The 53,943-nt window shown below is 39.3% G+C and carries 54 protein-coding genes; 38 read left to right on the top strand and 16 right to left on the bottom strand.

The window, feature by feature from the left end:
- The 19 genes from HSP_RS0106160 to trpS form a co-directional block, all read left to right on the top strand.
- The coding region (locus HSP_RS0106160; RefSeq protein ID WP_010129407.1) for an autotransporter domain-containing protein at nucleotides 1–1,212 on the top strand (1,212 nt) is incomplete at its 5' end.
- Nucleotides 1,213–1,483: 271 nt separating this feature from the next.
- On the top strand, nucleotides 1,484–2,392 hold the full coding sequence (gene glyQ / locus HSP_RS0106155) for a glycine--tRNA ligase subunit alpha (protein WP_005695296.1): 909 nt from the start codon (nucleotides 1,484–1,486) through the stop codon (nucleotides 2,390–2,392).
- 53 nt (nucleotides 2,393–2,445) lie between these two features.
- Nucleotides 2,446–3,096, top strand: coding sequence for an FABP family protein (locus HSP_RS0106150; protein ID WP_007523757.1), 651 nt, complete (start codon nucleotides 2,446–2,448; stop codon nucleotides 3,094–3,096).
- Complete coding sequence (locus HSP_RS0106145; protein WP_007523739.1) at nucleotides 3,096–3,359, top strand: hypothetical protein; 264 nt, start codon at nucleotides 3,096–3,098, stop codon at nucleotides 3,357–3,359. Before HSP_RS0106150 ends, HSP_RS0106145 begins: the two co-directional genes overlap by 1 nt.
- Nucleotides 3,356–3,736, top strand: coding sequence for a hypothetical protein (locus HSP_RS0106140; protein WP_007523747.1), 381 nt, complete (start codon nucleotides 3,356–3,358; stop codon nucleotides 3,734–3,736). Before HSP_RS0106145 ends, HSP_RS0106140 begins: the two co-directional genes overlap by 4 nt.
- Complete coding sequence (locus HSP_RS0106135) at nucleotides 3,736–4,182, top strand: hypothetical protein (protein WP_007523658.1); 447 nt, start codon at nucleotides 3,736–3,738, stop codon at nucleotides 4,180–4,182. Before HSP_RS0106140 ends, HSP_RS0106135 begins: the two co-directional genes overlap by 1 nt.
- Nucleotides 4,183–4,191: 9 nt before the next feature.
- Nucleotides 4,192–5,457, top strand: coding sequence for a histidine-type phosphatase (locus tag HSP_RS0106130; protein ID WP_007523858.1), 1,266 nt, complete (start codon nucleotides 4,192–4,194; stop codon nucleotides 5,455–5,457).
- 5 nt (nucleotides 5,458–5,462) lie between these two features.
- A complete protein-coding gene (locus HSP_RS0106125) occupies nucleotides 5,463–5,828 on the top strand; it encodes an endonuclease domain-containing protein (RefSeq protein ID WP_007523755.1) in 366 nt (121 codons plus the stop codon).
- A gap of 279 nt (nucleotides 5,829–6,107) precedes the next feature.
- Nucleotides 6,108–8,174 (top strand): glycine--tRNA ligase subunit beta, encoded by a 2,067-nt coding sequence (gene glyS, locus HSP_RS0106120; RefSeq protein WP_007523771.1) that lies wholly within the window; start codon nucleotides 6,108–6,110, stop codon nucleotides 8,172–8,174.
- Between the two features lie 50 nt (nucleotides 8,175–8,224).
- Entirely contained in the window at nucleotides 8,225–9,670 is a 1,446-nt protein-coding gene (locus HSP_RS0106115) for an SP_1767 family glycosyltransferase (RefSeq protein ID WP_007523768.1), read from the top strand.
- Between the two features lie 39 nt (nucleotides 9,671–9,709).
- The gene (locus HSP_RS0106110) at nucleotides 9,710–9,997 is read left to right on the top strand and encodes a DUF5377 family protein (protein ID WP_007523880.1); all 288 of its coding nucleotides are present in this window, start codon (nucleotides 9,710–9,712) and stop codon (nucleotides 9,995–9,997) included.
- A 123-nt stretch (nucleotides 9,998–10,120) separates the two neighbouring features.
- Complete coding sequence (gene xerC / locus HSP_RS0106105) at nucleotides 10,121–11,032, top strand: tyrosine recombinase XerC (RefSeq protein WP_007523901.1); 912 nt, start codon at nucleotides 10,121–10,123, stop codon at nucleotides 11,030–11,032.
- Between the two features lie 3 nt (nucleotides 11,033–11,035).
- Entirely contained in the window at nucleotides 11,036–11,959 is a 924-nt protein-coding gene (locus tag HSP_RS0106100) for a DMT family transporter (RefSeq protein ID WP_007523729.1), read from the top strand.
- A gap of 341 nt (nucleotides 11,960–12,300) precedes the next feature.
- Nucleotides 12,301–12,933, top strand: a complete 633-nt coding sequence (gene rppH / locus HSP_RS0106095) for an RNA pyrophosphohydrolase (RefSeq protein WP_007523869.1) — start codon at nucleotides 12,301–12,303, stop codon at nucleotides 12,931–12,933.
- Nucleotides 12,930–13,721: a sulfite exporter TauE/SafE family protein gene (locus HSP_RS0106090; protein ID WP_007523848.1), complete on the top strand. Its 792-nt coding sequence runs from the start codon at nucleotides 12,930–12,932 to the stop codon at nucleotides 13,719–13,721. The genes rppH and HSP_RS0106090 overlap by 4 nt, the downstream gene beginning before the upstream one ends.
- Before the next feature lie 7 nt (nucleotides 13,722–13,728).
- Nucleotides 13,729–14,523, top strand: a complete 795-nt coding sequence (gene lgt, locus HSP_RS0106085; protein WP_007523759.1) for a prolipoprotein diacylglyceryl transferase — start codon at nucleotides 13,729–13,731, stop codon at nucleotides 14,521–14,523.
- Nucleotides 14,524–14,607: 84 nt separating this feature from the next.
- The gene (locus HSP_RS0106080) at nucleotides 14,608–15,273 is read left to right on the top strand and encodes a phosphoglycolate phosphatase (RefSeq protein ID WP_007523670.1); all 666 of its coding nucleotides are present in this window, start codon (nucleotides 14,608–14,610) and stop codon (nucleotides 15,271–15,273) included.
- Nucleotides 15,274–15,336: 63 nt separating this feature from the next.
- Entirely contained in the window at nucleotides 15,337–15,786 is a 450-nt protein-coding gene (locus tag HSP_RS0106075) for a hypothetical protein (protein ID WP_007523914.1), read from the top strand.
- Nucleotides 15,787–15,925: 139 nt separating this feature from the next.
- Complete coding sequence (gene trpS, locus HSP_RS0106070) at nucleotides 15,926–16,954, top strand: tryptophan--tRNA ligase (protein WP_007523865.1); 1,029 nt, start codon at nucleotides 15,926–15,928, stop codon at nucleotides 16,952–16,954.
- A 61-nt stretch (nucleotides 16,955–17,015) separates the two neighbouring features.
- Here trpS and matP read toward each other — a convergent pair whose 3' ends face one another.
- Nucleotides 17,016–17,462 carry a macrodomain Ter protein MatP gene (matP, locus tag HSP_RS0106065; RefSeq protein ID WP_007523829.1) on the bottom strand — a complete coding sequence of 149 codons (447 nt, stop codon included), beginning with the start codon at nucleotides 17,460–17,462 and terminating at the stop codon, nucleotides 17,016–17,018.
- Nucleotides 17,463–17,537: 75 nt separating this feature from the next.
- On the opposite strand from matP, the gene HSP_RS0106060 reads away from it, so the two are divergent.
- The 8 genes from HSP_RS0106060 to ptrA all read left to right on the top strand — a co-directional run bounded on the left by HSP_RS0106060 (nucleotide 17,538) and on the right by ptrA (nucleotide 28,350).
- Nucleotides 17,538–19,178 (top strand): S16 family serine protease, encoded by a 1,641-nt coding sequence (locus HSP_RS0106060; RefSeq protein ID WP_007523791.1) that lies wholly within the window; start codon nucleotides 17,538–17,540, stop codon nucleotides 19,176–19,178.
- Between the two features lie 111 nt (nucleotides 19,179–19,289).
- The gene (gene fabA, locus HSP_RS0106055; RefSeq protein ID WP_007523727.1) at nucleotides 19,290–19,820 is read left to right on the top strand and encodes a bifunctional 3-hydroxydecanoyl-ACP dehydratase/trans-2-decenoyl-ACP isomerase; all 531 of its coding nucleotides are present in this window, start codon (nucleotides 19,290–19,292) and stop codon (nucleotides 19,818–19,820) included.
- A 96-nt stretch (nucleotides 19,821–19,916) separates the two neighbouring features.
- Nucleotides 19,917–20,459, top strand: a complete 543-nt coding sequence (locus HSP_RS0106050) for a pilus assembly FimT family protein (RefSeq protein WP_007523677.1) — start codon at nucleotides 19,917–19,919, stop codon at nucleotides 20,457–20,459.
- On the top strand, nucleotides 20,419–21,111 hold the full coding sequence (locus HSP_RS0106045) for a hypothetical protein (protein ID WP_007523714.1): 693 nt from the start codon (nucleotides 20,419–20,421) through the stop codon (nucleotides 21,109–21,111). Before HSP_RS0106050 ends, HSP_RS0106045 begins: the two co-directional genes overlap by 41 nt.
- Nucleotides 21,108–21,764, top strand: coding sequence for a DUF2572 family protein (locus HSP_RS0106040; protein ID WP_007523676.1), 657 nt, complete (start codon nucleotides 21,108–21,110; stop codon nucleotides 21,762–21,764). The genes HSP_RS0106045 and HSP_RS0106040 overlap by 4 nt, the downstream gene beginning before the upstream one ends.
- Nucleotides 21,757–22,050, top strand: coding sequence for a DUF5374 domain-containing protein (locus HSP_RS0106035; protein ID WP_007523871.1), 294 nt, complete (start codon nucleotides 21,757–21,759; stop codon nucleotides 22,048–22,050). Before HSP_RS0106040 ends, HSP_RS0106035 begins: the two co-directional genes overlap by 8 nt.
- Before the next feature lie 72 nt (nucleotides 22,051–22,122).
- Complete coding sequence (gene recC / locus HSP_RS0106030; RefSeq protein ID WP_010129404.1) at nucleotides 22,123–25,371, top strand: exodeoxyribonuclease V subunit gamma; 3,249 nt, start codon at nucleotides 22,123–22,125, stop codon at nucleotides 25,369–25,371.
- A gap of 9 nt (nucleotides 25,372–25,380) precedes the next feature.
- On the top strand, nucleotides 25,381–28,350 hold the full coding sequence (ptrA, locus tag HSP_RS0106025) for a pitrilysin (protein ID WP_010129403.1): 2,970 nt from the start codon (nucleotides 25,381–25,383) through the stop codon (nucleotides 28,348–28,350).
- A gap of 318 nt (nucleotides 28,351–28,668) precedes the next feature.
- Here the strand turns inward: ptrA and HSP_RS0106020 are convergent, their stop codons facing one another.
- Both HSP_RS0106020 and hemH read right to left on the bottom strand, forming a co-directional pair.
- Complete coding sequence (locus tag HSP_RS0106020) at nucleotides 28,669–29,547, bottom strand: DUF3298 domain-containing protein (protein ID WP_010129402.1); 879 nt, start codon at nucleotides 29,545–29,547, stop codon at nucleotides 28,669–28,671.
- A gap of 11 nt (nucleotides 29,548–29,558) precedes the next feature.
- On the bottom strand, nucleotides 29,559–30,518 hold the full coding sequence (gene hemH, locus HSP_RS0106015) for a ferrochelatase (protein WP_007523749.1): 960 nt from the start codon (nucleotides 30,516–30,518) through the stop codon (nucleotides 29,559–29,561).
- A gap of 202 nt (nucleotides 30,519–30,720) precedes the next feature.
- Here hemH and rpmH point away from each other — a divergent pair, with 202 nt between their 5' ends.
- Genes rpmH through yidD form a run of 3 tightly spaced genes read left to right on the top strand, consistent with a single transcriptional unit; the run spans nucleotide 30,721 to nucleotide 31,538 of the window.
- On the top strand, nucleotides 30,721–30,855 hold the full coding sequence (gene rpmH / locus HSP_RS0106010) for a 50S ribosomal protein L34 (protein WP_005599701.1): 135 nt from the start codon (nucleotides 30,721–30,723) through the stop codon (nucleotides 30,853–30,855).
- Between the two features lie 30 nt (nucleotides 30,856–30,885).
- On the top strand, nucleotides 30,886–31,266 hold the full coding sequence (gene rnpA, locus HSP_RS0106005) for a ribonuclease P protein component (protein WP_371475854.1): 381 nt from the start codon (nucleotides 30,886–30,888) through the stop codon (nucleotides 31,264–31,266).
- Nucleotides 31,209–31,538 (top strand): membrane protein insertion efficiency factor YidD, encoded by a 330-nt coding sequence (yidD, locus tag HSP_RS10935; RefSeq protein WP_039791846.1) that lies wholly within the window; start codon nucleotides 31,209–31,211, stop codon nucleotides 31,536–31,538. The genes rnpA and yidD overlap by 58 nt, the downstream gene beginning before the upstream one ends.
- Here yidD and rsmC read toward each other — a convergent pair.
- Nucleotides 31,535–32,524, bottom strand: coding sequence for a 16S rRNA (guanine(1207)-N(2))-methyltransferase RsmC (gene rsmC, locus HSP_RS0105995; protein WP_007523656.1), 990 nt, complete (start codon nucleotides 32,522–32,524; stop codon nucleotides 31,535–31,537). The two genes, yidD and rsmC, sit on opposite strands and share 4 nt — an antisense overlap.
- An 82-nt stretch (nucleotides 32,525–32,606) precedes the next feature.
- Here rsmC and HSP_RS0105990 point away from each other — a divergent pair, with 82 nt between their 5' ends.
- The 3 genes from HSP_RS0105990 to ypfJ are packed head-to-tail and all read left to right on the top strand — an operon-like array spanning nucleotide 32,607 to nucleotide 34,308.
- On the top strand, nucleotides 32,607–33,017 hold the full coding sequence (locus tag HSP_RS0105990) for a DNA polymerase III subunit psi (protein ID WP_007523913.1): 411 nt from the start codon (nucleotides 32,607–32,609) through the stop codon (nucleotides 33,015–33,017).
- Entirely contained in the window at nucleotides 33,014–33,451 is a 438-nt protein-coding gene (gene rimI / locus HSP_RS0105985; RefSeq protein WP_007523737.1) for a ribosomal protein S18-alanine N-acetyltransferase, read from the top strand. Before HSP_RS0105990 ends, rimI begins: the two co-directional genes overlap by 4 nt.
- Before the next feature lie 29 nt (nucleotides 33,452–33,480).
- A complete protein-coding gene (ypfJ, locus tag HSP_RS0105980) occupies nucleotides 33,481–34,308 on the top strand; it encodes a KPN_02809 family neutral zinc metallopeptidase (protein ID WP_007523733.1) in 828 nt (275 codons plus the stop codon).
- 38 nt (nucleotides 34,309–34,346) lie between these two features.
- Here the strand turns inward: ypfJ and dtd are convergent, their stop codons facing one another.
- The 8 genes from dtd to HSP_RS0105940 form a co-directional block, all read right to left on the bottom strand.
- Nucleotides 34,347–34,784 carry a D-aminoacyl-tRNA deacylase gene (gene dtd, locus HSP_RS0105975; protein WP_007523904.1) on the bottom strand — a complete coding sequence of 146 codons (438 nt, stop codon included), beginning with the start codon at nucleotides 34,782–34,784 and terminating at the stop codon, nucleotides 34,347–34,349.
- Nucleotides 34,759–35,610, bottom strand: a complete 852-nt coding sequence (locus tag HSP_RS0105970) for a virulence factor BrkB family protein (protein WP_007523745.1) — start codon at nucleotides 35,608–35,610, stop codon at nucleotides 34,759–34,761. The genes dtd and HSP_RS0105970 overlap by 26 nt, the downstream gene beginning before the upstream one ends.
- 6 nt (nucleotides 35,611–35,616) lie before the next feature.
- Complete coding sequence (locus tag HSP_RS0105965; protein WP_007523804.1) at nucleotides 35,617–36,294, bottom strand: 7-cyano-7-deazaguanine/7-aminomethyl-7-deazaguanine transporter; 678 nt, start codon at nucleotides 36,292–36,294, stop codon at nucleotides 35,617–35,619.
- A gap of 117 nt (nucleotides 36,295–36,411) precedes the next feature.
- Nucleotides 36,412–36,696, bottom strand: a complete 285-nt coding sequence (locus tag HSP_RS0105960) for a hypothetical protein (protein ID WP_007523674.1) — start codon at nucleotides 36,694–36,696, stop codon at nucleotides 36,412–36,414.
- A gap of 38 nt (nucleotides 36,697–36,734) precedes the next feature.
- Entirely contained in the window at nucleotides 36,735–37,985 is a 1,251-nt protein-coding gene (pgaC, locus tag HSP_RS0105955; protein ID WP_007523662.1) for a poly-beta-1,6-N-acetyl-D-glucosamine synthase, read from the bottom strand.
- Between the two features lie 2 nt (nucleotides 37,986–37,987).
- Nucleotides 37,988–39,709, bottom strand: coding sequence for a poly-beta-1,6-N-acetyl-D-glucosamine N-deacetylase PgaB (gene pgaB, locus HSP_RS0105950; protein ID WP_007523731.1), 1,722 nt, complete (start codon nucleotides 39,707–39,709; stop codon nucleotides 37,988–37,990).
- 18 nt (nucleotides 39,710–39,727) lie between these two features.
- Nucleotides 39,728–42,202: a poly-beta-1,6 N-acetyl-D-glucosamine export porin PgaA gene (gene pgaA, locus HSP_RS0105945; protein ID WP_010129394.1), complete on the bottom strand. Its 2,475-nt coding sequence runs from the start codon at nucleotides 42,200–42,202 to the stop codon at nucleotides 39,728–39,730.
- 260 nt (nucleotides 42,203–42,462) lie between these two features.
- Complete coding sequence (locus HSP_RS0105940) at nucleotides 42,463–44,094, bottom strand: ABC transporter substrate-binding protein (protein WP_010129393.1); 1,632 nt, start codon at nucleotides 44,092–44,094, stop codon at nucleotides 42,463–42,465.
- A 432-nt stretch (nucleotides 44,095–44,526) separates the two neighbouring features.
- On the opposite strand from HSP_RS0105940, the gene HSP_RS0105935 reads away from it, so the two are divergent.
- Complete coding sequence (locus HSP_RS0105935) at nucleotides 44,527–44,835, top strand: toxin-antitoxin system YwqK family antitoxin (protein ID WP_010129392.1); 309 nt, start codon at nucleotides 44,527–44,529, stop codon at nucleotides 44,833–44,835.
- A gap of 56 nt (nucleotides 44,836–44,891) precedes the next feature.
- On the opposite strand, the gene HSP_RS0105930 is transcribed toward HSP_RS0105935, so the two are convergent.
- Nucleotides 44,892–45,458 (bottom strand): acetate uptake transporter, encoded by a 567-nt coding sequence (locus tag HSP_RS0105930; protein WP_010129391.1) that lies wholly within the window; start codon nucleotides 45,456–45,458, stop codon nucleotides 44,892–44,894.
- Nucleotides 45,459–45,590: 132 nt separating this feature from the next.
- Nucleotides 45,591–46,631, bottom strand: a complete 1,041-nt coding sequence (locus HSP_RS0105925; protein ID WP_010129389.1) for an extracellular solute-binding protein — start codon at nucleotides 46,629–46,631, stop codon at nucleotides 45,591–45,593.
- Nucleotides 46,632–46,821: 190 nt separating this feature from the next.
- Between HSP_RS0105925 and HSP_RS0105920 the strand changes: the two genes are divergently transcribed.
- The 4 genes from HSP_RS0105920 (at nucleotide 46,822) to HSP_RS0105905 (ending at nucleotide 51,118) form a co-directional block, all read left to right on the top strand.
- Nucleotides 46,822–47,481 carry a trimeric intracellular cation channel family protein gene (locus tag HSP_RS0105920; RefSeq protein WP_007523789.1) on the top strand — a complete coding sequence of 220 codons (660 nt, stop codon included), beginning with the start codon at nucleotides 46,822–46,824 and terminating at the stop codon, nucleotides 47,479–47,481.
- Between the two features lie 127 nt (nucleotides 47,482–47,608).
- Nucleotides 47,609–48,532, top strand: a complete 924-nt coding sequence (locus HSP_RS0105915) for an aminoimidazole riboside kinase (protein WP_007523753.1) — start codon at nucleotides 47,609–47,611, stop codon at nucleotides 48,530–48,532.
- Between the two features lie 73 nt (nucleotides 48,533–48,605).
- On the top strand, nucleotides 48,606–50,021 hold the full coding sequence (locus tag HSP_RS0105910) for a glycoside hydrolase family 32 protein (protein ID WP_010129388.1): 1,416 nt from the start codon (nucleotides 48,606–48,608) through the stop codon (nucleotides 50,019–50,021).
- A gap of 77 nt (nucleotides 50,022–50,098) precedes the next feature.
- Entirely contained in the window at nucleotides 50,099–51,118 is a 1,020-nt protein-coding gene (locus HSP_RS0105905) for a LacI family DNA-binding transcriptional regulator (RefSeq protein WP_007523907.1), read from the top strand.
- 12 nt (nucleotides 51,119–51,130) lie between these two features.
- Here HSP_RS0105905 and yccS read toward each other — a convergent pair whose 3' ends face one another.
- Together yccS and HSP_RS11090 are read right to left on the bottom strand one after the other, a co-directional pair.
- Complete coding sequence (gene yccS / locus HSP_RS0105900) at nucleotides 51,131–53,350, bottom strand: YccS family putative transporter (RefSeq protein WP_010129387.1); 2,220 nt, start codon at nucleotides 53,348–53,350, stop codon at nucleotides 51,131–51,133.
- Between the two features lie 107 nt (nucleotides 53,351–53,457).
- Nucleotides 53,458–53,943, bottom strand: a 486-nt coding sequence (locus HSP_RS11090) for a YadA C-terminal domain-containing protein (protein ID WP_010129386.1), incomplete at its 5' end; no start/stop codon positions are given.

Below are 53,943 nucleotides of genomic sequence, written 5' to 3'. Positions count from 1 at the left end.
AAAGCCGAAGAAGCTCGTAAGGCTGAAGAAGCTCGCAAGGCGGAAGAGGCACGCAAAGCGGAAGAGGCACGCAAAGCCGAAGAAGCACGTAAAGCCGAAGAAGCTCGCAAGACGGAAGAAGCTCGCAAGGCGGAAGAAGCTCGTAAAGCCGAAGAAGCTCGTAAAGCTGAAGAGGCACGCAAAGCGGAAGAAGCTCGTAAGGCTGAAGAGGCACGCAAAGCGGAAGAGGCTCGTAAAGCGGAAGAGGCACGTAAAGCAGAAGAAGCTCGTAAAGCCGAAGAAGCACGTAAAGCCGAAGAAGCTCGCAAGGCGGAAGAGGCTCGTAAAGCAGAAGAAACTCACAAGCAAAAAGAGCTTATTAGTCGTTATTCAAATAGCGCTCTTTCTGAATTGTCTGCAACGGTAAATAGTATGCTTTCAGTTCAACATGAGCTTGATAGCGTTTTGGTTTCGGATTCAGATCTTTCAGTATGGACGAATATTACGCAAGATAAAAAACGTTATGATTCAGATGATTTCCGTGCTTATCAACAAAATATGAATTTACGCCAAATTGGTGTTAAGAAAAAAGTTGAAAATGGACGGATTGGGGCTATTTTCTCACATGGTCGTGCTAATAATACCTTTGATGATCAAATCTCCAATCAGATGGATCTCACGATGGTGTCAGCGTTTGCACAATATCAATGGCATGATTGGCAATTGGGTGTTAACTCCGGTTATGGGGTGAGTTCAAGTAAAATCTCAGGTGAACAAAGCCAAAAAATCCATCGTCGTGTGATGAGTTATGGCCTTAATGCGAACTATCAGTTCCGTTTAGGCGAATTAGGTGTACAGCCTTATCTAGGTGTAAGTCGTCACTTTATCGAAGGTGAAAATTACCAATACGAAGGTGTAAATATCCAGACACCGAAAATAGCATTTAATAGCTATACTACAGGGGTTAAGGTAGATTACACCTTTACACCAGCTCAAGATGTGACAATTAAACCTTATTTCTCGGTAAATTATGTCGATGCGTCAAATGCTCGTGTGCAAACTAAAGTCAATCAGGCGACTTTACAACAACAGTTCGGGCGTTATTGGCAAAAAGAATTGGGCGTAAGTGGTGAGATCTCGCATTTCCATATGTCGGTATATGCGGCTCAATCTCAAGGTTCACAATTAAGTAAACAGAGAACACTTGGCGTGAAATTAGGGTATCGTTGGTAGGCAACGTATTTAAGTAAACAGCAATGTTCAAAATGAGAGTTTTCTTTATTTAGCATAGGGATATGTCAGAATAAAGAGACTCTCATTTTTTATGCTCGTTATCTTTTGATCAATCTCTTTTAAATTTAGTTAGATTAACTTTAGCCAACAACAGAAAAATTTGGTGTGATATAAGATCCAAGATTTTCTGACCGCACTTTTTCGCCTTTATCCGCCTTATAGTTTCAAGTATAATGCCTGTATTTTTCATCACATTGTTATTAAAAAAATTATGAGTACAAAATTCAACGTAAAAACATTCCAAGGCATGATTTTAGCCTTGCAAGAATATTGGGCAAATCAAGGCTGTACTGTTGTTCAACCTTTTGATATGGAAGTGGGCGCAGGGACTTCTCACCCAATGACTGCATTACGCGCATTAGGCCCAGAGCCAATGGCATTTGCTTATGTGCAACCTTCACGTCGTCCGACCGATGGTCGTTATGGCGAAAACCCAAACCGTTTACAACATTACTACCAATTCCAAGTGGTGATTAAACCGTCTCCAGACAACATTCAAGAACTCTATTTAGGTTCCCTTGAAATGCTCGGTTTTGATCCAACGCAAAACGACATCCGTTTCGTGGAAGATAACTGGGAAAACCCAACCTTAGGGGCTTGGGGGTTAGGCTGGGAAGTGTGGTTAAACGGTATGGAAGTGACCCAATTTACTTATTTCCAACAAGTGGGTGGCTTAGAATGTAAACCCGTAACAGGTGAAGTGACCTATGGTTTAGAGCGTTTAGCGATGTACATTCAAGGTGTGGATTCTGTGTATGACTTAGTTTGGTCTGACGGCCCGCTGGGCAAAACGACTTATGGCGATGTATTCCATCAAAATGAAGTAGAGCAATCAACTTATAACTTTGAATACGCAGATACCGATTTCTTATTCTACTGCTTCGATCAATACGAAAAAGAAGCGAAAAGTTTATTAGAATTAGAACGTCCGTTACCATTACCGGCTTACGAGCGCATTTTAAAAGCCGCACACAGCTTCAACTTGTTAGATGCACGTAAGGCGATTTCGGTCACAGAGCGTCAGCGCTATATTTTACGCATTCGTGCATTAACTAAAGGCGTGGCGGAAGCGTACTATGCGAGCCGTGAAGCCTTAGGTTTCCCTGGTTGTAAAAAATAAAGCGAAAAACGACCGCACTTTAAGCATTAACACAACGATATAAGGAGAAAATGATGAAAGATTTTCAATACCCCGACGATATCTACACGGAAGCAGAAACTGATCCTAATACACTCGCGAATTTAGGCCCATTGGCTAGATTAGCAGGTGTTTGGGAAGGTAAGCGTGGTGTGGATATCAACCCGAAAGCAGAAGGGCCAGAAAAAGATCCTTATATCGAACGTTATGAAGCCCATCCGACAGATGGTCAAACTAATGGTCCGCAACTCTATTATGGATTGCGTTATCACGCTCATATTGTACAACCGGGCGAGGTAGAAACCTTCCATGATCAAGTCGGTTACTGGTTATGGGAACCTGAAACTGGCAATATTTTGTTAACGGGTAGCATTCCACGCGGTCAAGCGTTTATTGCAGTCGGTAATGCACCGGCGGATGCGAAAGAGTTTACGGTAAAAGCGGTACGCGGTTCATTAACAAACGGCATCATTTCGAATCCGTTTTTAGAACGTTCATTTACCACGGAAAGTTTTGAAATGACGGTGAAATTCCATGATGATGGCACTTGGTCATATGATCAAACCACAACCATGATTATCCCAAATTATGATGCACCATTTGAACATCGTGATCGTAACCGTTTGACAAAAATTGGCGAACCGACATTAAACCCAACCGCGGCAGCAGAACAAGGAGGTGAATAATGAAACCCATTCTCTATTATGCGGCAGATTGCCCTGATACAGCGCCATTTGTGGCGGAATTAAAACGCCTAGGCGTGGATTATGAGGCTGTGGAAGTCTTATCTTCTATTCCAAATTTGAAACAATGGTTGCGTTTGCGTGATCGTCACCCAGCATTTGATAATGCCAAAGCGCAAGGCTATGCAGGCTTTCCGGCATTATTGTTAGATGATGATCGTGTTATTTTAGATGAATCCAAATTAAAAGAGATTTTTCTAAAATGATGAAAAAAGCGTTAGCCTTTGCAACTTCAGCGATGATTTTGACCGCTTGTAGCAATGCACAACCGCAAGCTGAAATACCAACCGTGGGCGGGGAAACCGATGCTCACGGTTGCTTACCCAGTGCGGGTCAGTCTTATTCTTATTTGAAAAAAGCTTGCGTACAAGTGTTTGATGTAGCGGAAATTAAGTTAGACGATCCCGCCAATAAAACTCAAGCGGTTTATGGCATTCTTTCGGAAGATAAGCAACAGGTTGAAGTGTTTGCTTCTGATTTGCCTGAAAACACGATTTTAGAGGTAGTCAAAGGCGGCTATGTCTCCAAAGACGGCAAAGTGCGTTTAATGAAAACCAAGAAAAGTTGGAAAATTCGTAAGTAATGAAGAAAGTCAGTTTTTTGCAATTTTTATTTAGAATTGGTGATGACTATTTAATGTTTTTGCGAAATTTAACACCCGCTGTGTTGTTTTTATCACTCGCGTTATTTATGTATTCTGAGCTGAATTGGACACATTGGGCGTGGAGTAATGTGCTAGTGCTGTTTTTAAGTTTGGCTTCAGGATTTATTGCACTCAGCGTCATGGCAATAAATACTGTCGCTTTTGTACGCAAGATGCTGAAAATCTTAAGAACACTAAGCGGAGAGAGCGAACTTGATGAAAATATTGGTACGCTCGCATTATTTAAAATGCTCTGGGTGGAGAGCAACAGTAAACAACTAATCTTTTTTGCGGTAGTCAATATTGTTGCAGTATTTATGGTGTTAGTTTACGGCACCAAATATGCCTTGAATTTTTATAGCTCAATTTCAACATTAAATGATTAGGTCTCGAATATGAAAAAAATAACCCTAAAATTCACCGCACTTTTGCTTGGCTCAGCTTTAGCAAGTAGTGCGTTTGCAACAGAAAATGGTCAAACTTCCTCAAGTTCTGATTATGAATTAGAGAAAGTATTGATTTTCAGCCGACACGGATTGCGTTCACCAGTGGAAAAAGATCCGCAAGAAATGGCGAAATATTCCCCTTATGAATGGGCAAAATGGAATGTACCATCTGGCTATCTCACTGCAAAAGGGACGGTGCTAGAAACCTATTTCGGACAGTATTTAGGTCAATGGCTTGCAGATAAAGGGTTACTAACAACAGAACGTTGTGCATCGGGCGAAGGTATTTTCGCTTATGCGAATGGTGTGCAACGCACCATTGCAACAGGGCAAGCGATTGTTTCTGGTGCATTTGCGGGCTGTAATGTTCAACTGCAACATCACGGTAAAATTGGTTCAGAAAAAGATCCAATTTTTAATACGCAGGCGCATAATCCAAGTCAAGCCTTGATTGAATCTGCAAAAAATAATGTTGATTTAACCGCTTTACAGCAAAAATTAGCACCAAATTATGCGCTATTAAGTGAAATCATCGATTACAAAAACTCACCAAACTGCTTGCAAAAAGGCGAGTGTGATTTAGGTGGAAAAGTCGGTGAATATAGTATTAAAGACGGCAAGTCGGTCAAGATTACTGGTTCTATCAGCACCGGGAAGAAAATTGTCAGTGCATTATTGCTCGCACATTATGTGGGTAAACCTGATTCAGAAATCGCAAACGGCCGAGTGGATAGCCAAGAAAAATGGCGTGCAATTAACGAAATTAAAAACGAATATTACCGCACATTATTTAAAAATAACGAAGCGTTAGCACAAAATGCATCATACCCGCTATTGGCATTTATTCAGCAACAGCTAAATAGTGAAAACAAAATTAACTTATTGGTTGGACACGATTCTAATATTGTTGCCCTGCTTGCAGCACTAGGTGTTGAACCTTATGAATTAGATGATTCATTGGAAAATATCCCAATCGGTGGCAAGTTACTATTTGAAGTGTGGAAACATAAACCAAGTGGTAAGCTCAAATTTAAGTTGGATTATGTTTATCAAACCACTGAACAGCTGATTAATATCACGCCATTAAGTTTAGCGACACCACCAAACCAAACGGCATTAACCCTCAAGGGCTGTGAAAAAGATGAACATGGTTTTTGTGATTATGAGCAGTTTAAAAAGGTGTTGAGTGAAGGGATTGAGAACGGTAAGAAATAGCGTTCATGCAACCCTATGAAAAATACTTAAAAGAGAATTCGCAAAAATTGCGAGTGGATCAAACGGATGCGGAAAGAAAGCTATGGCAACGCATCAATCGAGATCAATTATTAAGTTTTCGATTTAATCGACAAAAGCCACTTTTAAGTTATATCGTTGATTTTTATTGTGCAAAAGCAAAGTTGATTATCGAATTGGACGGTAGTCAGCACTATGAACCTGATTATCAGGAAAAAGACGCATTGCGAGATGCAGAATTAAATTCACTTGGTTTTACGGTGATGCGATTTAGTAATGATGAAGTCATGTGTGAAATTGAAGCGGTAGTCGAGCAAATTTATTTATTTTTAGAGAATGTAAGGGCTGATTGAGTATGAGGTTGGATTAACATCTGCCAAATCTCCCCTAACCCCTCTTTGCTAAAGAGGGGAATTCTTTAGTAAATTGATAGTAACTGACTCATTTACATTTTAATGTCAATAAAGATTAAATTATCTGCTTTCAAAAAACGTTAAAGTAGGACGTAAATATTTAACTCTCCAAAGATCCAATCCCCTCTTTAGCAAAGAGGGGTAGGGGAGATTTGGCAGAAGTAATAACGAAGAAAATAAGAATTTAAATCTACAGAATTTTTAAATAAGAGAAACAAAATGACAACCCAAAACTTCCTAGTAGAAATCGGCACGGAAGAGCTGCCACCAAAAGCTCTCAAAACATTAGCGACCTCTTTTGCGGATAACGTTGAAGCGGAGTTAAACCAAGCGGGTTTATCATTCGACAAGATCGAATGGTTTGCGGCACCGCGTCGTTTGGCGGTGAAAGTGTTGAACTTAGCCACACAGCAACCAAGCAAAGAAATCGAAAAACGCGGACCTGCAGTGTCTGCAGCCTTTGATGCGGAAGGTAAACCAACAAAAGCAGCTGAAGGCTGGGCGCGCGGTTGTGGTATTACCGTTGAGCAAGCAGAACGCATTTCAACTGATAAAGGTGAATGGTTAGTTCATCGTGCAAAAATTGAGGGGCAGCCAACCAAAAACTTACTTAACGACATTGTGGCAAATGCGTTGGCGAAATTGCCAATTCCAAAACCAATGCGTTGGGCTGACAAAACCGTGCAGTTTATCCGTCCGGTTCACACCGTAACTATGTTATTGGGTGATGAGTTAATTGAAGGTGAAATTTTAGGTGTAGCAAGCGCACGCACCATCCGCGGTCACCGTTTCTTAGGTGAAAAAGAATTTGAAATTCAACATGCCGACCAATATCCGCAATTATTGCGTGAAAAAGGATCTGTGGTAGCCGATTTCAACGAGCGTAAAGCAGAAATCCTTGCAAAATCTCAAGCCAAAGCGACTGCACTTGGCGGCGTGGCTGATATTGAAGAAAGCCTGCTTGAAGAAGTGACTTCGTTGGTGGAATATCCAAATGTTTTAGCGGCAAAATTTGAAGAACGTTTCTTAGCCGTGCCTGCGGAAGCCTTGGTTTACACTATGAAAGGCGACCAAAAATATTTCCCAATTTATGACAAAGACGGCAAATTATTACCGCACTTTATTTTCGTATCGAACATCAACCCAGAAGATCCAACCGCGATTATCGAGGGGAATGAAAAAGTGGTTCGTCCACGTTTAACCGATGCGGAATTCTTCTTCAAAACCGACTTAAAACAAAAACTGGTTGATCGTTTACCGCGTTTAGAAACCGTGTTGTTCCAACAACAACTGGGTACATTGAAAGACAAAACTGACCGTATTGAGCAACTGGCAGGTGAAATTGCAAAACAAATCGGTGCAGACGAAGCGAAAGCAAAACGTGCGGGATTGCTGTCAAAATGTGACTTAATGACCAACATGGTATTCGAATTCACCGATACACAAGGCGTAATGGGTATGCACTATGCTCGTCATGATGGTGAAGATGAAGAAGTTGCGGTGGCGTTAAACGAACAGTATATGCCACGCTTTGCGGGTGATGAATTACCAAAATCACTTGTTGCAAGTGCGGTCGCTTTAGCGGATAAATTTGACACCTTAACGGGTATCTTCGGTATCGGCCAAGCACCAAAAGGCAGCGCAGACCCATTTGCATTACGTCGTGCAGCATTAGGTGCGTTACGTATTATCGTAGAGAAAAACTTGCCGCTGGATTTAGAAGATTTAGTGAAAAAATCAGCCGCACTTTTCGGTGATAAACTCACGAATCAAAATGTGGTTGCTGATGTGGTGGACTTCATGCTTGGTCGTTTCCGTGCGTGGTATCAAGATGAAGGTATCGCAGTGGATGTGATTCAAGCGGTATTGGCGCGTCGTCCAACTCGCCCTGCTGATTTTGATGCGCGTGTGCGTGCGGTTTCACACTTCCGTACTTTAGATTCAGCAGAAGCGTTAGCGGCAGCAAACAAACGTGTAAGCAATATCTTAGCCAAAGCGGATGCTGCAATTGGCAAGATTAATTTGACCGCTTGCGTAGAGCCAGCAGAAAAAGCCCTTGCTGAAGCGGTACTTGCATTACGCACTGAAGTACAACCGCTTATTGCAAAAGGCGATTACACCGCAGTATTAGATAAATTAGCGAACTTACGCGCACCGGTAGACAGTTTCTTTGATAACGTAATGGTAAATGCTGAAGATCCAGCATTACGCCAAAACCGCTTAGCGATTTTAAACACGTTACAAGGCTTGTTCCTACAAGTGGCGGATATTTCGCTATTGCAATAATCTCAAATAGCCCCTTTATGGGGCTTTTTATTATCAAGTGAATAGAATCTATGAAAGGATTTGTGATTTATCTGCCAAGTCAGAAAACTGAACTTGCTCATTTCTTGGCTCAAGCAGATGGCTGCAATTATACGCCTATCGTTTCTGTTTCATCTGAGTTAGTTTCTCAGTTTGGTGGTGAAACGGTATTTAATTTGTCAAAAGCTAAAGCGATTTTACATCGAGAAATCACGGTGGATGAAATCGCTAATACGCTTTCACATATTGAATGTTGGCGGAAAATAGCGGCAGATGAAACGATTGCTGATAATGAATTTGCGATTGTCGCGGAAGCAGATTTACAGCTATCGCCAAATTACTTTAGTGCATTGCAAGAATATGTGAATGGTTATCTAGCAGGTTCTCAGTATCAGCTTGCATTACTAGAATGTTCACGTCAGCATGAGTTTTGGGATGATAAAATTTATCAGGGAGAAGGGCGACTTAATTCGGCACTTTTCCGACGGATAGAACATTACAATCTTGCACATTGTCAGATGTATTTGATTCGTAAGGCTTTCATCAAGGACATGCTGAATAAATTGACGAGCGAGAAACCTTATTGGTTGGCTCATCGATTAGGTGATTTTTGTGATATAGATAATCTTATCCAAACGTTACCTCTAATTGCTCAGGCAAATCATAAAGTTTTACCTCGTCAAATAAAGGTGAAATCTGTAGATGAAACCTTGGATTTTATGTTGCAAAACCCTTGCTCAGTGATTCGTTTTGGTGATGGTGAATTTATCCTGATTAAAGGGAATTGGATTGTTTACCAAGATTATGATCCAAAATTAGCGGCAGAATTAGAAAATATTTTACGCATGGAAAGCAATGAAAATCGCTTGATTTGTTTGCCTCCGATGTTTGATTCACTTTCTCCTTACATTGATTCGACACAAAGCTATTGGCGAACTCATTTAAACAATCATTCTCTTTATTATGAGAACGTATGTACTGCGAGTGAATATGCGAATACTTTTCTCTCTCGCCCTTATATCGATTGGCAAGATAAAACCCAGTCTGCTCTTTGGTTCGAGAAATTAAAACAGCTTTGGCAAGATAAAGATTTATTGATTGTTGAAGGGGTGACTTCGCGTTCTGGAGTGGGAAATGACTTATTTGATAATGCTCATTCCATTAAGCGAATTATTTGCCCTGCCAGAGATGCATATTCTTACATCGAACAAATTCAGCAAGCAATCATTCAGCATGCAGAAAATCGTCTCATATTACTTATGCTTGGACCAACTGCAAAAGTGTTAGCCTATAATTTATCCGAATTAGGTTATAGAGCTATTGATATTGGTCATATTGATTCGGAATATGAATGGTTTAAAATGGGCGCGACAGAAAAAGTCAGATTTACCCATAAACATACCGCTGATTTTAATGAAGATGGAATTAAGCTAGAGAATGATGCCGTTTATGAGCAGCAAATAATCTGTCGGATTTAAAGAAACATCACAATAATTTTTATATAAAAGGAAAACACAATGTCAAAAACTGAAACTTTATTTAGCAATCATTGGAATGTTCGAGTAAGCGATCCCGGTGAAGAGGGTAATGTAAACCATTTTTTTGAAACGGTTTATTTAACGCTTGAGGTAAAAGTTGAGAACGGTCAGGCAACTTACGAATTTGTGCGTAAGGTTGAAGACGATATCAAGGTTCAGCAACAGTTTACCGTGTTAGATGAATTGTTTGAGTTTTTGGGGCAGTATTTAAGTCCTGTGGCATTAGGTCATGTTGGCGTGAAAATTGGGCAGCTAAATCTTGCTTAATGTTTAAGTTTACGCACGCAATCGGTCGTTTTTTACAGAAAATTTGCAATGCGTGCGTAACTTTTTCAAGTTATATGTCATTATCATAAATTCGTAAATCTTAAACAAAATCTTACCGCTTGTATGCAAAATTCTAATCCGCTTTTCGCCCAAACCCAACCTTATTGGGATTTCCTTCGTATCGAAAAACAAGCCAGCCCTCATACTTTAAGTAATTATCAACGCCAACTGATGGCATCTTGCGAACTTTTTCTTCAAGCTGGCGTAAAAGACTGGGTTGATGTGGATAGTAGTGCCGTACGCTGGATGATTAGCCAAAGCCACAAGCAAGGGTTAAGTGCTAAAAGTATTGGATTGCGCATTGTTGCACTTCGTCAATGGTTACAGTTTCTCGTTGGGCAAGGTGTATTGAAAGTGAATCCTGCTGTTGGCATCAAAGCACCAAAAGTGGGAAAACATTTACCGAAAAATATAGATGCTGAACAGCTTGGCGAATTATTAAATATTGAAGAAACAGGGCCGTTGGCTGTGCGTGATCTAGCTATGATGGAATTAATGTATAGCTCAGGGTTACGTTTGTCTGAATTGCAAGGGCTTGATTTGGGCGATATGGATTTAGAGGGCGCAGAGGTGCGTTTATTCGGGAAAGGGAGTAAAGAGCGTATTGTGCCAATTGGGCGAAAAGCTATCACTGCATTGCAAAATTGGCTAGCTGTTCGAGCTAGCTTTGCTCCGAAAGATAATGCAGTATTTCTGAATCGCCGTGGAGGCCGACTTTCTCACCGTTCTATTCAGTTGATTATGGAAAAATGGGGTAAAAAGCAAGGGCTAGCAACGCATCTAAATCCACATAAATTACGCCACTCTTTTGCAACACATATGCTAGAAGGGAGCGGTGATTTACGTGCAGTGCAAGAGTTACTGGGACATAGCTCGCTATCAACCACGCAAATCTATACCCATCTAGATTTCCAACATCTGGCAACGGTTTACGATCAAGCGCATCCACGGGCAAGACGGAAAAAAGAGGAATAATTGATGACTCAAAAGCCTATTTTAGGATTTGTATTAGCGTTACTCGCTACGATGATGTGGGGAAGTTTACCCATTGCAGTAAAACAAGTCATGAAAGTAATGGATGCCCAGACATTGGTTTGGGCTCGGTTTGTTGTTGCGAGTGTAGGATTGTTATTAGTACTTGGATTTGCAAAAAAACTGCCAAAATTGACCGCTTGCAATGCCAAGACTTTGGGGTTAATTGCCTTAGGTACATTGGGGCTTTCAGGTAATTTCTTTTTAATTGCGGAAAGTTTGCATTCTATTTCTCCTACTACAACACAGGTGTTATGGCAGTTCTCACCTTTTACGATGATTTTTTTAGGCGTGTTGTTGTTTAAAGAACAATTTGGTTTTTTTCAAAAAATAGGCTCATTATTGCTATTGTTAGGATTAGTTGCTTTTTTTAATGATAAGTTTGACGAGCTGTTGCAATTAGGCGCTTATGCTATTGGGATCTTTGTTAGTTTATTAGGAAGCCTTATTTGGGTTTGTTATGGTATTGCCCAAAAATTGTTGCTAAAGCAATTTAGTTCGCAACAAATCTTGTTGATTATTTATACTTGTTGTGCCGTGTCGTTTTCCTTTGTGGCAACGCCAACACAAATTCCACAAATTGAAGGAGCCTTCTTTTGGGGATGTTTTATTTATTGCTGTTTAAATACCTTAATTGCCTATGGTTCTTATGGTGAGGCTTTGAATTTATGGGATACTTCAAAAGTCAGCCTAGTAACAACTTTGATTCCGATTTTCACAATGATTTTTTCTTTGCTTGGACATTTCTTTTTTCCTGAAATTTTTGAGCCATTAGAAATGAACCTGATTAGTTATTTGGGATCGATAGTTGTTGTAATAGGGGCTATGTTAGCTGCTGTAGGGGATAAATTTTTTCACCGCTATTCTTGACGTTAATCACGGGTTTATCCACAGATGATGGGGATAATTTTCTTCCTAATGTGAATAAGCGGTCATTTTTGTATAGAGATCTGCAAATTTATCCATAAGAAGAGGATTTTTCCACCAAAAAATTGCGTTTATCCAGTAGTTAAGATCCAAAATTTGGATCTTTTTTCGTTTTTAACGCAAACAAGAGATGACAACATTGCGTTGGGTTATCCTGAGTCTTTTCACATCTTTCCTTTGATTTATCCACAGATTTATTCACACAGGGGGATTTTCTTGTATAAAAGCCGGATTTATGAAACAATCAGGACATTTTTCAGTATTGATAGAATTAAGGTGGTCGAGTGATCGATTTCGATGGCTACCGCCCAAATGTTGGTATCGTTATTTGTAATAAACATGGACAAGTTCTGTGGGCAAAACGGTTTGGACAGAATTCGTGGCAGTTTCCGCAAGGAGGCATTAACGAAGGTGAAAACATTGAAACAGCAATGTACCGTGAGCTCTATGAAGAAGTCGGTTTAACGAAAAAAGATGTACGACTTATCTGGGCGTCAAAATATTGGTTGAAATATAAACTCCCGAAACGTTTGGTGCGTAATGAGGGAAATTGTAATCAGCCGGTGTGTATCGGACAAAAGCAGCGTTGGTTCTTACTGCAGTTAACGGCAGATGAATCGACTATCAACCTCAAAGCAACCAAGAATCCAGAGTTTGATGGCTGGCGTTGGGTAAGTTTTTGGTATCCCGTTAGACAAGTGGTTTCTTTTAAGCGCGATGTTTACCGTAAGGTAATGAAAGAGTTTGCTTTCGTATTATTTAATGAAAATCGCAAAACAGATTTAGAGCGAAATAGAAAACTTGAAAGAAAAGAGATTGTGCAGGTTGAGCGTTATGAGCCGAAGTCTGAAGGTTATAAGAAAGACGTACGCAGACCTTATCGGGCATGGCAATCAAATAAAGGGCGAGCATCATGATTGAATTTTTTGCACTTTGCTTATTATTGGGGACTGTAGTCGGCTTTTTAGCTGGCTTATTTGGTATCGGCGGTGGGTTAATTATTGTCCCAAGTTTGGTTTATCTCTTACCGATGATTGGGATTCCGCATGAATATTTAATGTCCACCGCATTAGGTACCTCTTTTGCAACAATTGTGGTGACAGCCTTTTCTTCAGCTCAGCGCCATCATAAATTAGGTAATGTAGATCTTTCAGTCAGTAAGATCTTTATTCCTACCATTATGGCATCTGTTTTCCTAGCAGGCTTGCTGATCAGCAATTTAGATACCCAGTTAATGACGCGTTTATTTGCGCTGATGGTATTTTACCTCGCAGGCAGAATGATCTTCTCTTTGAAAAAAGGGCCGGAAAATAAGCCATTAAATACCAAAGTGTTAGTGAGTGCTGGTGCCATTATTGGTGCGCTATCTAGTGTAGCTGGTATTGGCGGTGGTGCTTTTATCGTTCCGTTTCTTAATAGCCGTGGGCTTGAAATGAAAAAAGCAATCGGCACTTCTTCTTTCTGTGGTGCTTTTTTAGGGCTATCAGGCATGTTTAGCTTTATGGTTAGTGGCTGGGGCGTAAACGGTATGCCAGATTATTCATTGGGCTATATTTATTTACCTGCACTAGTTGGCATTACGTTAACTTCTTATTTCACTTCAAAATTAGGCGCCAATGCGGCAAATGTGCTGCCAGTGCCAATGCTTAAAAAAGCGTTTGCTGTGATGCTGGTTCTGATTGCCATCAATATGTTTTTAAAATAGGAAAATTATGCACGAACAATTTATTCAATTCCCGCAAATTAGTCCGATTATTTTCAGTTTAGGGCCGATTTCATTGCGCTGGTATGGTGTGATGTATCTTATCGGCTTTGGTTTTGCTTATTGGTTGGGAATGCGCCGTGCGAAAGCTTCAAACGGTATTTGGAGTACAGAACAAGTTGATCACCTTATCTACACCTGTTTCTGGGGCGTTGTGCTCGGTGGTCGCATTGGTGATGTCTTTTTTTATAATTTTCCCCGCTTTTTAGAAGACCCACTTTATCTATTTAGAATTTGGGAAGGCGGAATGTCGTTTCATGGTGGTCTAATTGGCGTTATTTTAGCCATGATTTGGTGCTCAGTTCGTCAAAAACGGAGTTTCTGGCAAACTGCAGATTTTATTGCGCCGTTAGTGCCATTTGGATTAGGGATGGGGCGCATTGGGAATTTCATTAACGACGAATTGTGGGGGCGCGTGACTGATGTGCCTTGGGCATTTGTTTCCCTAGGCGGTAACTTCCAACCACGTCATCCTTCACAGCTTTATGAATTTTTCCTAGAAGGCGTTGTGCTGTTTATTATTTTAAACGTCTTTATTCGCAAACCTCGCCCAATGGGTTCTGTAGCAGGATTATTTCTCATTGGTTATGGTGTGTTCCGCTTCTTAGTAGAATATGTCCGTGAGATGGATTTCTCTGTTAACCAAGTTGGCGATTTAATTACCCGTGGGCAATGGCTTTCTATGCCGATGATTTTCGGTGGAATATTGATTATGCTCTGGGCATATAAAACTAAAAAACAATAGCAACAAGCGGTCGGATTCAGGCAACAATTTGCAAAATGCCTTCAAAATCAGACCGCTTATTTTTTTGATAGAAGGAGAGAGAAAATGAGTCGATATAAAGTCATCGGATTTGATTTAGATGGGACTTTGGTAAACACTTTACCAGATTTAACATTAGTCGCTAATGGTATGTTTAGTGAGCATGGGTTACCAACCACGACCCAAGAAACTGTGCTTAGTTGGATTGGAAAAGGCGCAGATATTTTCTTCCAAAATGCGGTCGCTTCGACCGGTAAAGTATTTGATGCTGAGCAACTGAGCCAAATGCGTGCGAGTTTTGATAAGTATTATGCCACTTACGTTTGTGAAAAAAGTGAGCTCTACCCGAATGTGAAAAGCACGTTAGTTGCACTCAAAGAGAAAGGTTATACTTTAGTGGTGATTACCAATAAGCCTACACATTTAGTTGAGCCGGTATTAACCGCGTTTGGTATTTTTGAGTTATTTAGTGCAACGTTAGGTGGGCAATCTCTCCCCAAAATCAAACCGCACCCAGATCCAATGTTCTTCATTTGTCAGCAATTTAATATTGCGCCGCATGAAATGTTGTTTGTTGGCGATTCAGAGAATGATGTGATTGCCTCAAAAGCCGCAGGCTGTGATGTGGTTGGACTGACTTATGGCTATAACTACAATGTGCCGATTGCGAAAGCTGAGCCAACTTTTGTGGCGGATGATTTTGCTGATGTATTAAAAATAGTGGAAAAGTGATATGCTTAATTAAACATAGCACTTCTAATCACAATAATTAAACTTATTAAATAAGGATAAACCATGAAAAAAATAGTTTTAACATTATTTGCCTCTGCAACATTATTAACTGCTTGTGATCAAAATGTTCAAACAAAAAGTACACAATCGGCAGCGCCTGCAGCACAAACGGCACCAGCTCAACAAGCAGCACCTGTAATTGATTATAAGCAAGTGGCTCAAGAAAAAGCAGAAAAAGCAAAAGCAGCAGCCGAGGTTGCTAAGGCTAAAGCAGCACAAGCTAAGGAAAATCTGAAGCTAATGACGCAAAAATATGACGAAGCTAAAGCAATTTTAGCTCAAGGTGGTGAACAAGCTCAGCAGTTAGCAGATCAGAAAATTGCGGAAGGGAATGTATTCCAACAACAAGTCATCAAACTTTCTCAAGAAGCACAAGAAGCTGCAAAACAGGCTGATGGATTTGCAAAAGAGGCCGATGCGGCTTCTCAGCAATCTCATGCAAAAGCAAAATAAGTAAACTATACATACAAGCGGTCGAATTCTTACTAGATTTTGCAAAAAATCTATGGAATCCGACCGCTTGCGCTTTTCTCATGCCTTAATAACGGCTAAGATAGCCACCATTCCTTTCTAATCAATAAAAGAGATAATTATGAGCAAACCTATTGTATTTAGTGGCGTGCAGCCTTCTGGTGAATTAACGATTGGTAACTATTTAGGTGCACTACGCAACTGGGTGAAAATGCAAGACGATTATGACTGCCTATTTTGCATTGTTGATCTTCATGCTATTACCGTTCGCCAAGACCCACAAGCCTTACATAAAGCAAGTTTAGATGTTTTAGCCCTCTATTTAGCTTGTGGTATTGATCCTGAAAAAAGCACAATTTTCATTCAATCTCACGTGCCAGAACATACGCAATTAGCATGGATTTTAAACTGCTACACCTATTTCGGTGAAATGAGCCGCATGACGCAATTTAAAGATAAGTCTGCTCGTTATGAAGAGAATGTGAATGTTGGGTTATTTACTTATCCTGTGCTTATGGCGGCAGATATTCTGCTTTATCAAGCAAATCAAGTGCCAGTAGGGGATGACCAAAAACAACACTTGGAAATTACCCGTGATATTGCTAACCGTTTTAATGCGCTTTATGGCAAAAAATATGCAGAAGGCAATGTGATAGAGCCTGTTTTTGCTATTCCGGAAGTGTTTATTGCAAAAGCTGGTGCACGTGTGATGTCGTTGCTTGAGCCAACTAAAAAAATGTCTAAATCGGATGACAATCGTAATAATGTGATTACCTTGTTAGAAGATCCAAAATCAGTCGTGAAAAAAATCAAACGCGCGATGACCGATGGCGATGAACCACCTGTAGTGAAATATGACCCACAAAATAAAGCGGGCGTATCTAACTTGTTAGATATTCTTTCTGCAGTAAGTGGTAAAACCATTGCTGAATTAGAAGCTGAATTTGAAGGAAAAATGTATGGTCACTTAAAAACAGAAGTGGCAGAGCAAGTTTCTGGTTTACTCAGTGAATTACAAGCGCGTTATCATCACTATCGCCAAGATGAAGCATTATTAGAAAAAATCTTCCGAGAAGGCGCAGAAAAAGCGCGTGCAAGAGCGAAAAAAACCATTGATGAAGTTTACCGCTTAGTTGGCTTCGTACAATAATTTCTGTTATAGATTTTTAATAAAATAAAAACCTCTCAGGAGATATGCTGAGAGGTTTAGATTATTTAAGGAGTTCTGAAATACTAGATTTCATTTTAGCAATTTGTTCGCGATAAATATCTTGGTTTTCTACTTCATCAATTAACTGATTGACGGCTTCTGATAAGGTAATGCCTTGCGATTTGGCATATTTTGAAAGGCTTAACCAGCTAGCATATTCTAAATCAATTGATTTTTTACGCGTACTGAGCTTTTCGGCATTAAAGAAACGTTTACGTCGTGCGCGAATAGATTGTCGCATTTTTTTACGCTGCTCGGCGGTCATTTCTGATTTAATCCATTGCTCAATTTCTGCAGGAGAGTTTTGTAGGGTCGTCAGTAATTGCACTTTTAGCTCAACCAAACTTTGCTCTTCATGCTTAGTAATGTTTTCGCCTTCACGGTACTTTTTTAAGAGATATTTCCATTTCCAATTGGCTTCTTGGCTCTCTAATTTCTGATATCGCATTTTTCCCCCTTTTAAACCCCAACAGTATAGCGGAATTCGGTATAATAAACCAAATTTCTATAACGAGGTATTTTTGTGAGATTAAGCCCATTAGCTTGGCAATCGCTAACCCCCCAACATACTTTTTCGGACACTGCACAAGCGGTGCATTTTTTTGATTTTCAAACCGAAGCCAAACAAGCACTCAATCAATTTAAACGTCGTGCTTGTGGTAGCTTATTGGTAATGAAAACGGAAACATTTCCAGAATATATTCAAGCTATTGAAGATGATTTAATACAAGGTGCAACGCAACCTGTTTGTACCCAAATACATTTTGATAGCCAAATGCTTTTTGGTTATCAGGTTTTCTTAGAAAAAGAGAATCGTATTCAAACCGTTGATGGGCTACTAGCAAAAACAGAACCTCAAACAATAGTTTTGAGTATTAAAGCCTTATTATCAGATATTGCGCAGTGGGATAAATTAAAACAAGCGCTATTATTGGGCGAATACACACCGTTAGCGTTAACTCCGATTCCACAGAAAATTTTACCGATTAAAACCGCATTTAAACTGTTATTAGTGGGCAGTCGGGAAGACATCGCCGCATTATTTCAATATGACGATTCGCTTTATCATTTTGGTGAATATAGCGAAATTCATAATTATTTAACGGTAGACGCAAATAATATCCAGCAATGGGGCGATTATGTCCAAACGTTGACAAAACGCTATACCGAACAATCTTTGACGACTTCAGCATTAAGTGAGTTTTTTGCTCAGTATGCACGAGAAAGTGAAAGCCAAGATTTAGTGACGATTTCACCGACGAAAATTAAAAAAGATGTTACTTCGCTTGCAAATTATTTTGAAAATTTGACCGCTTGTCAGTCAATTTCAGCATATTTCCGTTATCAAGAAAAACAAGCTGCACAGCTCAACCAGTTTGCATTAAATGATATGTTAACGGATCAACTGCATATTGAAACGGAAGGAGAAAAGATTGGACAAATCAATGGGCTTTCGGTGATTGAGTTTGATGGCGTTCCCACCGCTTTTGGTGAGCCTTTACGAATCAGTTGTCAGGTGCGTTTTGGTGATGGCGAAATTACCGATATTGAGCGAAAAGTAGAATTAGGCGGGCATTTACACGCAAAAGGTATTCTTCTTGCTGAATCTTGCTTGATGAATTTATTGGAATTGCCCACTCAACTGCCATTCTCTGCCTCTCTCGCTTTTGAGCAATCTTATGGTGAGGTTGATGGTGATAGCTCTGCATTAGCCATTTTTTGTGTTTTAGTCAGTGCATTAGCAAAATTGCCATTACCACAATCTATTGCGCTGACTGGTGCGATTGATCAATTTGGTCAAGTACAAAGTGTGGGTGGCGTAAATCAGAAAATCGAAGGATTTTTCCAGCTTTGTCAGGCTCGCGGATTAACTGGAACACAGGGCGTGCTCATACCAAAAAGCTGTCTTTCGCATTTAAGCTTAAAATCTGAGCTAATTGAAGCAGTAAAAGCTAAACAATTTCATCTTTGGGCTGTTGAAGATGTGTTTGAGGCTTGCGAATTGCTATTTGGTTTACCGTTCTTTGAAGCAGAATCAGACGAAGAACAAGATACGCTTGCAAAAAGAATTCAGCAAGAATTGGCAGCACATCCAGATGAAGAGCATGCATCTATTTGGTCGCGTTTATTTGGGATATTTCTCAAACGTAACTCATCCGATTAGTTAGAATAATTTCAGCTAACAGTTGTTCACTAATTTAAAAGCCTGTACTATGCCAGTTAATTCTGAGCGCTGTGATAACAGGCTTTTTTTCTTTAAATAGGATTCTAAAAAATGAACAGTTGTACACCAAACATCAAATCTAGCTATACTTACGAAGACTTATTAGCCTCTGGTCGAGGAGAGTTATTCGGTAAAGAAGGCCCGCAATTACCTGCGCCAACCATGCTTATGATGGATAGAATTAACCTCATGACTGAAAACGGTGGTTTATTTGATAAAGGTTACATTGAAGCAGAATTAGATATCCATCCAGATCTTCCATTCTTTGCTTGCCACTTTATTGGTGATCCCGTCATGCCGGGCTGTTTAGGGCTTGATGCAATGTGGCAATTAGTCGGTTTCTTCCTTGGATGGATTGGTGGTAAAGGTAAAGGTCGTGCGTTAGGCGTGGGCGAAGTGAAATTTACAGGTCAAATTTTACCAACGGCAAAAAAAGTGGTTTATCGCATTCATATGAAACGTGTGATCAATCGCAAATTAGTGATGGGTTTAGCTGATGGTGAAGTAGAAGTAGATGGCCGCGTGATTTACACTGCAACCGACTTAAAAGTAGGTTTATTCCAAGATACTTCTGCCTTCTAATTATTTTTGCGATCTTGATCGAATAATCGCTTTCGATTGATTTACAGATTTTTATAAACGGTTCATATTCTGCTAAAAGAAGATGAACCGTTTTTTATGTCGCATTATTTTAAATTATTTCCTGCCTTTAGTCTGATTGAAGGGCTTATTACCCTAGCCATTTCTGTAATTGCACTTTATTTCATTTCGATGGTGGCTTTTCATTTACAAGATATTACTGCGCTAAACCAAGAAATTAACCAAATCCAAGCCTTTATTTATAAAATTCAAAGCAAAGCCCGTTATGAAAAGCGAAGTTATTCCTTAACTATTTCACAAAATGAAAAACAAAAATCCTGGTGTTTAATTGCGATTGAAAAACCTAAAAATAACCGAAAAGAAATGATATGCGACTGCCTAAATTTGACCGCTTGTTCATTACAAACAGACTATTTCTTATATCGCAATCAACATACTGATATTTTATTAAAAAATAAAAGTTTATATCCAAAAACGTTTATTAATATTGACGGCAGTGCTGGCAATCTTGAATCAAAATGTTTGCAAATTAACCGTCATGGTGTCATGGAGATTTTACAATATCAAGGAGGGCGGGCTTATGTTATTGATAAAGCGAAACGTAGCCAATGTAAGGATTAGCGCTTTTACCTTGATTGAATTATTACTGAGCTTAAGCCTTGCTAGTTTAATTTTATTAGGTGCCAGTAAGCTATATAGCGATTTTCAACTGAATCTACAAAAACAACAACGGCTGATGTGGTTACAAAAAGAATCGCATCAGTTGCTGAATTATTTACAGCAGCATTTGCAACATCTGGGTTATCAGGGAAGCTCCAGAGATCAGAGCAATTTTGAATTGTTTGAATATCAAGGCAGACGCTATGCTGAGTCAAATAAGAACTGTTTTATTTTTTTCTATGATGCGAATCATGATGGCTGTTTAGGCAAACGCAAAACAAAAAAATCTGCCTGTCGAATAGGAGAACTGAACCAAACCAGTGAATTAGCGAAAGAAATATTTGGCGTAAAAGTGGAGCATGGCGAACTTTCATTTTATGCAGATAATCAGTTAGAAAATTGTACTGGGGAGCTTTGCCAACAATTATTAACAAATTGTAGTAGTGGAAAGTGGCAGAAATTGATTACGCAAGCTGATTTTAAAGTAGAACAATTAACCTTTAAGTGGCTGGCAAAAAATCTTGTTAGTATTGCTTTAGTCTTAAGCTATCAAGATATTCGTTATGAGAATGAAGCGAAAGTGTTTATCTTAAATGCGGAAGATATGCCATGAACAAACAATTATTTCATGCCAGTAGTTTATTAGCTTCGTTAATTTTATTAAGTGGATTACTAATATTGCTTTTTCTCCATAAAGAAAGTTGGTTAGGTTTAGAATCTTCCAGTTTAATGGATTATGAGCGTTATTTATCGAGAAGAATTACCCTCTTAAACTCAATGTATAAAGAGGATGTTTGTCATGATAAAAAAGAATCTTTTGTAAAAATCAAAGTAGGTGAGGAAAGTTACCAATATGCTTGCCAAGAAAAGAGTATTTTTATTCATCCTAAACCCACTAAAGAAAAATATATTCAAGTAGATAATATTAAACATTACTTAGATGTTGATACTTATCGTTCAGAAATTTATTTCATTTCTCATTTGTCAGAGTTGCCAGAAACGACGATTTCAACACCTAAAATTGTAGTCGCAAAAAATGCGATTGATGAAAAATTAGAAAAAAACTTTTATGGCATAATTATTACCGATTATTATTTTGATATTACAGGCTCAAAAAAGATTTATGGTGTTTTATATTCTAGTTTTGATAATTTGAGAGAAGAGCGAAATTTAACATTTAGTCGTGCGGTAGTAGAGAATATTGCTGCCCGTTACGCACATTGGACACGTTTACCTTATTCTAATTATTTTTCAACTTATGAATAAATTATATCAAGCAGAAAGTTTTATCAGTATATTGGCTGCGATTGGTGTGTTGAGTGTAATGTTGCTTGGTTATCAAGGTTGGCAGCATCAACAAAATCGGCATACGATGCAACTTTATCAGCGCCAACAAGCGCTACAAATTGCAGAAAATCAATTAGCACTGCAATTTGCAGATAAGTCATGTGAACAACAAGCGGTGCAAAATTCACTAAAATTTACCATTTCTTGCCAGAGTGAAAAAGTGGAGGTGCGTTATCCACTCGGCAAGGTTGAAATTACACCTTAGCATCCGCTAATCGTTGAATCTTCCTGTTAATTCAAGCAAAATGCATATCGTATTTTTTGATGAGGTGGGAAGATGTTTACGGTTTATTACTCTAATAAATTATCGCCATTGAGCGAGATGCTAATTGAAGTTCAAAAAGTGGCACCCAATGATAATCCGTTTGAGCCTGAAACCATTTTGGTGCAAAGCCAAGGTATGGCTCAATGGTTGCAAATGCGAATGGCGGATGCTTTTGGCGTTGCTGGCCAGTTTGATTTCCCTTTCCCTACCAGTTTTTTATGGCAACAATATCGCCTATTATTTCCGCATTTGCCTAAAGAGAATATTTTTGAAAGACAAACCATGATTTGGCGCTTGATGCGGATTATTCCTAATTTATTTTCAGAACCAGAATGCCAAGTTTTAAAACATTATTTATCTGAAGAAAAATCAGCAACAGCATATCAATTAAAATTATTCCAACTTTCGAGTAAAATTGCAGATTTATTTGACCAATATTTAGTTTATCGTCCACATTGGTTATTGGCTTGGGAAAAAGAAGACTATCAAACAATTTTAAATGAATTACGTTCATCAGCTAATTCAACTGAATCGGATTCAGATGCCTTATTAACTAATATTATTTGGCAAGGTAAATTATGGTTGGCTTTAGTAAAAGATATTCAATCAGATACAGATGAATTAGTTTTCACTACCTCACATCGTGCTTATTTACAACAACAATATTTCTCTCGCTTAGATAATTTAACCGAAGAAGAGAAATTACTTTTACCGAAAAGAATTTTTATTTTCGGGATTTCCTCATTGCCAGCGAGTCAATTAGCCGTATTAAGTAAATTAAGTGAACATATTCAAGTGCATTTATTTTTCTTAAACCCAAGCGAAATGTATTGGGGAGATAATATTGAAGATCGTGTGGTAGAGAAAATTGCGCTAAAACAGTCTCTTTCTGAAGAAGATCTTCAGGCATTATTAGCACAACAAGGCAATCAATTATTGGCAATGTGGGCAAAACAAGGCCGAGAGTTTTTAGCGCAGTTAGTTGAGCTAGAACCCAACCAAATTGAGGTCTTTTTGCCACATGAAGAAACGCACGCATTAGCACAAATTAAAAATGCGATGCTTAATAATGAAAATGCGGTTATTCGTGAAAAAGATAGCTCTATCCAAGTGCATGCTTGCCATAGTTTGATGCGAGAAGTGGAAGTGCTACATAATCAGCTATTAAGCTATTTTGAGGAAAATCCTGCGCTTTCCCCGAAAGATATTATCGTGATGGCAGCGGATATTGAGCAATATGCGCCTTATATTCAAGCGGTCTTTTCTCGCTATAAAAAAGAAGATAGTCGTTATATTCCGTTTACGATTTCAGACCAACGGATGAGCCAGCTTGATCCAGTTATTGCGAGTTTCTTGCAATTACTCTCCATGAAAGAGAGTGAATTCAGCGCCGAAACCGTCTTTTCCTTACTAGAAGTGGTTGCGATTCGTGAAAAATTTTCGATAAGTGAAACTGAATTAGCGCGTTTAAGAAGTTGGATTAACGCAGCTGGCGTACGTTTAGGATTAAATATCGAACAACCGAATTGGCAAAATTACAACGCATGGGAAAATGGTATTGAACGATTGCTGCTCGGTATCTGTTTGAAAGCCGAAAATGGCATCTGGGAAGAGCGGATAGCGTTAGATGAAAGCTACGGGCTAAGTGCCGAAAGTGTGGGGAAATTAGCAAATTTCTTACAAAATCTGACCGCTTGGGCGGCGCTTTTACATCAAGAAAATTCCATTCAAATGTGGGCGGCAGCGCTACGTGATTTTGTGCAGCGTTTTTATGCAGATACCGCAGAAGCACAGATGGCGCTCAGCAGTATTGCAACAGAAATTGATCAGCTTGAAACGCGCATTATCCAAGCGCATTTTACAGCGCCGATTAGCCTCGAAGTATTGAATTTATTATTACAAGAGCGACTTAACCAAACGCAGAGTCATTTGACCTTTTTAGCCGGTAAAGTGAATTTCTGTACGCTGTTACCTATGCGGGCAATTCCATTTAAGGTGGTGTGCTTATTAGGCATGAATGAAGGCGAGTTCCCGCGTCAGCATACGCATAACGGTTTTGATTTAATGCAAATTAAGCCACAAAAAGGCGATCGTGCTAGACGAGATGATGACCGTTATTTGTTCCTCGAAGCGCTGCTTTCCGCTCAAGACATTTTCTATGTTAGCTATATTGGGCATACCTTAACCAAAAATGAACCGCTTTATCCATCTATTTTGGTTTCTCAGCTGTTAGAACAATTAGCGGGCGAATCAGGTGAAATCAAGCCAGCTGAGATGATAACCGATCATCCAATGACTAATTTTAGCCATAAAAATGAAGTGAGTTTTGATAATGAATGGCTACAAGTGTTTGCAAACCATGCAGAAATACAGCCATTTATGGATACCCAAGAAACCAATGCACGAGATGTTGGTCAGATAAACCTAGATGATTTAATTAGTTTTGTTCAATCGCCAATTAAACATTATTTTAATCAGAAATTAGGTATTTATTTTAACCACGTGGAAGATGAAATTGCAGAAACTGAACCATTTTCGTTTTCAGCGCTAGAAAATTACCACGTCTTAAATGCCTTGGTTGAAATTCAAGAAGATGAACTTAAGACTTTTATTTCGCATGAAAGATTAAAAGGGCAATTACCAGTTTCTTATTTTGGAGAATTAACGGCTAGAACATTAAATCAGAAAGTTTCAATATTACGTGAAGCCTTATCTGAATATTTAGTCATGTTGCCAGAAAATATTCATGTTGAGATGGATTTTACACCATGGCTAGATTTTAAATGTAAATTAGAAGGGCTTATTCCACACCGTTATCACAATAAAATCGTATTATGGCGGGTTGGTACTTTGCGAGATAAAGATTTGATTCAACTATGGATTTATCATTTAGTGTTATCGGCATTAGAGCGGAAAGAATCTGTTGTTTATTACTATTTAGATAAAGAAAAGCAAAATGAATTATCTATTTGCAAGTTTGGGTCTATTTCTCCAGAACAAGCTAAACAACAACTCGCTATTTATTTAAAAGATTATTTCACTTCTACAAGCCAGCTTGCATTGGTCGTGACTGAGAAAATTGAAGAGTATTTAGAAAATGGTGAGGAAACAACATTAGAAATGTTAGAAAAACTCACAGAAAGAAATGACGGCATTTATTTAAAACGGGTATTAAAACAAACAGAACAGATTAATACTCAGCAAATTTATCAAACCACAGAAAATTGGTTTAAAACGATGTTTGAACATCAGATTATTTAAGGGAAAAGCATGCAAAAATCTTATTTAACTCGGGCAGTGGCTACGGCTCTTTGTTCTCTTTTGGTATTAAGCAGCAGTACAAATGTCTTTGCAAAATCTTCTGAAAATCCGACCGCTTCTCAGGCTGCAGCATCAACAATGCCTGTACAATCTGGCTTTTCACTGATTCATACCACAATTAACAAAAGCCCAAATGATAAAGCAATTTATCAAGCAATTAAGTTAAATAATGAAATGATTGTGCTGTTAATTTCGGATGAAAAGGCGAATAAATCGCTTATGGCAACGGCAGTGCCAATTGGCTCAATGGAAGATCCGAATACGCAACAAGGTTTAGCGCATTACCTTGAGCATATGATTTTAATGGGCTCTAAACAGTATCCTGAAACCAATAGTTTAGATAACTTTCTCACTAAAAATGGAGGATATAATAATGCCTCAACGACAAGTTATCGCACAGCTTACTATTTTGAAGTGAATCATGATGCGTTTGATGAAGCGGTAACACGTTTTGCTGATACTTTCGCTTTTCCATTATTATCTGAAAAAAATGCGAAAAAAGAAATTAATGCTGTTAATGCAGAAATGATTCGTGCGAAATCTAGCGATGGACATTTATTAAATAGCGTCAATTTAGCCACGGTAAACCCTGCACATCCTGCCACAAAATTTACTGTTGGTAATCATGAAACATTATCGGATAAACCGAATAGTCAATTACAAACTGAATTAGAAAATTTCTATAAAAAGTATTATTCAGCCAATTTAACCAAAGCGGTTTTATATTCCAATCAACCTATTGAGAAATTAGCGAAGCTGGCAGAAAATACTTTAGGAAAAATGGAAAATAAACATTTAGTCGCACCTAAAGTCGATATTCCTTATTTGCGTGAGGAAGATAAAGGTGTTGTGATTGAATATAAACCGATTCAACCTGCTAAATTATTAGCAGTTTCTTTTGATATGCCAAATGATGAAGATAAATTTGCCAATAAAAGTGGTGAGTATTTAGCTTATTTGTTTAATAACAATACGGATGGCACTTTATCTGATTATTTAATTAAACAAGGGCTTTCTGATAGTGGTATTTCTGCAAGTAGTAGTGCAAACACGGTAAGAAACCGTGGTGATTTTACTTTTTATGTTGCATTAACCGAAAAAGGTTTGAAAGAGAAAGATAAAATTATTTCGTTAATTTTCCAACAAATTGAGCAAGTAAAAAAAGCCGGCATTCAAGAAAGTTATTTCAAAGAATTACAAGAGAGCTTAAAACAAGAATTTGCCCATCTGCAAGTAGAAAAAGATGGCAATTATATTGAATGGCTTGCTGAACAAATGTTGTTTTATCCGTTAGAACACGTTTTAGATGAAAGTTATTTAGCTGAGAAAATGGATACGCAAGCAATTGAAGCAAAATTGGCTGAAATGACATTGGATAATGCGCGTATTTTAGTCGTTTCCGAGCAAGCAAAAACGGATCAAAAAACACCTTATTTTGAAGCAGGTTATCATATCGCCAAAATCAGTGAGGCAGAAAAAGCAAAATGGTTAGATTTTAGTCAAAACCCTGAGTTAAAACTGCCGGCGCTTAATCCTTATTTTGCGACTGATTTTTCGCTTATTGAGCGTGATGATCGCAGTAAGCCTAAAATGATCGATACCGCAAAAGGCACTAGAATTTATGCGATGCCAAGCCACTATTTCCCACAAGATCCAAAAGCGCGGGTCTCAATCAATTTTGGGATTATGCCGAAAAATGACGATCTCAAAACTACCGTGGCGAGCGCATTGTTAAATTATATGAATGCATTATCGCAAACGCAGTTGGATTTTCAGGCTTCTGTAGCAGGAATGGAAAGCAGTGTAAGCGGGAAAACGAACGGTTTCTCGCTACAAGCGGAAGGTTATACCCAACATTTAGCAAAATTGATGCTCGATAAACTGCGTAATTTCAGCGAATTTGAACTCAATGACGTTTTCCTAGCGCAAGCGAAGCAGCGTTATTTGGAAGGGTTAGATGGCTTGAAAAAAGCAAATAGTATGAACCAAGCTAATGAAACAATTAGCAATTTCAGTGGATATCCTTATTTTGAAGAGCAAGCACAACGTGAAATGCTCAAACAAATTACCCTAGCGGATATTCAAAAAGTACGCGAAAGATTACTAAATGCTCCAACAAGCCTTACGCTACTTTCTGTCGGGAATTTTACGGATGCGCAAGTAAAAGCATTAGCGCAAGCGGCAGAAAAGATCGTAAAAAATCAAAATAGCGAATTGGCACGCTCACGTTATTTGTCGGTAGAAGGTTCAACGCGTAAATTAAATGCGATTAAAAATGTGCCTAATGAAGATAATGCGCTGATTGTCATGATGATGGCTAATGGCTATGAAGAATTTAGCGGTAGAGCGCGAGCATCATTATTACGCGATATGATTGGACGTTGGTATTTTGATGATTTACGTACCAATAAACAGCTTGGCTATGTAGTGTATGCAACCGATGCGCATATTGGTACCACATCAGGATTACGCTTTATGGTACAAAGCCCGAATAGCTCACCTAAAGCGATTATGGCGCATAACGAACGCTTCTTTAAAGAAACGCTCACTAAATTAGAAGATTTAACAGAAGCTGAATTTAACCGCTATAAACAGAGTTTGCTAGAAAAATTGGATCGTAAGCCTGAATCACTGGCTTTAGAATTTAGCGAGTTTACGTCTGATTTAGCCCGCAATAATCCAGACTTTAACCAACGCGCTAAAACGATTGAGGCAGTGAAAGCACTCACACATCAAGATATTGTGAAATTCTATCGAGATGCGGTGATTGAGCAAAAAGGTTTAGTCTTTATTAGCCAAGCATTAGGGACAAAAACGAAATCGGAAGAAGCAGTGCAACCTGCCGGATTTGAGAAAGTTGAAAGCATTGAAGCATTGCAAAAAGGATTTGAAGTCAAGTTTTACGATGAAGTGAAATAACTTTTAATAATTTGGATAAAGCAACGAAGTAAAATATATTTCGTTGCTTTTTATTATGCGTTTAGGTTAGAACCGTATTGTTGTAGAACATCTTAAAAACCTTAAATGTTGGAAGACATTGCCCTGTTTTAAAGGGATTACTTTTGAGTGAAATCGGTGGAATGTGGAATATTGAAAGGTTGGTTAATATAAAGAAAAATATGCCTGATTTTTTAAGGCCTTTTATTAACATCTACAGTTTTAAGTATTGAAAAAGATAAATAAGTAGGTTTATATAAAGCAAAAAATGCGGCTAATGCCGCATTTTTTATGTTTGTGCTATTCCCCAAAAGAAGAGATATATTTTTGTTGAATAAATTCAGGTTTGAGCAGATCTTCAATTTCTGCCCAATCTAAAGCAAGGGTGGTTTGTGTATCTGGTTCAAGTTCGCCAGGATTATAGTGGAAATTAAACCCTTCATCGTTAAAGTCGAAGTTGGTATTTACTTTAAAATTCTCTTTGCGCATATCCACGTCTTTGCGTGCGCCATAATCAGTATATTTTTCCCAAAGTAGCGCGTTAAGTTTAGCTTGGCTATCGGCTTTGAACACATCATTGAATTCAATTTGCTTACGAGTATCAAGATCAAAATTTAAGAAATAGCTATGTCCTGCGCCATGAGCACCGCCGCCAAATTCGTAATCGTTAACAATAAAGGTGGCAAGTTTTCCTTTTTGTCTTAAGAAGTAAATACTTAAACTTTTATCAATGCCAAAAACAGCGCCTTGAGCCATCTCTTTTTTAGTTTCCTGATAAAAGGCTTTATAAGCTTCGGCTAGTTGTGTTTTATCTAAATTTTTAGTTTTATCCAGTTGAATCGCATTTAATAATTTCGCATTAAGCCAATCAATATTGGTGTGTAGTGTAGCGATCTCAAAACGAAATTCTTCTTCACCTTCTCGGTGATAAGATTTTGGATAAGGTAGCATTTCTCTTGCTTCAAAAATGAATTCTTTCTCAGCAAAAATGGCTGGAATGATATTTTCTAGCTTGGCTTTTTCGGCATTTAATGCGGCTTTTAATTGGGTATTTTCTGTCGTCAGCTGGTTAATGATTTGCGTTTGTTCCGCCAGCTTAGCTTGTGCCTCTTTATCTTCACAACCACTTAAAAAAGTAGTTGCCACTAAAATGGCAGCAACAAAGATGTTTTTTTTCATATTATCCTCGTTTATAGATAACGTTCTACTAATTTTGCCAAAGCATGAATATGTGCAGGGTTTGCATTCAACGCTGGAATATAGCGATAACTTTCGCCACCCGCATTTATAAAGTTCTCTTTATTTTCTTCTGCAATTTCTTCTAAGGTTTCTAAGCAATCAGCAGAAAAACCAGGGCAGATAACCGCTACTTTTTTTATTCCTTGTGCTGGGTATTGCTCAAGAGTGATATCAGTATAAGGTTGTAGCCATTCTTCATTACCAAAGCGAGATTGGAAAGCCATTTGCCATTGTTCAGGTTGTAAATTGAGTGCTTCTGTCACAAGTTTCGCGGTTTCACGGCAGTGATCTGGATAAAAATCGCCTTCGGTTTCATAGCGTTTTGGAATGCCATGAAATGAGAAAAGTAATTTTTCATCTTCGGTTAATGTAATGGTTTCAGCTAACGCTTGGATATAAAGAGGATCATCGTGATAGTGATGGATAAATTCAAACGGCACGATGCCACGTTGCTGGAGAAGCCCTTTCGCAAAAGCATCAAATACTGAAGCGGTAGTTGTGCTGCTATATTGTGGGTAAAGCGGCAGAATAATAATTTTACTAACGCCTGCACGAATAAGACGATCGGTTGCGCTTGCCATACTTGGATTGCCGTAAGTCATGCCTAATTCAACGATTACATTTTGTTCAGTTTCATCAAAATAGGTTTGTAGCGCTTGCTGCTGCTGGCGAGAGATGGCTAAAAGCGGAGAGCCGTTTTCTGTCCAAATTGCTTGATAAAGCTTGGCGACTTTTGGTGATCGGCGAGGGAGGATGATCGTATTTAAAAGCGGCTGCCAACGCCATTTCGGTAAATCAATGACGCGGGCATCGTTTAGAAATTGCTTTAAATAGCGTTTTACCGCATCAGTGGTAGGTTCATCAGGCGTGCCTAAATTGGCAATAAGGAGGCCGATTTTTTGGGTTGTCATAGAAATTTCTCTCGGTCAGTAAAATAATCTCCCCTATTATACAGGGGCAAGCGGTTGAATTCTTAGAAATTTTTGCAAACAAATTTAGGACTGATTGCGTTTTTACCTTGCTTTTTGTTTTATTAGTCGATAAAATGACGACCTCTTTTTATGGTTCTTATTTGGCATTAAATGCCAATAATTTAAATTTTAGGTAGATAGAATGAAACGTACATTTCAACCTTCAGTATTAAAACGTGCTCGTACTCACGGTTTCCGTGCTCGTATGGCTACTAAAAACGGTCGTCAAGTTTTAGCGCGTCGTCGTGCTAAAGGTCGTAAATCTTTATCTGCATAATTTGCAGCTAAAGCAAGCTAAATCACAATAGTGAAGATGCTAACTTTTTCTCGGGAGCTACGTTTGTTAGCTCCCGTTCAATTTAAAGCTGTCTTTGAAAATCCTCATCGTGCCAGCACCCCTCAAATGACACTTTTAGCGCGTGAAAATGATGCTAATTTGCCTCGTCTCGGTTTAACCGTTGCTAAAAAACATCTTAAAAGAGCACATGATCGCAATCGTATTAAACGTATTGTGCGAGAATCTTTCCGTTTAAAACAACACGAATTGCCGCATTTTGACTTTGTCTTTGTTGCCAAAGGTGGCATTGGTAAGTTAGATAATCAAACACTGTTTGAAACTTTGGAAAAACTATGGGCAAGACACATTCGTCTAAGCAAACAAGCTGCAACGAGCGAAAAACGCCCGTAACCTCTCCTTCTTTCGGGGCGAAATTATTATTGCTCCCAATCTATTTTTATCGTTATGCCATTAGTCCACTCATTGGCCCACGTTGTCGTTTTTACCCAACCTGTTCCACTTATGCTGTTGAAGCAATTAAATTACACGGCGCATTGAAGGGCGGTTGGTTAGCCTTAAAACGTATTGCTCGTTGCCATCCGTGGAGCGAAGGCGGCGAAGATCCTGTTCCGCCAGCAAATAAAAAAGCTTGCTGTGAACATCACAACAAGCCTGATCATTAACGATAATTTTTCGCTGAATAAACCTTAAATTTATTGGATTTGGCTAACAGTTGGTGTGAGCCAAAGGCTTTATCTAATAAATCCGGATAAGGCAAAAAGGCATTCGCGACAATGCGTAATTCCCCACCGCGATTAAGATGTTGTTTGGCTTCTAAAATCAATTTTTCGACCGCTTGATAGGCGGTATCAATCCCATCATGGAATGGGGGATTGGAAACAATTAAATCAAAACGCCCATCAATATGTGAAAAGACATCACTAGCAATGACTTCTCCCTTTAATGCATTTTCTTCTAGCGTACGTGTTGTCGAGGCAAGTGCCATAGCATGAATATCGCTAAGGGTCAGATCAATATTGGGATTTTGCTGTTTTAAAGTCGCCCCAATCACACCCGCTCCGCAACCTAAATCTAATACTTTTCCGCCCAATTTTTCTGCCTCAAAAGTGGAAAGTAATAAATGTGTGCCACCATCTAATTCTGCTGAACTGAATACGGCAGGCAGTGCGAAAATATTTAGCGCTTGCAAGCGGTAAGATTTCCAAAAAGTTTTGCAATCAAAGTTAGGGTTGGTTTGCAAGTTGAAATAGTAGAGTCCACAGCGACGAGCAGAATCAATTTTTGCGATTTCACCGAATGGAGAGAGCATTTTTTCGACTGAGCGCACGCCCGCACGATTTTCTCCAACGATAAGTAGCGTTTGCCCAATGGGTGCTTGAGAAAGCCATTGATAGAGTTGAAATTGGCATTCTTGTTTATTTTTTGTCCAATAAAAAATACCTAAATCAGCTTGATGATAGTTTTCTAGGCTAAATTCTACCTTAGTATGCTGATTTGCATAGTCAAAGTATTGACTTACGACTTCCACTTTTGTACTGTTTTTACATTGTGAGGCAAAATTATCTCGAATATGCCCGAAAAATAGCAAGGACTTACCGTCAAATAAATGTTCATGGCGAGCAAGTACTTCGCTTTCAATGGTTAACATAAGGTTCCTTTTCTAATTAAAATAATTTCCGCATTTTACCGAGTTTTGCTACTATTCCCTATCTATTTTTATGAGGAAACTTATGAATCGGCGAGATTTATTATTGCAAGAAATGCAAATAACGCAATGGGTACTCACTAAGCCGCAAGTTTTGAAAGGCGAGGCGCAGATTCATCTGAATGAACAGACCAAATTAGTGGTAGTGTGTGATGAAGATCAGCAGCAAAGTCCGCTTTTTGAAGATGTGTTACGCGCGCTGAAATTGCCGATGAATGCGGCGCAGTGGTTTGATACGGAGCAGGCAAAGCGTATCAGCTTTACACATTCGCCGATGTTTTGGCTAATTGTTCCGCCAGTCACTGCAGATGAATTTGCAAAAAAATGGGCAAATCAGACCGCTTGGCAAACGCCTTCTTGGCAGGCTTTAGAGCAGGCACAAACGAAGCGCCAACTTTGGCAGCAAATTGCCGATTTTTGTTTGGATGAAATATGATTGAAAACGTTTTACCTGAAGACTTTTCTCAGCTGTTTGAGATTGAACAAGCTGCACATTTAGTGCCATGGAGTGAAGGAACATTACGCAATAATCAGGGCGATAAATATTTGAATTTAAAATGGCAAGCGCAAGGTGAAATTTTAGCTTTTGCTATTTGCCAACAAGTGTTGGATGAAGCAACGTTATTTAACATTGCCGTTCATCCTAAAGCACAGGGAAAAGGCATTGGCAAGCAATTGCTCAGTGGCTTGATTGAACAACTTCGTTGTCGTGATGTATTAACTTTATGGCTAGAGGTTAGAGCCTCAAATCAGGTGGCAATACAGCTTTATCAATCGTTAGGTTTTAATGAAGTAACAGTACGAAAACGTTATTACCCAACGCCAGATGGCGGACGAGAAGATGCCATAGTCATGGCGTTTTATTTGTAGTCGTGATTTAAAAAGAATAGGAGAAGCTTATGCGTTGGCAAGGGCGTGAAGAAAGTAAAAATGTCGAAGATAGAAGAGGAAGTGGCGGGAATTTTCGCAGTGGTAAAAGCACGGGTATTCTTGGTGTGATTATTTTACTGGTAGGCGCTTATTATGGCGTTGATTTATCTGGGTTAGTGGGCAATGATTTCTCACCACAGGTAACACAGCAAACGAATAGCCAAGAGGAACAGCAGCTTGCAGGTCTTTCTAAAGTGGTATTGGCGGATACGGAGAAAGTTTGGGGTGCTTATTTTAAACAGATGGGGCGAACTTATCAGGAGCCAACCATGGTGCTTTATAATGGCAGTACACCGACCGCTTGTGGGACAGGACAATCTGCAATGGGGCCATTTTATTGTCCGAACGATCACAAGGTTTATCTGGATCTCTCTTTCTATCATGAGATGAAAACGCAATTAGGTGCAGGCGGTGATTCTGCATTTTCCTATGTGATTGCGCATGAAGTTGGACATCATGTTCAAAATTTATTAGGCATTTTACCGCAAGTACATCAAGCACAACAAAGAGGCGATCGCAAACAAGCGAATCAGTTATCGGTGCGCTTAGAATTACAAGCAGATTGTTTTGCTGGTATTTGGGCAAATCAAGCGGTAAAAAGTGGCTTATTTGAGGCTGGTGATGAAGAGAAAGCCTTTAAAGCGGCAGAATCGGTAGGCGATGATCGCCTGCAAAAACGTAGCCAAGGTTATGCAGTGCCAGATAGTTTTACGCATGGCACTTCTGCACAACGTTTAACTTGGTTTAGAAAAGGCTTACAGAGCGGTAATCCTGCAGTATGTAATACTTTTGAATAAAATAAAAAAAGCTGACTGAGGTCAGCTTTTTTATTGCGTTAAACTTGTAGCCAAAAGGTGACAGGCCCGTCATTTTGGAGGCTGACTTGCATATCTGCAGCAAATTGTCCGGTTTCGGTCACAATGTGTTTTGCAGCTTGTTGATGAAAGTATTCGTAAAGGGCTTCAGCTTCATCTGGGGCTGCGCCTTTTGAAAAGCTCGGACGTAATCCTTTTTGAGTGTCTGCCGCAAGAGTAAATTGCGAAACAACCAGCAATCCGCCACCCGCTTGTTGCACGTTCAGATTCATTTTGCCTTGTTCATCTGCAAAAATGCGATAGCCCAAGACTTTCGCTAACAGTTTATCGGCTTTAGCGCGGTCATCTCCTTGTTCTACCCCTAATAAAACAAGTAAACCACCTTGCGGAATTTGTCCTACGATACTGCCTTCTACTTCGACTTTAGCCCATTTAACTCGCTGAATCAGTGCAATCATCTTTTACTCCTGTTTTTGCCATATTGGCACGTTCTTTCAATACGGAAGCCAGCTGCGCTCCAAAAAGTACTACGTTCCAGCTTAAATGAATCCAAACTAACATAATTGGCAAAGTGGCCAATGTGCCATAAATGACTTGGTAAGAAGGGAAACTCGCGATATACCAAATAAAGACTTGTTTACCCAAAGTAAAAAATATCGCAGCAAAAAATGCGCCAGTCGCGGCATATTTGAATTTCACCTCTGTATTTGGCACCCATTTATACACCATGCTAAACAGCAACCAAATAAGAAAAAATGGTGTGTATTCTAATAATGACTCGCCAAAGGAAAGCACGCCATTTTCGCTAAATAGAGAAAGCGACATCACATAGGAGCTGATTGCAATACTGGCGCCAGCAATTAGCGGTGCGAAGAATAAAATAGCGGTATATAGTAAAAAAGAGAGAAAAACTGACCGCTTGCGTGCACCGTGCCACATTTCATTGAGAATATTATCAATGCTTGAAATTAGCATAACTGCCACAACTACCAAACCAATAATACTGATAATCCCCATTTTACGAGAGTTGCTGACAAAGAGGTCGATATACCCTGCCACCATTTCACTGGAAGTGGGAGCAAAGTTGTCATAAATGAGTGATTTGAGTGATTGTGTTGCCTGTTCAAAAAAAGGAAAAGCGGTAATAATTGAAAAAACCACCATAATCAACGGCACCAAAGCAAGCATTGTGCTATAAGTTAAATAGCCCGCCGCCATAGGCAGGCGGTTTTCTTGGGCACGCTGAATAAAGTATTTAATGAAAGCAATCAATTCAGTTTTCATAATTTCTTAACAGGAAGTTTCGTTCAGTCGTAATTTTCGCATAATCAGATTGAGGATCACACCATAAAGCGGTAAAAAGAGCAGTAAGCTCACAAATAACTTAAAGGCGTAATCAACCGAACCGATAGTGAACCAATGTTCTGCCATATAAGGATCGCTACTTTGATAAAACGCAACTGCGAAGAAAACAAAAGTATCGATAAGTGTGCCGAAAATTGTTGAGCAAGTCGGTGCTAACCACCATGTTTTGCCTTGACGTAAGCGGTTAAACACAAAGACATCTAATAACTGCCCCACAACATAGCCACTAAAGCTAGCTAGTGCAATACGAAACACGAAGGTATTAAACTGTGCTAATGTAGCAAAACCTTGGAATTGGGTCTCAAAAAAGAGTACCGAAATCACATAGCTGATAAGCAATGCCGGTAGCATGACCGCAAAAATAATCTTCCGTGCAAGTGATGCACCAAAAACCCGAACCGTTAAATCGGTTGCAAGAAAGATAAAAGGAAAAGTGAAGGTTCCCCAAGTGGTAGGAATTGTCCATTCTGTTCCAGGAATATTTACTTCAAACGCAATTTGCACTAAATAATTGCTGAGCGTAATAATGAAAATATGGAAAAAAGAAAGTAAAACGAGCGCGCGACGCTTGTTTGCATCTGAAAAGTCGATAGATAATTGCATAATAATCCTTTTTAGTGAAAGTACCGAGGTAAGGGAACTCGGCAAGAAATAAGGGGCGCATAATACACAAAGCGGTCGGATTTGACAAATCTTTTGCAAAATCCGACCGCTTGTTGATTAAGCTTCTTTTGTCTTATCTCTTGAGATATGAGACCAGATGATTGCCGTAATCAATAGGCTGAATACGAAATAGAAGGCATAAATAAGCACTTCTGAAAGGTAGAGATTAGCCACGATTGGGCTAAGGAAAATTTTATCAAAATAGCTGATGATAAAATAAACCAAATATCCCCAAACTGTCCATGCGGCTAAATCGAGGAGCAAACTTTTGAGTTTAATTTGCCAGCCAAGCTGATTACGTTTGTTGATAACCATTAATTGTTGTAATTCGATGCTGCTCATTGGTAATGATTTCCTCCCTATAAGGTTGTTATTATTTCTTAAACGCCGCGATCCGGACTGGTCCAAGTTGCTAGGCGAGATCTATTTCTAAAAATCGCTTTTGGAATACCGCAAAGTAGGGTGACGGTATTTAGCATCCAGTACCACCATGGGTACCAAATACAGACCAAAGCGTATCTCCAAACCCCTTTTTCATAGCGAGAGTCGATATACATACTAAAGAACATCTGCATGAAGAAGGCTAAGAATAAAATCGATAATGTTGGTTTGATGACTAATGGATTAAGAAAGTTCTTTAAATTGTTGTAATCCATTAAACTTGCTACCCAACAAGCTGAAGCAATGGTGAGTAGAACGGCCCAAATAGCGGTAACGATATACTCTACATACATTGGCCAAAGACGGCGGTTTCTCCAACGCCAAATTTGCGGGAAGTATTTGAGCATTGTTTCAGCTCCGCCTTGTGCCCAACGTAAGCGTTGTTTAAATAAACCGGTCATCGTTTCTGGCATTAATGTCCAACAGAGTGCACGTGGTTCGTAATAAATATCTAAACCGGCAGTTTGGATTTTCCAACTCACGTCAATATCTTCTGTGATCATGTTGGTACTCCAACCACCGATTTGATGCATTACGTCTTTACGGAATAAACAGCACACCCCTGAAACAGTAAAAATGGTGCCCATTAAGCATTGTGCTCGTTTGATTAAACCGATAATGGAGCTAAATTCAGAAACCTGTAACATACCTAAAACCGTACTGCGGTTACGTACACGTGGATTACCCGTCACGGCACCATAGTTTTGATTGGCTTCAAGAGATTGCACCATGTAATCCAATGCTTTGTATTCCAACACGGCATCACCATCAATACAGCCCACATATTTGCCTTTTGCAATACTTAAACCATGATTGAGTGCACTTGCTTTTCCTGAGTTCGTTTGGTGTAGTGCAACAATGCGGCTATCTTTTTTAGCCCATAAATCAATCAATTCGCCCGTGTTATCTGTACTTCCATCATTGATAAAAATCAGCTCATAGTTTGGATATTTCAAGCTTAATAAGTGCGGAATAGATTCATTTAAGTTGTCGCCTTCGTTATAGCAAGGCACCATGAGACTAACCATTGGCACAAATTCTTCTTTCATTTTAGAAAAGCCCGGTGGGACCATATGGCGCTCTTTAAAGGTAAAGTAGACCATGCCAGCCGTTGCCCAATAAAATGCCATTAAAGCGGGATAAGCAAAAATAAATAAACCAACTGCTTCAATGATCAAATTGTGTTGCATAACTAATTCCTTGTTACATCTCTATTCGTTGAAATATAAGGTTTCAATTCATTTAATGTTTTTTCTTCCGTTAAAAAATGATTAAACGTGTAACTTAAATTCATTAAGCCAGCTTTTTCTAATTGCTTGGTTTTTTCTATTAGTTGACGGCTGGAGATGAGCTGTCCGTTTTCCTTATTGTTAAAATTAAAAATAATTTTATTCGCAGGCAGCTGATGTTGTTGCACGCTTTCAATGATGGTTTTTGGATTATCTTCTACATTCACAACAACCATGTTGTATGCTTGGCGGTAATTTGCAAAAGTTTGTGTAAAATCGACCGCTTGTGGATTCAGATTTCGTGCAGTTTTAATATTTTCGTTGCCCCAGTAAAAATAAGGTGCCATGGCATTTTTTGCATTTTCTGTTAGGCGAATTGTTGAAGCATCATGACTTGCCCAATCATTCGGATTGAGGTGGTCATCAAAAAATACGCCATCAAATTTTGTGTATAAAGCTAATGACTTGAACAGATTCACCATTGCTGATTCTGTGCGAGCTTGCGGTGGTAAGTTGTTTAATGAAGAAGGCATCCACGCATACACATTTACGCCAGCTCGTTTGCGTAGCTGCCAAGCAACTTGGCTGAAACGATCGGCTTTAACCGGTAATACGGTGTTAGGGAAGTAAACTGCATCAATCACGCCATCTTGATTTGGATCAGAGAAGCCTGAAAGATAAACAGTTGTTACGCCGGATTTGTAAACACGGTTAATGAGTGCGTTGTAATTTTTCTCGAACTGTGCGGGATTTGGGTCATCAATTTCGTCTAAGCGAATTTGTAACACGCGCTCAACAGTTGTGTTATGTGGATCTTCAGTACGCTCTAAATAGTTTTTAAGCACACCAAGTTCCGTTTCAGCATCGACTAAGAAACGACCAACATGTGCATCACCAATGCGGTTAATTTTTTCTTTAAGCGTAAAGTAGTAAGGCATTCCAGCAGATTTTGCTTGTTCAATCGAGACATTGTTAAACGCACCGTAAGGCCAAACAATAATGCTTGGTGCTTTACCAGCCTGTTTTGCAATATCATTGGCAGAGCGACGTAAATCTTGATTAACACGAGCTTTGTATTGTGCTTCGCTTTCATATTTGCCATTTTGGTAAATAGGAGCAAGCATTGCAGGTTGTTGGCTGCCAGTTGGGTTTGCAACAATACCATGATGTGAATCATAAGAATGTGAGGCAATCTCAACTAACCCGCTGCGACGCATTTCACTAATTTGTGCCCAAGTGCTGAAGAAGGTTGCACGATCCAGCATTTGATTTCCATAATCGATTTTTCCACCAGCAGGCGTGTTAATCCATTTGGTTACTGGTGCAAAGACGGCTGGGTATTGATAGGCTTTTAGTAGTGGATAAACTACGCTATACATCGTTTCATAGCCATCATCAAAAGAGAGCACAACCGCTTTTGGCGGTAGTGTGCCTTTGCCTTTTTCGGCATCAATGACTTGTTGCCAGCTAATCACGTTATAACCGTTATCTTTTAACCAGTTAAAATGGCTAATCAATTTTTGAACGGGAATAGTTTGTGAAATAAAGAGTTGTTGTGATTTAGGCGCACTTTCATCTACCACAGAGTGATAAGCGAGTACGCTATAGTTATCTTGTGCGAAAGCTTTTCCTGCCATTAACGAAAAGCTAAGCGTTAACATTGCACCGAGTATTTTAAAATTCATGTTTAATTGCTCAAAAAATTAAAAAGAGACTGAAAGATTTACATTTCCGTAGTTATTCATTTCGCTTACACCGTCGTACATATTTTTCTTACGACCAATTTCATAAGAAAGCGAAATTTTTTTATTCAGTTTCCAGTCGTGTCCATAGCTGACTGCCCATGTGGTTGCACTATTTTTTCTTTCACACCAGTTTTGGTTACACCAGTTGTTTGTCACGTTGGTTTGTTCTAACTGTTTATTTCGTCCTACATTTCCACGTAGATGATGGGTGAGTGTGATACCATAATCGAACGGTTGGTAATAGCTTAAGTCGCTAGAAAACTCTAGGCTTTGCGTCTTAGCTGGGTTGTAGTAATAAGCAGAAGGCGTAAATTGGTTACGTTGGAAGTCGTAACGAACACCATTATTTAGTGTCCAGCGGTCATGCTTATAGGTTTCTACATTCAACCAAACATTTGCCATTTTGCGTGTATTGCCATCATCCAATTTCATTTGGTTTATACCAGCGCCGACTTGGAAGCGATTGCTGAAGGTGTAAGCGGTCGAAAAACCATAATCATTTGCATAAACGCCTTGACGAATAGCTTTAATCGGTGTGCTTTGGCTATTAATGTTTGCTGCTGCACTGAATTGCCAGTACTGATTCAGTAGATAATCAATGTTAAAGGAAGCATAGCTTTTCTTGTTTAAGCGTGTGCCTGAACCTAATTCCATACCAAGATTAAACGGATAGAAATTAGCATGCGCTCCTAAACCGAAACGTTGCAGACGTAATGTTTCGCTGTCAGTGGGCACTCTAGCCTCAAACTGATGTGCGTAAACATAATGCCCATCTTCAGTCATTGGCGAAGAGAGATAGTATTCTTGGGTAAGCTCATTGCTTGCCGTTTTAGCTGGTAGCACATCTTTTGGATGAGAAATCCCAAGTGAGGCAGTAAAACGTCCTCTTCTTGCTTCTTGATATTGTTTTAAGAATGAGGCTGAATCTTCTTTATCTTTCTCGCTATAACTGTTTACTAATTTTTTAACATAAGCGTAATTGCCTTGGGCTAAAGCAATACTGCCAAGTTGATTGCGATAAAAAATTTGCTCTTCTTCTTTTAAGTAGAATTTGGCTTTTTCTGCCATTTCCACTGCATCATCATAGCGATGACGAGACGCCTCTAATTCGCTATATGCTAACATTGCCCACGGTTCACCTGGTGTGATGTTTGTTAAACGATTTTCTAGAAGAGAGAATGCTTGGGTTTTATTGCCACGCCAGTTATGTAGGTTCACTTGGTTGTAAAAACTACGGTCGTAATTTGGGTTTGCTAAACGGGTTGTTTTAGTGAAATCCCAAATTTGAGGTGGCTCTTTAATTTGATCTTGGTAGTGCTGCGCTTGTTTAAATAGTCCAGCATCGCTTGATGCAGCAACTAATTTAAACAATAGTGCGCTTCTCACTTCTTTTGTTGGAGAGGCTTTACGGGCTTCTGCTTCCATCTCTTGATAAACCGCTAAGGCTTGATGAGGGGAGCCCTGACGCAATAAGGTATCGCCATAAGCTTCTTGAACATAAGCGGGGATAGGCTGATTTAATTCAGTTAAATGACGGTAATCTGCCATGACTTTCTTAGTGTCATTCAGGCGGTTTGCAACAGCTAAGCGATCACTAAGTGCTTGGATATAAAGCGGATTTTGGCTGTCTGTTTGTGCCATTAAATCGCTTAATTGCTGATAGGCTTGTTCTAATTCAGCGTTTTTTAAACTGGTGTTGCCACGAATTGAAGTAATAATTTCATCATGGGCTAACCATCGTTTATCTTTTTCGCTAAACAGTTCAGGATAGGTTGCGACCAGCTTATCTTGTAGTGGACGAACGCTCAATTTGGCAGAAAGGCGATAGAGATCTAAAGCAAGTCGTGTATTTTTCGGATTTTCTTTTAGTTCATCTTGCCAACGACCTAGTTTTGCTACATCGGGTTCAGTTTTGTTGAGTAGGTAGCTATTGGCTTCTTTAAAAGCATCATCAGCACCAAATTTAGTGCGATATTGATTGAGTGCTTGTTTGGCTTTTGCATATTCGCCCAGTTCGGTTGCGACCAAACCTTTACCTAATAATCCGTTAGGGTTATTAGGCTGTTTTTGAGCAAGTAAACTATACAGTGCTAATGATTTTTGTGGATTTTTTACCATTCGGTACGCTTTAGCGAGGTTTTCTAATTCGTTTTCAGAAAAATGACTATTGGCGCATGAAGCACAAACATCTACTGCCTCTTGAAAGCGAGATTGACGAACCAATAATGTAATTAAATCGCCACGAACTTTGCTGTCATGAGTTTGCTGATATAACTTTTGCAGTTGTGGAATCGCTTGATTAAGTTGCGCTTCCCCTTGACGTGAGAAAATAATAATTTCTTCACGTTTTATATCTGTTTGAGTCATAGTGGCGCTGACGGCTTGACTAACACACAGAGCCAAGAGTGAAAGCGCTAAAGATGAATGTTTCATTAAATAATATCCACGATAATTTTGTAAAAACTAAAGATGTTTTTTCCTTTAAAAAGATAACAAAACTATAAAAAACTTAAATTTCAAAATAATATGTGTGTTAATAGAGTTATTTACTTGGTTTAAAGTTCACAAAATTTACAAAATTCTTTGTAAATTTGGGGAACAAATAGAAAACAAGTGTTTTAGTTAAATTTTTTTCATAAAAAAAGCCACTAAGTTGAAATAAACTTAGTGGCTTTTTATTTATTAAATATTATTTAATCTGTTAATTTCGTGCCGTATAAATAAGTATAACCAAATGGGCTTTGTTTATAATCTTGAACGCGTTTACTTACTGGCGCAAAGTTAATGGAGTGGGCAACATCAATCCATGGCGCTTGTTCACGTAATAAAACTTGCGCTTGCTCATAGATTTTTGCACGCTCATTTTTATCAGTTAGGCCAAGCGCTTTCTCTAACATCGCTTCTAGTTCTGGGCTATTAAAGCGCGCATAGTTGCTATTTCCAATATTAGATGCACCGAATAGTGGAGAAAGGAAGTTATCTGGGTCACCATTATCGCCAGACCAACCAAAAGTACCTGCAGTGAGTTCGCCTGCTTTCGCACGTTTTAAATAATCACCCCATTCATAGGTCACTAATTTTGCTTTTACGCCAATTTTTTCCCAGTCTGCTTGAATAATTTCAGACATACGGCGTGGATTTGGGTTAGATGCACGCACAACAGGTTGTACCCAAAGTTCGGTTTCAAAACCATTTGGATAACCCGCTTCAGCTAATAATTGTTTTGCTTTCTCAATATTGTATTCAGAAGGCGGCAAGTTTGCATTGTAACCCCAAATTGTTGGTGGTAGTGGGCTGTTTGCGGCTACACCAGCACCTTGATAAACCACGTCAATAATGGCTTTTTTATCCACAGCTAAATTTAAGGCCTGGCGCACTTTTACATTATCAAACGGGGCCTTTTCATTATTGAAAGCAACGTAGGCAATGTTCAGACCAGGGTTAGATAACAGCTGAATTTTTGGATCCTTTTTCATCTTCTCAATGTCAGTGGCATTAGGGAAGTCCATTAGATCACATTGTCCAGCTTGCAATTTGGCATAACGTGTGGTCGCATCAGGGACAATTTCAAAAATCAAGCGGTCAAAATCCGCTTTTCCTTTCCAATATTCTTTATGGGCAACATAACGGCTCGCCTGATCTAATACATAACCCGTGAAAGCAAATGGTCCTGTACCAATTGGTGTGGTATCTATCGTTTCAGGTTTACCGGCTTTTAACATGGCATCCGCATATTCCGCGGAGTAAATCGATGTGAAATCCATCCCGAGGCTAGATAAGAAAGTCGCATCACGTTTGTTTAATGTGAATTTCACGGTCTGATCATCGACTTTTTCTACCGATTTTAACAATGCTGGGAATTTCATTGCTTTAAAGTACGGATAGGTTGCTTTTGATACATTATGATAAGGATGGTTCGGATCTAATTGGCGATTAAATGAGAACACCACATCATCAGCATTAAACTCACGGCTTGGTGTGAATTCTTTATTTGAGTGGAATTTTACCCCTTTGCGTAGATGGAAAGTATAAGTTAACCCATCTTCAGAAATATCCCAACTTTCTGCTAAAGCAGGTTCAATCTCCGTTGAACCACGCTTAAATTCTACTAGGCGGTTATAAACTTGTTGTGAGCTGGCATTATAAGAGATGCCATCCATTGCTAATGCTGGGCTAAAGAATTGTGGGGAACGACTTACACAGTTTACAAATGTTTTTTCGGTATTTTTTGCACTCGTATTTTCTGTTTTTTCTTCATTACAAGCGGCTAATGCAAATACTGCTGCTAAACCTGCTGCGATAGAAGTGATTCGATTTAATTTCATACTGTCTCCTAAAATCGGAAAAATTGGGGGCAAGGTTAGCTGTTCTTATTTCATGAGTAAAGAACAAAACGCCTCTTGTTATAATTAAAAGATATAACAAGCGGGTAAATTTAGCCAAAAATCTGCAAATTTTACTAAAACTCGACCGCTTAGTGATTTATATTAAATAAATAGAAAATACGCTGATTTTCTAGCATTACAAGCGTTTCATCTTATTTTATGTCAAAGTTGTGAAGCAGATCACATAAGTAGAGAGATATCTGGATTTGGTCAATGAGTAAAAATTTCACAGAATTTTACCGCTTGTTTTGTAAATTTTATGTTCCAAATGCATAAAAGTAAAAAGCGCCGCTTTACACATTTGTTTTGTTAGGTTATACTTTTTCCAGAAATTACTTTGATGACTCTCTATTTAATATGAGGAAATTAGCTATGAAAAAATCTCTATTTACTGTTTTAGCACTTTTTTGTATTGGTTCTGCTACGGCACATATTCGTTCAACAATAGATAATCAGACTTTTCATCCTAACGGTAATATAAAATCGGAGGTGGTTGAAATAAATGGCGTGCAAACCACTAAATATTATGATGAATCAGGAACACTTATCTCGCAAGGCGAATTAAAAAATGGTGTAGAGCAAGGAACGTGGAAATATTTTGATAAAGATGGCAACGTTATCTTTACTAAGTACTATGTGAATGGGCATATTATTGCGGAAGGATTAGGTACTAAAAAGTAGCAATGCAGATAAATAAAAGGGCGAATTAAATAAATTCGCCCTTTGTTTTCATTAAATTATTTTGGGTTACCCACTGGTAAAACTTCACGACCGAAGCTATCGTTAATGATATCTGCTGCGGCTAAGTAGAAAGCTAATAAGGCAGTTAATAAACCAAAGTTACCACCAATATTCGTGATGGTTGTATTGTGAGTAAAGTCACCAGCTGCCAATAAGTAGAAGGTGATGGTTAATGCTAAGAAGATAGCTTGTAGTGCACGCGCTTTCGCTAAAGTGCCGATAAACATCATTAAAGTAAATGTGCCCCAAGCAATTAAGTACCAACCAACGAAAGCAGCACTTACGCCTTCTGTAAAGAAGATTTTAAATAGTGCAAATGAAATCCAGAATGCACCGTAGCTAGTAAATGCGGTGAAACCGAAAGTATTGCCTTTTGAGAATTCAAAAAGTCCTGCAAGCATTTGTGCTAAGCCACCAAAAGCTAAGCCCATTGCTAATACTAGACCAACATTTTCACCACCAAAGGTGCCATTGTTGATTAAGCTTAAAAGCCAAGTTGTTAAAGCAAAACCACATAAACCTAATGGCGCTGGATTTGCTGTTAAAGATTGATGATTTGACATGAAAGACCTCTATATGTCGAATAAAAAATATTGGCTCCAATTCACATTAGAACCAATATTAAGAAAAACGGCACAATGACTTATGCCAGTAAAATCGTCATCTAAGCTATATAATAGCCAGCATACAAGCGGTTATTTTCCGCCGGTTTTTAGCAGATTCCAGTATTTCTCGTAGATTTCTACCGCTGTACCAACATCTGATTGTAAGATCCCTTTATTGATTTCTTCCGATGGTGGGAAAATAAGTGGATCATTGGCTAATTCTGGAGAAAGTAATGCTTTTACACCTTCGTTAGGCATTGAGAAGCCCATGGTTTCAATCACTTCTTTTGCACTTTCAGGGCGTAATAAGAAATCAATAAATTTATGTGCTGCTTCTTTATTTTCCGCACCTTTTGGAATGACATAGTTATCCATCCAAAGTACTGCACCTTCTTTCGGGAAAATAAATTTTAAATCTGGGTTTTCGCTTTTCGCACGATGTGCCGAGCCAGACCATTGCATACCCACAGAGACTTCACCTTGTAAATAAGGCATTTCTGGCGAATCAGAGTTAAATACGAGCACGTTCGGAACGATTTTTTGTAAGCGCTCATAAGCCGCTTTAATTTCCGCTTCGTTTTCGCTATTTGGTGATTTACCGTCTAGCAATAATGCAATGTGGAATACTTCACGCGGATCGTTCATGAGCAATAATTTGCCTTTGTATTCATCACGCCATAAATCGCCCCAGCTAGAAATCGTACTTGGATCGATATCTGTTGCATTCACGCCAATACCGGTTAAACCGTAAACATAAGGAAGTGAATATTTATTTTCTGGATCGAATGGTTTTCCCATTAAATCAGGCGAAACATTTTTTAAATTAGTTAATTTTGATTTATCTAATTCACTTAGCATACCTTCTTTCATCATTTTGCCAACATAGTAGCTAGATGGAAAAACAATATCGTAACCTTTTGAGTTAGAGAGTTTGAGTTTAGAATACATCTCTTCATTACTCTCAAAAGTAGAGTAAATCACTTCAATGCCGGTTTCTTTAGTAAACTGTTCTAATAACGAAGAAGGAACATATTCTGTCCAGTTATAAACATACAGCTTTTCAGCCGCCTGAGCGACCACTGCTGAGAATGCCATGCCCACAAGGGCAATTTTAGCCAAAATCTGTTTCAATTTTTTGCGCCTCTGTTAGAGATAAAAAAACACGCAGGTTGTCCTGCCCAAAAAGTGCGCAATTATAACGATTTTTGACGCTTTTGGCTAGAGGAAAAGGCAGGATTCTTTTTCTTTACGAAAGGTTTGGCGTTCATCTTTTTCTCGCTTATCATAGTGCAAGCGGTGCTTTTTTAAGGATATTTTACCTATGTTATTTGTACTTTATATTATCGGGATTACAGCAGAAGCCATTACTGGCGCCTTAGCCGCAGGGCGGGAAAAAATGGATATGTTTGGTGTGATTATTATAGCTTCGGTTACTGCCATTGGCGGCGGTTCAGTGCGTGATGTATTGCTAGGGCATTATCCGCTAGGTTGGGTGGCACATCCAGAATATTTAATGATTGTGGCGGGTGCAGCAGTCTTTACCATGTTTATTGCGCCGTTTTTAGGTTATTTTCGTACGATCTTCTTAGTGCTTGATGCGCTGGGGTTAATTGTCTTTTCGATTATTGGTGCGCAAGTTGCGTTAGATATGGGCTATGGCTTACTGATTGCCAGCGTAGCCGCTGTGATTACGGGCGCTTTTGGTGGCGTGTTGCGTGATCTGCTCTGTAACCGCATCCCTTTGGTTTTTCGTAAAGAACTTTATGCCAGTGTTTCTTTTCTCTCTTCATGCATTTATGTGGGATTACAATCACTAGGTTGGTCGCAAAATATTGTGGTGCTTTTAACGTTATTATTAGGTTTTAGCATTCGTTTATTAGCGATTCGCTTTAAGTTAGGTTTGCCAGTATTTGAATTTGATGAAGCACAGTATTTAGGCAAAGGGGATTTAGTTGATAAACTCTCTAAACGTAAAAAATAAACATAAAAAATGAGAGCTAGATCACAAAACTGTGTAAACAAGCGGTCAAATTTTCCATTTAATTTGCAAAGCTAAATCGTTTTAGCTAAGATGTTTTTATTGTTTTTACTTCAAAAGAGAACGAGTTATGAGCAAAATTTGGGTAACAGGTGATGCGGTCGTGGATTTAATTCCCGATGGTGAAAATCATTATTTAAAATGCGCAGGTGGTGCACCAGCCAATGTGGCAGTTGGTGTGGCAAGATTGGGTCGTGACGCAGGCTTTATCGGCCGAGTTGGATTTGACCCGCTTGGTAAGTTTATGCAAGAAACGCTCAATGCTGAGAATGTTTCTACTGAGCATATGATTTTAGACCCTAATCACCGCACTTCAACCGTGATTGTTGGATTAGACAACGGTGAGCGTAGCTTTACCTTTATGGTGAATCCAAGTGCTGACCAATTTTTAGAAGTTGGGGATTTACCGCCATTTCAAGCGGGAGATTTCTTACATTGTTGTTCAATTGCCTTGATTCATGAGCCATCTCGTTCAACAACGATTGAAGCCATTCGTCGAATTAAAGGAGCGGGTGGTTTCTTCTCCTTTGATCCCAATTTACGCGATTCGCTTTGGCCTTCTTTAGAAGAGATGAAAACGGTTGTAAATCAAGTTGTTGCCATGGCAGATATTTTAAAATTTTCTGAAGAAGAGCTCACTTTATTAACGAATACCACCACTTTAGAAGAAGCAACGCATGTTATTACCTCGCAATATCCAGAAAAATTGATTATTGTGACTTTAGGTAAAGATGGTGCGGTTTATTATTTCAACGGTAAGAGTCAATTAGTTGCAGGCAAGGCGCTACAACCTGTTGATACAACCGGAGCAGGTGATGCGTTTGTCAGTGGTTTACTAGCTGGGCTTTCTGAAGTCAGCGACTGGAAAAATGAAGACGCATTGGTTAGTGTTATTCGCAAGGCGAATGCCTCGGGTGCCCTTGCAACTACTGCTAAAGGGGCGATGGCTGCCTTGCCGAATAAAGCACAATTAGATGCATTTTTAGCAAACTAATTTTGACACATTTTTCCTTCATTTCTCCCTCTCGTGAATTTGTCGCGAGAGGGCTCTTTCAGGATGCCACCTCATGCATATTTTCAATCAAGGCAAATACAAAAATTTGCACGCTCAAACAGAAGGCGAATTAGAAGCAGTTCGTCAAACGGTTTTATCTGACCAAGATTTTTACCCCACTTACCATTTAGCACCTAAAACAGGGCTATTTAACGATCCAAATGGGTTAATCTTTGATGGTGAGAAATATCATATTTTTGCGCAGTGGTTCCCTTATGATGCAATACATGGAATGAAACACTGGGCGCATTTTATAACCAAAGATTTTCAAACCTTTGATCGTGGGGATTTGCTCATTCCTGATGAATTATTTGAATCGCATGGCTGCTATTCTGGTGGGGCGATTTTATGGGAAGATCAAATTGTTGCGTTTTATACTGGCAACACGCGCCGACCAAGCGATAATGCGCGCATTCCACATCAAAATATTGCGATTTTTGATAAATCAGGCAAATTGCTAGAAAAACGCTGTATTATTGACAAAGCCCCAGAAGGTTACACAGAACATGTGCGCGATCCTAAACCATATGTGACGAAAGAAGGCAAAATTCGTTTTGTATTAGGGGCGCAGCGTGAGAATTTAACGGGAACTTGCTTAGTCTATGAAATGGATAATTTGCAAGATACACCGCGCTTAATCGGTGAGTTGTTGGTGCAAGATTTTAATAACGAGCATGTATTTATGTGGGAGTGTCCTGATCTCTTCCAGCTTGGCGGGAAAGATTGCTTTGTTTGGTCACCGCAAGGGAAATTACGTGAAGCGAATCGTTTCCAAAATAATTACCATGCCACTTATGCTTTAGGCAAATTAACCGATAATGTATTGGTGGCGGAAAGCATTGAAGAATTAGATTACGGCTTTGATTTTTATGCGCCACAAACGGTGCAAAATTCTGACCGAATTCTGTTTGGTTGGGTGGGATTGCCAGATTTAACTTACCCGACAGATGAATTCAAATGGCACTCTATGTTAACCATGCCACGCCAAATCTCCGTGGAAAATGGTGCGATTAAGCAACGCCCAATCGTGAAAACTTCCACCTTACAAGCGGTCGAATTATCAGGAGAAATTGCAAATTTAGATACTAGCTATTTGCAAATCCAAGTTGAAAATCAACCGCTTGATCTGACTTTCTTTGGGCAACTACAGCTCAGTTATGCTAACGGTAAAGTAACTCTTGACCGTAGCCAAACCGAACAAACAGATTGGATGTTAAAATTTGATAGCGTGCGCCATTGTGAAGTGGAGAAATTAGAACGAATTGATATTTACTTCGACCGCTCTGTGGTGGAAATTTTTCTTAATGGTGGCGAAAAAGTGATGACTTCTCGCTTCTTTATTCGCCAGCGCAAAAATAGCGTCACAGCTTCGCGTCCAATGACTGCGAAAATTGCCCAAGTGATGCCAATTCACTTATTGGATATTTAATTCAAATACGATGGAGTGCTGATGCCAGTTGATGGCATCAGCAATCGATTTTTCAGACACCCATATTACGGATAACTATGGATGCCCCAGTAAAAAAACGTTTAACACTCAATGATATTGCACAGCTAACAGGATTATCGAAAACGACTGTCAGCATGGTGCTAAACGGGAAAAGCGACCGTTTTCGGATTAGCCCAGAAACACAAGAAAAAGTCCGCCAAGTTGTGGAAAAACATGGCTATCGCGCGAATGCTTATGCCAAAGCGCTTCAAGCACAGCGCACCAATGTAATTGGCTTGGTAGTACCAGATTTAACCAACTATGGTTTTGCATTAACCGCAAAAACGTTAGAAAAACTGTGTCGCCAGCAAGGATTATACTTGCTGATTGCTTGTTCAGATGATGATCCGCAACAAGAAAAAATGGTGATCGAGCGATTATTGGATAGACAGGTTGATCTGATTGTGACTGCACCAACACATCAAGATGCCAGCTATTATAAAAAAGTGATTAAACATACGCCGATTGTGCAAATTGACCGTCATATTCCAACGTTAACGATTCCATCCTTGGCAAGTGACGACACGCCTTACATTGCTCAATTAGTAGAAAATATTGTGCGTGCTTATGAGCTGAATGAATTTTATTATTTCGGCGGGCAGCTTTCGCTTTCACCAAGCGCTTCACGCTTGGAAGGCTTTTATGAAGGGTTGGAGCAAGCAAAACTTACGCCGACAAGCGGTTGGATTTTACATAAAGATTACCAATCGGATTCCGGCTATGAAATGATGAAAGAAACGGTGGAGCAGTTAGGGCGTTTGCCACAAGCGGTGTTTACGGGCGCTTATACGTTAATGGAAGGAGTACTGCGTTATTTAACGGAGCATCACTACACAAATAAAGTGCTTAACGGCGAATTAGTCTTGGCAACCTTTGATGATCATCATATGCTCAATGCACTGCCGTTTAAGGTTCATTCTATTAAACAGCTACATGAAGAAATTGCCCATCAAGCCTTTGAAATGATTCAAGCACGCTTACAAGGGCATAAAGTTAAAAATCAGAAAATCGCCTGTGAAATTATTTGGCGACATTAAATAAGGCGGCGATTAGTCCGCCTTATTTTCTATCTCTTCTTGTTGATGATAGAGTTTTTCTTTTGCTACTAACGTTTGCAGTTGCGGGAGTAATTCCACGATTAAACGCAATTGCTGAATCAATACCAATGCGGATGCATCACTTTTTTGTTGATGTGTTTGCTCAAAGTGGTTCAATTCTTGTGCAATCATGGCCAGTTGATCGTCCATTTTGGCAGAGGTTGTTTTTCCTTCTGCAATGCGTTCAATCCAATTAGCAACTTCTCTTCCTTGAGTATAAAACAAGGCTGAGAAATCTAATTGGCGATCTAGCGATGCTTGCGCTATTCGATAGGCGCCTAATGCTGAAATATAACTTAATAGCGTATAAGTCACCCCTAATAATGTTGGGGCGAAACTGAGCGCATCTTGATATTTTTTCGGCTCGCTATGCATATTGGAAATTGCGCCACTGAGGGCTGAAATATAATTTTGCACATCTCGTCTTGCAATGCGATATGGAAGATTATCGTTATAGCCAAATTGCAGTTGCGCCATAATATGACGCAAATAATGCCCGCTGGCTTTTAGGGTATTTTTCAAGTTCTCGTGCAGATTTAAGTATTTCCAGTCTGGATAGATAAATGAAACCGCAAACCACGCAATCGCCGTGCCAACTAAGGTATCTAACACACGAGGTAAAATGCCTTCATCCGCACCAATGCCTGTAATATCTAAGCTAACTAAGACTAAAATCGTAATATAGCAAGTGGAGAAACCATAATTTCGGAAACGAAAGAAGGTATAAAGGCTGCCACTAATGACAATTAGTCCCAGTTTCGCTTCAAGTGTGGAAGTAATGTAATATTCTCGCACTAACATTCCGAACAATACGCCTAAAATTGTGCCGACAACCCGCTGAATAAGGCGTTTTTTGGTGGCGGAGTAGTTGGGTTGGCAGACAAAAATGGCAGTCAGTAAAATCCAGTAGCCTTTGTTATCAAGCTGGAAAAGTGGCACTAGGCTGCCACATATCCCTACCACAAAGGCAATACGAACCGCATGGCGAAAGAGCTGTGATGAAAGTGTGCATTGTGCCCATACCGCACGAATCATATTACGAAAGCCAGAAACGGGTTCACCCACCAAGCGGTCGGATTTTGTTAAATTTTTGCGAATTTCGACCGCTTGTTCTTCATCTTCACCCGATTTAATTTGGTTAAGTTGCCCTTCAATGTTACGGAGGTTTTCTGCAATAGAGAACCAGCGGTGGATATTTTTTAGCCCTTGTTCTTGATGGTAATTTAGCGAGTTAAAGAGCCCTTGTAAGGCTTTTTCCACGCGAATGCCATGTTGATAAATTTCCCCGTGGCGTAGTGCATAAGCAATATGTAAGCAAGCTGCTGCTTCCAGCTCTAACACTCGTTGGAAACGGAACATTAAGTCGCTGTTATTAAGTGCGCTAAATAACTCGTAATATTGATAATGACTAGAACTCGCTCGCTCTAAAATATCTTGTGCTGTGAAATAGTAGCGCAACATTCGCTGCGTGCGTTTTTGGCGGGTATGGCGTTGTAGTCGATAGAAGAGAGAAAGTCTAGTTTGATCAAATGCGTTGACTACCTGCGTATTCGCTTGTGCTAGGAGCATCTGTTTTTGTGCTAAATCATCATCGTCTGGATCGAAATAGGCAGATTTTGCTTGTAAATAAGCGCTCAATGCTTCATATGAGCGGGCAAGATTTTCTTGTACTGTGCGATTAGGAAAAATGATATGCACCAACATTGCCACTAAACCATAAAGTAGCGTACCGGTAAGTATCATCGCCATATTTAATATAGACGAGCTATTTTCGCTATAAGTTAGAGAGGTATAAACTGCTACGGCTAATGTACCAAAAGCAATGGTGTTGTATCGCTGACCTAATGCCCCAAGCATTACCAGACCGAATGCACAAATGGTCGCAAATGGAATAAACAGCCAGCCATAGCTAAGCGCTAAGGTTGCCCCCCAACAAGAAGTCGCAAAAGCAATGAGCGTTAAAATGAGGTTTTTGAAGCGACCAGACAGGCTATTATCTAAATCAACTAATCCTCCCGCAATAATGCCGAGCACCAGTGGCATGGAATAGTGAGAAATCTGAAGTGTCCAGATAATTACTGCGACTAGATTGGTGGAAATGAAGATCGGCAAGGTTTTGATAATGCCGTCTGAAAGCCAGTCGCTTTGGATTTTTTTTAGCAGTTTATTCATGAAAGCGGTCAAGTTTGCACATCTTTTGCAAATTTTAGATCAAATTTGACCGCTTGTGGAAAATAAAAGGTTGTTCCGAAGAACAACCTTGTTATTAGTCTGAGAGATTACCACTCATAACCGACACCAGCACCCACTGTAAATTGTCCGCGAGTATCGCTCGCACCATTTACGTTGCTTGACCACTTACCGTTATCAGAGTTACGAGAGGCCTTAATTGCAATAGCGCTTTCACCACGGTGATGTGCTACACCTGCAGAAATCATGCTCTTACCATCTTTACGCGCATTCGGTGCAGAGGCAATTGCCGCAACACCAGCAATACCTGCACGAGAGCGACGATCAACGCGATTGATTTTACGATCGGTATCGTTTACTCGACGTTCCAATTGATTAATTGCATTTTTGTTATTAGCAATATTTTGCGTGTTTTGGTTAATTAGCTGCGTATTATTCGCGATATTGTCTGCATTTTTGGTGATGTTTGCAGTGTTGTTCGCGATGTTGCCTGCATTTTGGGTGATGTTTGCAGTGTTGTTCGCGATGTTGCCTGCATTTTTAGTGATATTTGCAGTGTTGTTCGCGATATTGCC

The sequence above is a fragment of the Haemophilus sputorum CCUG 13788 genome (assembly GCF_000238795.1).
Taxonomy (GTDB): domain Bacteria; phylum Pseudomonadota; class Gammaproteobacteria; order Enterobacterales; family Pasteurellaceae; genus Haemophilus_A; species Haemophilus_A sputorum.
The sequence above is the reverse complement of the archived record's forward strand: the minus strand, read 5'-3'. Positions and strand labels throughout refer to the sequence as shown.

Excerpts from the sequence above, each read along its gene's own strand:
- HSP_RS0106130 (WP_007523858.1), top strand. The coding sequence starts at position 4,192 with ATGAAAAAAATAACCCTAAAATTCACCGCACTTTTGCTTGGCTCAGCT.
- HSP_RS0106075 (WP_007523914.1), top strand. The coding sequence starts at position 15,337 with ATGAAAAAAATAGTTTTAACATTATTTGCCTCTGCAACATTATTAACT.
- pgaA (WP_010129394.1), bottom strand. The coding sequence starts at position 42,202 with ATGAAACATTCATCTTTAGCGCTTTCACTCTTGGCTCTGTGTGTTAGT.
- trpS (WP_007523865.1), top strand. The coding sequence starts at position 15,926 with ATGAGCAAACCTATTGTATTTAGTGGCGTGCAGCCTTCTGGTGAATTA.
- xerC (WP_007523901.1), top strand. The coding sequence starts at position 10,121 with ATGCAAAATTCTAATCCGCTTTTCGCCCAAACCCAACCTTATTGGGAT.
- rimI (WP_007523737.1), top strand. The coding sequence starts at position 33,014 with ATGATTGAAAACGTTTTACCTGAAGACTTTTCTCAGCTGTTTGAGATT.
- hemH (WP_007523749.1), bottom strand. The coding sequence starts at position 30,518 with ATGACAACCCAAAAAATCGGCCTCCTTATTGCCAATTTAGGCACGCCT.
- HSP_RS0106040 (WP_007523676.1), top strand. The coding sequence starts at position 21,108 with ATGAACAAACAATTATTTCATGCCAGTAGTTTATTAGCTTCGTTAATT.
- HSP_RS0106110 (WP_007523880.1), top strand. The coding sequence starts at position 9,710 with ATGTCAAAAACTGAAACTTTATTTAGCAATCATTGGAATGTTCGAGTA.
- HSP_RS0106125 (WP_007523755.1), top strand. The coding sequence starts at position 5,463 with ATGCAACCCTATGAAAAATACTTAAAAGAGAATTCGCAAAAATTGCGA.
- fabA (WP_007523727.1), top strand. The coding sequence starts at position 19,290 with ATGAACAGTTGTACACCAAACATCAAATCTAGCTATACTTACGAAGAC.
- HSP_RS0105990 (WP_007523913.1), top strand. The coding sequence starts at position 32,607 with ATGAATCGGCGAGATTTATTATTGCAAGAAATGCAAATAACGCAATGG.
- HSP_RS0105965 (WP_007523804.1), bottom strand. The coding sequence starts at position 36,294 with ATGCAATTATCTATCGACTTTTCAGATGCAAACAAGCGTCGCGCGCTC.
- HSP_RS0105940 (WP_010129393.1), bottom strand. The coding sequence starts at position 44,094 with ATGAAATTAAATCGAATCACTTCTATCGCAGCAGGTTTAGCAGCAGTA.
- glyS (WP_007523771.1), top strand. The coding sequence starts at position 6,108 with ATGACAACCCAAAACTTCCTAGTAGAAATCGGCACGGAAGAGCTGCCA.
- HSP_RS0106115 (WP_007523768.1), top strand. The coding sequence starts at position 8,225 with ATGAAAGGATTTGTGATTTATCTGCCAAGTCAGAAAACTGAACTTGCT.
- lgt (WP_007523759.1), top strand. The coding sequence starts at position 13,729 with ATGCACGAACAATTTATTCAATTCCCGCAAATTAGTCCGATTATTTTC.
- pgaB (WP_007523731.1), bottom strand. The coding sequence starts at position 39,709 with ATGAATTTTAAAATACTCGGTGCAATGTTAACGCTTAGCTTTTCGTTA.
- HSP_RS0105910 (WP_010129388.1), top strand. The coding sequence starts at position 48,606 with ATGCATATTTTCAATCAAGGCAAATACAAAAATTTGCACGCTCAAACA.
- ypfJ (WP_007523733.1), top strand. The coding sequence starts at position 33,481 with ATGCGTTGGCAAGGGCGTGAAGAAAGTAAAAATGTCGAAGATAGAAGA.
- yccS (WP_010129387.1), bottom strand. The coding sequence starts at position 53,350 with ATGAATAAACTGCTAAAAAAAATCCAAAGCGACTGGCTTTCAGACGGC.
- pgaC (WP_007523662.1), bottom strand. The coding sequence starts at position 37,985 with ATGCAACACAATTTGATCATTGAAGCAGTTGGTTTATTTATTTTTGCT.
- HSP_RS0106100 (WP_007523729.1), top strand. The coding sequence starts at position 11,036 with ATGACTCAAAAGCCTATTTTAGGATTTGTATTAGCGTTACTCGCTACG.
- dtd (WP_007523904.1), bottom strand. The coding sequence starts at position 34,784 with ATGATTGCACTGATTCAGCGAGTTAAATGGGCTAAAGTCGAAGTAGAA.
- HSP_RS0106080 (WP_007523670.1), top strand. The coding sequence starts at position 14,608 with ATGAGTCGATATAAAGTCATCGGATTTGATTTAGATGGGACTTTGGTA.
- ptrA (WP_010129403.1), top strand. The coding sequence starts at position 25,381 with ATGCAAAAATCTTATTTAACTCGGGCAGTGGCTACGGCTCTTTGTTCT.
- HSP_RS0106145 (WP_007523739.1), top strand. The coding sequence starts at position 3,096 with ATGAAACCCATTCTCTATTATGCGGCAGATTGCCCTGATACAGCGCCA.
- HSP_RS0106035 (WP_007523871.1), top strand. The coding sequence starts at position 21,757 with ATGAATAAATTATATCAAGCAGAAAGTTTTATCAGTATATTGGCTGCG.
- glyQ (WP_005695296.1), top strand. The coding sequence starts at position 1,484 with ATGAGTACAAAATTCAACGTAAAAACATTCCAAGGCATGATTTTAGCC.
- HSP_RS0106135 (WP_007523658.1), top strand. The coding sequence starts at position 3,736 with ATGAAGAAAGTCAGTTTTTTGCAATTTTTATTTAGAATTGGTGATGAC.
- recC (WP_010129404.1), top strand. The coding sequence starts at position 22,123 with ATGTTTACGGTTTATTACTCTAATAAATTATCGCCATTGAGCGAGATG.
- HSP_RS0106020 (WP_010129402.1), bottom strand. The coding sequence starts at position 29,547 with ATGAAAAAAAACATCTTTGTTGCTGCCATTTTAGTGGCAACTACTTTT.
- HSP_RS0105970 (WP_007523745.1), bottom strand. The coding sequence starts at position 35,610 with ATGAAAACTGAATTGATTGCTTTCATTAAATACTTTATTCAGCGTGCC.
- HSP_RS0105905 (WP_007523907.1), top strand. The coding sequence starts at position 50,099 with ATGGATGCCCCAGTAAAAAAACGTTTAACACTCAATGATATTGCACAG.
- HSP_RS0105920 (WP_007523789.1), top strand. The coding sequence starts at position 46,822 with ATGTTATTTGTACTTTATATTATCGGGATTACAGCAGAAGCCATTACT.
- HSP_RS0106050 (WP_007523677.1), top strand. The coding sequence starts at position 19,917 with ATGTCGCATTATTTTAAATTATTTCCTGCCTTTAGTCTGATTGAAGGG.
- HSP_RS0105935 (WP_010129392.1), top strand. The coding sequence starts at position 44,527 with ATGAAAAAATCTCTATTTACTGTTTTAGCACTTTTTTGTATTGGTTCT.
- rsmC (WP_007523656.1), bottom strand. The coding sequence starts at position 32,524 with ATGTTAACCATTGAAAGCGAAGTACTTGCTCGCCATGAACATTTATTT.
- matP (WP_007523829.1), bottom strand. The coding sequence starts at position 17,462 with ATGCGATATCAGAAATTAGAGAGCCAAGAAGCCAATTGGAAATGGAAA.
- HSP_RS0106045 (WP_007523714.1), top strand. The coding sequence starts at position 20,419 with ATGTTATTGATAAAGCGAAACGTAGCCAATGTAAGGATTAGCGCTTTT.
- HSP_RS0105960 (WP_007523674.1), bottom strand. The coding sequence starts at position 36,696 with ATGAGCAGCATCGAATTACAACAATTAATGGTTATCAACAAACGTAAT.
- HSP_RS0105915 (WP_007523753.1), top strand. The coding sequence starts at position 47,609 with ATGAGCAAAATTTGGGTAACAGGTGATGCGGTCGTGGATTTAATTCCC.
- yidD (WP_039791846.1), top strand. The coding sequence starts at position 31,209 with ATGGGCAAGACACATTCGTCTAAGCAAACAAGCTGCAACGAGCGAAAA.
- HSP_RS0106140 (WP_007523747.1), top strand. The coding sequence starts at position 3,356 with ATGATGAAAAAAGCGTTAGCCTTTGCAACTTCAGCGATGATTTTGACC.
- HSP_RS0106090 (WP_007523848.1), top strand. The coding sequence starts at position 12,930 with ATGATTGAATTTTTTGCACTTTGCTTATTATTGGGGACTGTAGTCGGC.
- rpmH (WP_005599701.1), top strand. The coding sequence starts at position 30,721 with ATGAAACGTACATTTCAACCTTCAGTATTAAAACGTGCTCGTACTCAC.
- HSP_RS0106150 (WP_007523757.1), top strand. The coding sequence starts at position 2,446 with ATGAAAGATTTTCAATACCCCGACGATATCTACACGGAAGCAGAAACT.
- HSP_RS0105930 (WP_010129391.1), bottom strand. The coding sequence starts at position 45,458 with ATGTCAAATCATCAATCTTTAACAGCAAATCCAGCGCCATTAGGTTTA.